Here is a 54,490-nt window from a genome sequence, read left to right as displayed (position 1 = left end):
GCAGCGACCCGGCGACCGCGCCGGCCTCGTGGGAGCCACGGCCGACCTTCACCGCCACCCGGCTGATCCTGGTCCGGCACGGCGAGACCGAGTACACCGAGCAGCGGCGCTACTCCGGCCGCGGCGACGTGCCGCTCTCCGCGAAGGGCCGGGACCAGGTCCTGGCCACCGGCGCCCGGGTGGCCGCGCTGGCCCCGTCCGTCGCGGCCGTGCTCAGCTCACCGCTGTCCCGGTGTACGGCCACCGCGGCGGCCATCACCGAAGCGCTCGGCGGCGACGTGCCGGTCCGCACCGAGGACGACCTGATCGAGTGCGACTTCGGCCAGTGGGAGGGGCGGACCTTCGCCGAGGTGCGCCAGCAGTGGCCGGGGGAGATGGACGCCTGGCTCGCCTCACCTCGGATCGCCCCGCCGGGCGGGGAGTCGTTCACCCACGTCGCCGAACGCGCCCACCGCGTCACAGCCGGGCTGCTCACCGCGTACCCCGGGGAGACCGTGGTGGTCGTCTCGCACGTCTCCCCGATCAAGCTGGTGCTGCGCGACGCGCTCGCGGCCGGCGACGGGTTCCTGCATCGGCTCTTCCTGGACGCGGCCGGCATCTCGGTGCTCGACATGTGGCCCGACGGCGGCGTCGCCGTCCGCACTGTCAACGACACCGCCCACCTCGCAGCGCTCTGAGCACCGCTGGCGGTGCCGGCGTCTACCGGCCGGTCCCGTCCCCCGCCGGTCGAGCCGGTGGCCCGGTGGCGCTGGTCCGGTCGCCGCCCCCGTGGTGCAGCCCTCGCTGTCCCGTGCGGGCGGCCGTCATTCGGCGCACCGCACTCGCCGCTCGGCGCACGATCCGCCTCTCGGGAGGCGTGACCGCCGTCACAGAGTCGTAGCCTCCGGCCGTTACATCGAGAGCCTCGACTCCCCGGAGGTGTGTCAGATGGCTGCACCGGAACCGGAGGCGCCCACCACGGCGCCAACCAGGGCTAAGGACCACAGCCCCTGGAACTGGTTGCTCTTCATCCCCATCGTGGTGCCGCTGATCCCGGTCTTCTTCAATGGCGACTCGCCCCGGGTCTTCGGCTTCCCGCGCTTCTACTGGCTGCAACTGGCCTTCATCCTGCTCGGCGTCGGCACCACCACGTTGGTCTACCAGATGACGAAGAAGCGGGGTGATTCCTGATGTGGCGCGACCATCTCACCGAGATCATCGTCTTCTCGTTCCTCTTCCTGCTGGTGAGCGCGATGGGCTTCGTGGCCGCCCGGTGGCGGGCGCCGAAGGACATGGCGCACCTGGACGAGTGGGGGCTGGGCGGGCGCAGCTTCGGCGGCTGGGTCACCTGGTTCCTGGTCGGTGGTGACCTCTACACCGCGTACACCTTCGTGGCGGTGCCGGCCCTGATGTTCGGCGCCGGAGCGGCCGGGTTCTTCGCCGTGCCGTACACCATCGTGATCTACCCGTTGGTGTTCCTGGTGCTGGTCCGGCTCTGGTCGGTGTCGCACCGGCACGGGTTCGTCACGCCGGCCGACTTCGTCCGCAACCGGTTCGACTCGCCGGTGCTGGCCCTGCTGATCGCGATCACCGGCATCGTGGCCACCATGCCGTACATCGCGTTGCAGCTGATCGGCATCGAGGCCGTGCTCAAGACGATGGGGGTCACCGGCGACAACGCGGTGGCCCGGCACCTGCCGATCATCATCGCGTTCGCGATCCTGGCCGCGTACACGTACCAGTCGGGGCTGCGCGCGCCGGCGCTCATCGCGTTCGTCAAGGACAGCCTGATCTACGTCGTCATCCTGGTGGCGATCGTCTACCTGCCGTACAAGCTGGGCGGCTGGGGGGACATCTTCGCCGCCGCCGACGCGAAATTCGACGCCTCACCCAACCCGAACGACGGCATCCTGCTCAACGGCAACAACCAGCTTCAGTACGTGACGCTGGCGCTCGGTTCGGCGTTGGCGCTCTTCCTCTACCCGCACAGCATCACCGGTGTGCTGGCCAGCCGGAACCGCGACGTGATCAAGCGGAACATGTCGGCGCTGCCCGCGTACAGCCTGCTGCTCGGGCTGATCGCGCTGCTCGGCTACATGGCCATCGCGGCGGGGGTGAAGCCGCTGCCCGGGGCGTCGGCCGGCAGCGTGGACAACAACACGATCGTGCCGTTGCTGTTCGACCAGCAGTTCCCGGACTGGTTCGCCGGTGTGGCGTACGCGGCGATCGGCATCGGTGCGCTGGTGCCCGCGGCGATCATGTCGATCGCGGCGGCGAACCTGTTCACCCGCAACATCTACAAGGAGTACCTGAAGCGGGACGCCTCCCCGGCCCAGGAGGCCAACGTCTCGAAGATCACCTCGCTGGTGGTGAAGGTCGGCGCGGTGGCCTGCATCGTGTTCCTCGACCCGCAGTTCTCCATCGACCTCCAGCTGATCGGTGGCGTGATCATCCTGCAGACGCTGCCGGCGGTGGCGCTGGGCCTCTACACCCGCTGGTTCCACCGCACCGGCCTGATCGTCGGCTGGGCGGCCGGCATGGGGCTGGGCATGTGGATGCTCTACCAGGTGGCCAGCCCGACGAAGAAGCACTTCGGCGGCTCGGCGTTCCCGCTGTCCGAGTTCGGGTTCGACACCACCAGGACGATCTACGTCGGCATCGTGGCGGTCCTTGTCAACCTGGCTGTCGCGGCGCTGGTGACGCTGGCGCTGCGGGCCGCCAAGGTGGCGGAGGGGGTCGACGGCACCACGCCGGACGACTACTTCGCCGACGAGGGAGACCCCCGGCTCACCCCGGGCACCGAGAGCGACGCCGACCCGGCCCGCGAGCCGGTCGCCTGACCTGCGGGTACGCCCGTACGCGCCCGCCCCGGGCGATCGTGGAGTCACTGTCACCCGCCGCCCCGGTGGACCGATTCGCGTCGGTCTACCGGGGCGGCGGTGCTTCTGCGGCGCACGGCTGCGGTCGGCTCGCTGAGCCGATCCCCCGCAGGGCGAGGGTCAGCAGGTGTTCCGCCTTGGCCGCGCCCATTGGTTGCGCCGCCAGCGAGATGCCGTTGGCGAGGATCATCAGGTCGGCCATTGTGATGTCGGGCCGTACCGAACCCTCGTCGCTGGCTCGGCGTAGCAGTGGTTCACCGGCGGCGACGAGCGTCGCGCCGCAGGCATCGGTCTCCTCGGTGGGCTCGTTCAGGAGCGAATCCGCGAGACCGCGGGTTGTCGTGGCGTATGCGGTGACCTCGTGCAACCAGGTCGTCAGCGCGTCGAGGGCGTCCGGCGCGGCGAGCAGGTCTCCGGCACGCGCTGCCAGGTTGCGGACACAGCCGCGGAAGACCGCCTGGAGCAGCGACCACCGGGTGGGGAAGTGCCGGTGCAGGGTCGCCGATCCCACCCCGGCGGATCGGGCGATCTCCTCCAGCGAGGCGTACGCGCCGTCGCGGGCGATCGCCTCGGCGGCCGCCTTGACGATGAGGTCGTAGTTGCGCTGCGCGTCCGCTCTCATGGTCCGCCTTGCAGAAATGGGGTGGTCCCCCATATCGTAGCCGACGAGAAGTGGGGGACCACCCCGCTTGTTTCTCGGGAGGCATCATGGCTGTTCTCGTCATCGGCGCGACGGGCAAGCAGGGCGGGGCCACGGCCCGAGCGCTGCTGGACCGGGGCGTCCCGGTTCGTGCCCTGGTCCGTGATCTGGGCACCGACAGCGCCCAGGCGTTGCGGGATCGGGGCGCCGAACTGGTCAAGGGCGACCTGGACGACGTGGAGTCGCTGCTCGCCGCGGCGGACGGGATGGACGGCCTCTTCTCCATCCCGTATCCCGACGTGACGGACCTGCAGGGCAACGCCGAGGTGACCCGTGGCCGCAACGTCGTCGAGGCAGCGCGCCGGGCCGGCGTGTCGCACGTCGTGCACAGCAGCGTCTCGGGTGCTGGCGACTTCCACCGTAACCAGCCCGGCTGGACCGAGGGCCGGTGGGACAGGCACTACTGGGAGAGCAAGGCGGCCATCGACGAGATGGTGCGCTCCGGTGGCTTCGCGCACTGGACCGTCCTCAAGCCCTCGACCTTCATGGAGAACCTCGTCGGCTGGTCCTACCTCTTCGGCGACTGGTCCAGCGGCACGATCATCACCGGCTTCGCCGCGGACGCCCGAATTCCGTGGATCGCCGTCGACGACATCGGCGAAGCCGCGGCGATCGCGTTCACCAACCCGGGGAAGCTCGACGGCCTGGACGTCGAACTCGCCGGCGACCTGCTCACCATGACCGAGGTCGCGGCCATCCTGAGTGAGGTCACCGGCCAGGCGATCACCGCGCCGGTGCTCGCCCCGCAGCAGGCCGTCGAGCGTGGCCTGTTGCCCGCCATGGTCAACACGGTCGAGCGGATCAACGAGAACGGAAGCCCCGCCCATCCGGAGATGATTCGGGCCCTCGGCCTGCCCGCCACGGACTTCCGCACGTGGGCGCGGCGGACGTTCTCCTGAGTCAGTCGGTCCAAGAGGGTCGCCGGGCGGGTGTGGGTCGGGCCGAGGGCGGCACCAGGGCGGGCGGGGGTGGAGGTCAGGGGCGGCGGCGGTTGCGGTTCAGCAGGGCCTGGTTGAGGCGGCCCAGCAGGGTCGCCAGGGTGGCCCGGTCCTCGGTGCTCCAGTCGGCCAGCATGTCGCCGTAGAGCCGGGTGCGGGCCGTCTGCACGGCGGCCATCCGCTGGAGGCCGGCCGCGGTGGGGGAGATGACAGTGCCCCGGCCGTCGGACGGATCCGGGGTGCGCGTGATCAGGCCGTCGCGTTGCAGGGCGGAGACCTGTCGGGTCACCGTCGAGCCGTCCAGGTTGAGTCGGGCGGCGAGCGCGGAGACGTTCTGCGGGCCGGCGTCGGCCAGGTGGCGCAGGATGACGTACGCCGCGCGGTCCAGCACCCGGTGCTCGGCGGTGCCGGTGGCCCGCCGGGTGGCCTCGCCGAAGCGCATCAGCAGGGCCACCTCGGTCTCGATCTGGCCGAGGGTGCTCTCGTCGTCATGGTCGTCGCTCATAGCTGTACGATACAGGATAAGTACCTGTACGATACAGCTATCTGAGGAGTCGGAGTGGATCGGCGTACCGAACCGAACCGCAGTGCCATCTACGCCACCACACTGGTGGCCTTCCTCGCCATCGCCGGCATCGCCGTCGTCGACCCGATCCTGCCGGCCATCGGCGAGGCGATCGGCGTCACCGCCTGGCAGGTCGAGCTGCTGTTCACCGCGTACATCGCGGTCATGGCCCTCGGCATGATCCCGGCGACGCTGGCCAGCGGCCGGTTCGGCTTCAAGCCGGTGCTCATCACCGGCGTCTCCGTGGTCGGCCTCGCCGCGATCCTCGCCTCGTTCAGCGACAACATCGTGCAGCTCTCCGTGCTGCGCGGTGTCTGGGGGCTGGGTAACGCGATGTTCTTCGCCACCGCCATGGTGGTGCTCGTCAACCTGGCGGTCGACCGGGAATGGGTGGTCGGCCTCTTCGAAACCGCGCTTGGCCTCGGCTTCGCCGTCGGCCCACTGATCGGTGGCCTACTCGGCGAGATCAGCTGGCGGCTGCCGTTCTTCGTCTGCGGCGTCTTCATGGTCCTCGCCCTCGGCGTGGCCTCCCGCAAACTCCGCGAACCCACCAACCGGCAGGCCCCGGTACGCGTCGGCCAGATCTTCGCCACCTACCGCCGGCCGGCGTTCATCGCCCTCTGCGTGGTGACCGGCGCGTACAACTTCGTGTTCTTCGTGGTGCTCGGTTACACGCCGCTCTTCCTCGGCCTGGACGTCATCCCGTTGGGGCTCGCCTTCACCGGCTGGGGGCTCGGCCTGGCCGCCGGCATCATGGTGATCGGCCACCGGCTGGCCCACCGGATCGGCGCCGTCCAGACCGTGGGTGTCGCCATCGCCGGGCTGCTGGTCTGCATGGTCCTCTTCGCCACCTCCACCAGCACCGCCGAGGCGCTCGTGGTGCTGGTGCTCGCCGGACTCTGCATGGGGCTGGCCAACGCCAACCTCACCGACCTGGCGCTCGGCCTGGGCTCCAGCGACCGCCGGGTCGCCACCGGCGCGTTCAACCTGGTCCGCTGGGGCGCCGCCGCGCCCGCACCGATCATCTCCGGCAAGCTCGCCGAGCACTCGCTGGCGCTGCCGTTCTGGGTCGGCTTCGGGGTCCTCGCCGTCGGCGTGCTGGTCTACCTGGCCTTCGCGCACGTGATGGCCGCCGGCTACGGCGAACGGGTGCTCTGGTCCCGCTGGAATCGCGCCGCCGCGGACGCGGAGCACGCGGTGGAGGAGCCGGTAGGCGAGGCCTACTAACCCGGCTGCCCCGTGCGCCCTGCCCGTCCGCGACGCGCCGGCCAAGATCCGCGCACTTTCGGGGAAACTGCTGCCTCAACGGCGATGCAGGCAGCAGTTTCCCTGAAGTTGCGAGGATCTTGGGCGGGTGTTGGGTGTTGGGCGTTGGCGTGTGAGGGTGCGGGCGGGCTCAGGTCAGGGCGCGCCAGAGCAGGTACAGGCCGATCGTCGTGCCGAACACCACGATCAGCGTCTTGAGCACCACCGGCGGCAGCCGGCGGACCAGCCGGGCACCCGCGTACCCCCCGATCAGGGTGGCCGGCGCGACCACCGCGACGGCCGCCCAGTTCAACGGGCCGAACAGGGCGAACACCACGAGCGTCGTGCACCCCACCACCGCGGAGAGCAGATTCTTGATCGCGCTCACCCGTGCCAGGGTCGCGTCCAACACCAGGGCCAGCCCGGCCACCAGCATCACCCCGAGCGCCGCACCGAAGTAACCGCCGTACACCGCACCCAGCGCGACCATCGTCTGCACCGCTACCGTCCGCCGGCGTGGCGACAGGTCCCGGGGGTGGCCGACCAGTCGGCGCAGCGGATCCTGGAAGGCCAGGACCGCTGTCGCGCCGAGGACCAGAAATGGTACGACCAGCTCGAACGCGCGGGCCGGGGTGGCCAGCAGCAGCAACGCCCCGACAATCGTGCCCACGATGGTGGTGGGCACCAGCGTGGCCAGCGCACGGGGGCGTGGCAGGTCCTGCCGGCTGCCCGCCACGCTGGCCAGGTACCCGGGGAACACGGCGACGGAGTTGCTGACGTTCGCCGGCACCGGGGGCAACCCGATCGCGATCATCGCCGGAAAGGTGATCAACGAGCCGCCACCAGCCACCGCGTTGACAGTGCCAGCGGCGAGACCGGCGGCGAGCAGCAGCGCGGCGTGGGAGAGATCCATAGCCCCACGAGGCTAGTACGCGCGCCGAACCCGTCGTGAGCTGGCCGGCGAGGCGGAACAGGGCAGCGGTATACCGGTCGTATACTCCGATCGTGGATACCACGATCAAAGTCGACACAGAGGTACGCGACCGCTTGGCGCTCCTGGCGAACGAACGTGAAACGACCATGCGGGACCTCGTTGCCCAGCTCGCCCAGGCGGCACTCACCGCCGACGAACTGCGCGACCGCGCGGCGCGCGCAGAGCAGTACGTCCGGCTCAAGATCGCTTCCGACCTCAGCGCCGACGACCTCACCCGGGGCGAGGACGTCTGGGCGGCCATCGAGGCTGGCAATGTTCCGGAATCTCTAGCCGAAGATGGCCGGCGGGCGGCGTGAACGAGGCCGCGGTCATCCTCGACCACACGGCGCTGCTCGCGCTCGGTGCCGGCAACCCGGCGCTCTCCGGGCTCGTGGTCACCGCACACGGGGGTGCGGGGCGGCACGTCCAAGTGCCGGCACTCTGCCTTGCCGCGGCCACCTCCGCCCGCCCGGCCCTGGGAGAGCACATCGGTGCCCTTCCAGCGCTGGAGGTCGTCGAGCTTGGCTACGCGACCGCTCTGCTGGTGGGGCGTCTGCTACGTCAAGGTGTGGACTGGCAGCTAGCCCATGCCGCCGCGCTGGGACGTCCCGACGCCGAGTGGCCCACCGGGCGTCCGGTCCTCACCGAGCTGCCGAAGGCGTACGCCGGAACTGGTGTCGTGACGATCAGCGTGAACTGACCAGTCGCTACCCAATGTCCGTCTCCACGCGCGCTGCCGTGCGGGCCGGGTCTGTCGAAGGCCCGACTGCGGGGCAGGTCTGCGCGGGCACCCGCCTGCGGGGCGGCAATAGGCGCGCCGGCGGCGTCGTTAGGATGAGAGCGCGACGGACGAGTCGACCGGGCGGCCGCGTCGGCGGGCTTCGGCCCGCCGCCGAGGAACGTCCGGACTCCACAGGGCAGGGTGGTTGTTAACGGCAACCCGGGGCGACCCGCGGGACAGTGCCACAGAAAACAGACCGCCGCCCCCCAACGGGGACGGTAAGGGTGAAACGGTGGGGTAAGAGCCCACCAGCACCCCGGGTGACCGGGGTGGCTCGGTAAACCCCACCCGGAGCAAGGCCAAGCAAGGGCCGTCACCGCAAGATGACGACCCGGCGCAGACGCTTGAGGGCTGCCCGCCCGATGTCTGCGGGTAGGCCGCTAGAGCCTGCCGGCAACGGCAGGCCGAGATGGATGGCCGCCGCCGGCGCAAACCCCTCGGGGTACACGCCGCGCACAGAATCCGGCGTACAGGTCGACTCGTCCGTCGCCCACCAGCTCAGAGACCTGATCAAGGCTCTGAGCTGTTCCTATGCTCGGGTATCGATGGTCGTTCATGGTCAACATTGGGCGGCGTTTGACGCCCTGACGACGCCCTGACGCCCTGGAGACGCCCTGAGCGGTGCCTCAGCCAGCCTCCTGCCGGCTTGGCCATGGGCCAACGTGTAGGAGCGATTCGCCAGCGCTGTCACTACAGCTCGCGCCACTCTCCTGCCCGATCAGGGGCACCAGTTCGTACGGAGTCCTCGACAACCTGCCAGGCGCGTTCGAGGTTCAGAACGAAGTCCGCGGCGAACTCGACCGGGTCGTCCAGCACTAGTACTTCCGCATCCGTGCTCGCGGGCTCGTCGGCGGCCAGCAAGGACATGGCATCCTCGTCCGTCATCAGATGGACGACCGCCGCAGATCCCGTGAACCCGAGCGTGAGCACAGGGAATGCGGCACCGGCCCGCACTTCGAGGTAGCCGCGCCCCTGGGCACGCAGTTCATCGAACCGCTCAATAAGGCCAGCGATGTCCGACCGCTCCACCGGGGCGAACTTCCCTGACGTCGGAGACGTAGCACTCCACGAAATGTTCACCCGGCAACCCCCTTGACGATCACGAGGCTACGGCTTCGCAGCGCCGCCGTTCCCGGAGCAAGTCCAGACTGGGCGCGTCCCGACGTTGCTTCCGCGCCCGGTGACCCGGTGACAAGCCAGTCCCGGGGTTGGACTGGCGCGGCAGGCGGAAGCCCTGACGCACAACCAGGCCGACCCGCTCGCTTCCGTGGCGGCCTCCGTGATCCCATCGATGCATGGGATGGGACGAGCGCATGCCGGAGCTGCTGGCGCACCTGGGGGACATGGGACTGATCGGGCTCGTCAAGGTTGACGGCGAGCGGGAGCACAAGCCCTGGACGGTGGTGATCTCGGGCCAGCGATTCGACGGCGCGTCGATCAGAGTCGACGGAAACAGCCTTGAGTACTGCCTGAGCCATGCGGTCGACGCGCTTGGTCAGCGTTTCCCGGGTGAACTCGCTCTGGACTGAGGCCCGACCGTGGGCGTTGTCCCGGCGACTGTCGGTGGCTAACCGCCCCGGCGCCGTAGGCGGCCGGGCGGCTTGCCGCCGGCCGGGCTTGCCGCCCCGCACCGCGCGGAGCGCGGTGCGTTGATCCATAACAGAGAAAATCGGCAGTGGCGTGCTGAATTTACATGTTTAACGCGCGCAACTAGGCGTGTCGGGTCAGCTTGGGGCGTCACGTTCAAGGATTCCTTTGCATGCAGTCATGCCGGCGTTGGACCGAAGGTCAGCGAAGGAGGCGGTGGGCCTCGGGGTGGTCGCGGTCTTGGCCGCTTCGATGGTACGGATCGACGCAACGCGCGTTTCTGAGCAAGCGTACATATTTTCTGCGGTTGCCATCCTGAGGCTCCTGTCGAGGCCAAGGGGGCAAAGGCGGCGGAGTTGGCCCGTAGGGCAGCGTCGACGTAGCGGGGCGCGGATGCTTTCAGCCGGGGCCGGTGGAGGGCTTCGGCGCATCCCTCATCGCGGTGCCAGCGAGGGTGGCCCGGAAATTGCGATGGCACAACCTTGACGAGATTCAACACACCGGCCAGTCAAGACCGCCGATGATCCGTCGGGCAACCCTCCGGGCGGCCCGGCCTGCGACCGCTTTGGAGCCTGCTAGTGCACTTTAGAACTAAGCCAACCGGGTGTGTCAGCCCGAGGCATCGAACCCGCTCTCGAAATGGGGCGGGACGCTTTCATATGCCTTACGCCGGTCACAGCCGCTCGGCAACATGGGCGACGAACGCGGCCCAGGCGGCGGGGGTGAAGGTCAGTGCCGGCCCGGCGACGTCCTTCGAGTCGCGGACGGCCACAACGCCGGGCAGGTTGTCGGCAACCTCGACGCAGTTGCCGCCGCTCGCGCCGCTGCGGGTGGACTTGCGCCACCGGGCGTTACTGAGGTCCATGATGGCTCTCAACTTCCTTCAGCAGGTCGATGGACTGCCGGCGCGGTAGAGCTTCGTTTCTGACGCTCTCCCACCTTGCCTGCAGCGTAGCTACCTCATCGTCCTTGTCGATGACGTCCCCGCCAAGCTGGTTTTCGAGGTGGCCAACCCACACGCCCTCGCTGGACCGGGCCAGCGCGAACGGCCCAGACAGCCCGATGTGTAGGCCGCTGGCGATCGGGATGACGTGGACGTGCACGTGCGGAAGCTCGGCCATCGCGATCAGGTGGGCGACCTGCTGTGCCATGATCCCGCCGAGACCGTCGCCAGTACGCCGTATCGCTGCTTCGTCCAACACTGCGACAAACTGTGGCCGGCGCTCTCCGGTCAGGATCGCCTGCCGGTTCATGCGCGCCTCTACGCGCTGCTCGACCTCCTCATCGGTGAGGCTCTCGACTGTTCGCAGGACGCTGCGGGCGTAGTGCTCCACCTGTAGTAGCCCGGGAATCAGGTTGGGCTCGAAGTAGCGAAGTTGCGTTGCTCCGCGCTCCGCGTCCAGCCAGGGTAGGAACCACGACGGCGCGCCGAACTTCGTCGCCAGGCGCTCGAAGAGTCCGCCGTTGTTCAGAGCCCGGTCAGCGCCCTTGATGAAGTCCATCGTCAGCGCTCGGGTGCCGCTCTCCACGGCGCTGACGTGTGAGGCGCTGAAGCCTGCTGCCCGACCGAAGGACTCCTGCGTCATCCCGGACGCTCCACGAGCACGGCGGATCTCGCTCACGATGAAGTCCGCAAGGGGACTCGGCACGTCAGCCACTCAACGCTCCTCAAATCGGAGATCCACTACCCGAGGTGCCACATGCCTGGAGCTTGTTCCGCCAACTCCGGCCCGGACACCTGGAGCGCCTTCCGAGCGTAGCGGTCTCCACAGCAGAGTGTCACCAGGCGGCGCGGCTGGCAGGCCCACGAGATCCGGTGGTCGCGTTCGTAGCGGGGCCGCTCCCGACGGGCGAGCACTCATGGGAGCGGCCCCTTCCCAACGGCACCAAGGGGGAGACCGTGCCCGACGACAAGCCCGAGAAGCCCAAGCCGAAGCCGCCAAGCCCGCCGGCCGCGAACCCAGAGGCGTCGACTGCCCCGTGGGCGCACGGGATGATCTTCCGGCGTCCGGACGCGAACCGCGCTGCCGCGTACCCCTGGGGGTTGCGGTGATCGGCAAGATGAAGGCCGGCGACGTGATCTTCTTGACCACGGTGGCGAGCGTGCAGTTCCTCCGCCCGATCTTCGTGCGCGTCATCCGCGAGCTGCCCGAGCGGCACACGTACGACGGGTGGGTCTGGATTGAGGGGTACGAACTGAACGCGGCGGGCGACGCAGTGGCGCGGCGCGAGTTGTACGTGATGCGCGCGGGCGTGCGGTTGCAGGCCCTGCCCGTCGCACCGACCAGGCTGGCCAAACGTCGGCGGCGTCCGGTGCGGGTCGGATGACCGCGCGTCCTCGCCCACACCTGCCGATGCGGCCGGCGTGGCTGTGCCGCAACTGCGCCGCGCCATGGCCGTGCGGCCCGGCTCAGCTCACCCTCGTGGCGGAGTTCTACGGTCATTCGATCGCGCTGGCGTTCTACCTGGCCGCGTCGATGCAGGAAGCGATGGACGACGTGTACGGCCTGGGGATGCGTCCGGATCCGCCCGCGATGCACGCCAGGTTCCTCGGCTGGTTGTCGCGGGCCCGCCGGTCACACGGATAGCCGGCAGACGAACCGGCCGGGTGGGTTGCCCCACCCGGCCGGTGTCCGGATCCCTGGAAGCCAGCCCGCAAGGCTGGCGACCGTCAGTGCTTCTTGAACACGGGCATGGTGTCCAGCGTGGTGGTGATGTTCTGCGTGGTGCCGCCCCGGTACGTCTTCCCGGTGAAGATGTCGGTCCAGCTGTCGCCCGGCGGGAACCACACCGCCGTCGTGGCGGTGTTGCCGGGCGTCGTCACCGGTGCCACCAGGTAGTCCGGGCCGTAGAGGTACTCGGATCCGGCGGTGGCGTAGGCGGCCTGCTCATTCGGGTACGCCAGGTACATCGAGCGGACGATGGGCGTACCCGTGCGGGTGGCCTCCTTGGCGGCGGCGTAGGTGTACGGCAGCAGCTTCTCCCGCAGGTTTAGGAACTTCTTGGCCGACGCGTTCGCCGCCGGGCCGTACTGCCAGGGCAGCCGGTCGCTGTGGTTGGAGTGCAGCCGGTCGATGGGCTGGAACGTGCCGAACTGGACCCACCGGGCGTACAGGTCGTCGGGCAGCTTCGTGCTGCCTGGTTCGCTGCCCGGCTCCTTCAGGCCGCCGGTGTGCCCGCCGATGTCGTGGCTGACAGCGGCCAGCCCGGTCGCTGCCGACTCGCCCGGGGTGTAGCCGACCTCCATCTGGAGGGTCGACCAGTCGGAGGTGGTGTCGCCGGTGAAGTGCAGCGTGGTGCGCTTGTCGGCCCACGGGCCCGTCGACACCGGTGTCGGGCTGCCGTAGCCGCCGGCTTGCAATGAGCCGTACGCCCGGGAGAACGCGAAACCGGTCTTGTCGGCGTACTGCTTGTTGATCCAGGCGTCCGCGGTCACCCCGGCGAGGGAGGACTTCGTGTTGTCGCAGCACCAGTCCAACCACCAGAGGTCCGGACCCTTGGTGCCCTTGGGCAGCATCTCGTCGTGGAGCTGCAGGTACGCCTTGAGCTGGTCCGGGTCGCCGAAGTCGAACGCGTAGCAGTCGGGGCCGCCATTGCAGCCGACGCGCTGGAGCTTGCCCTTGGCGGTGGCCTGTGCCTGGGCGAACTTCGGGTCCGAGCCGAGGATGCTCGGGTGGATGTTGATGCCGGTGTGCAGGCCCTGCTTCCTGGCCCAGTCGAAGAACGCCTTCGGGTCGGGGATCCGGGTGGGGTCGATGCTCCAGCCGTTCCACTTGTCCGGCGCCTTGACGTCGGTGTCGAGAACAAGAACATCCATGGGTACGCCTTCGGCCTTGGCCCGGGTCACCAGGTTCTGGAACTCGGTGGCGGTGCGGTCGTAGTACTCGGAGTACCACACGCCGTACGCCCACTTGGGCAGCAGCTTCGTGGGTCCGGTCAGCGTCGACAGGTCCCGCAGCGCCCGGGTGAAGTCCTGGCCGTACGCGAAGACGTAGCCGTCCTGCTCCGGGGCGGGCCGGGGCTTGGTGGTGCTCAGCGCCGAGGCCGAGTCGTCGAGCAGGTACCAGCCGTCCTGGTAGAGCAGGCCCGGAGCGGTGAGCGCGGAACCTGTCACGCCGTCCAGGCCCCGGCGGTAGCCGCCGAGCGGCGCGTGCGGGGCGAGCAGCGGCGAGCCCTTGCTCGTGACGGCGACCGTGTCGACGTTGACGTTGCAACTGGCATCGGTGGGGCACCCAAGGGCCACGGTGTTGGTGCCCCGGTTGAGGTGGACCGGAACGGAAACGGTGTTCCAGTAGTCCCATCCGCTGGTCGGCGGAAGGGTCGCCGTGACCGGCGCGGCCGTTCCCGCCGTCACTGACATGGTGCGCGCCTGGCTCGGCTGGGCGCCGGCTTGGCCGTTGGCGTACCGGATCTGCACCTGGTAGTCGCCTGCGGCCGGAACATCCGTCACGGTGAGCGCGTCGGCGGACGTGGTGCTTTCCAGACCGGCCAGGAATCCCGTACCGGAAGCGCCGTTGTGGTCGTTCGCGGGCCTCGCGCCGCCGGTCAGCGCGCCGGTCTCGGCCTCGCCCAGCGTGCCGAACCGCAGGGGTTGCGGCTGGGGCGTGGCCGGCGCCGGGAACGAGTCACCCGCGTTGACCACCGCGAGGCTGTCGACGTTCACGTTGCCGGAGTCGTTGGGACCCCGTACGACGCTGATCTCGTGCCGGCCGGCGGTGAGGTCGACAGGCACGCTGGCCAGGCCCCAGGTGTCCCAGTTCGCGGTGGGCGGCAGCGTCAGCGTGCGGCCGGCATCGCCGTCGACCTGCACCGTCAGGGTGCGGGCCACGTTCTGGCCGTCGCCACCGGTGCTGTTGGCGTAGCGGACGGAGAGCTGCTTCGTGCCGGCTTCCGGCGCGTCGAGGGCGAACGTGACCGAGTCGCCGGACGACGCGAAACCGGCAGCGAAGCCGCGTCCGGTGTGTCCCTGGTGGTCGGTGGCCACGCCGGGACCGTTCAGCTGTAGCGACTCGGCCTCGCAGAGCGCGCCGAACGCGCAGGCCGGGGCGGTGTGGCCGGCCCAGGGCTGGCCCTGCACGAGCTGCTTACCGGTCTTGAGCTGGACTGTGAGGTTGTCGGCGGTGAACGCGCCCGAGCCGACCTGGTAGCGCAGCGTCATCGCACCGGTGTCGATGGTGAGCCAGCCGTGCTCGACGTGCTTGGTGAACCGCGTACGGGGGAAGTCGTCGCGCCCGATGGCGTTGAACGTGCCGGCGTCGGTGAACCTGCCGTCCTTCTGGTACTCGGTGCGGATCAGGGTCGGGGACAGCACCTCGAAACGTGCGTTGCCGGACCGTACGGCTGCGTCCTGGGCCTTGTTGGACCTGGCCTGCGCCGGCCCGGCTGGAGCGAGCGCCAGCCCCGTGATGAGAATGCCGGCCGCGGCGGCTGCCGTCGCGCGGCGACGCGGTGAGTTCCGATAGAGCAAGATGCGCTCCTCGTCTCATATGGAGGAAATGAGTCGATGACAACGCTGTCACTCACCGGAAACACATGTCAACGGGCCTCCGAGGGTGTCCCTTCTCTCTTTCCCCGGCCGTCGTACTCGTTCCGGCAGGCACCGCTGCGCGGGGTCACGACGACGGGTCGGTGCGTTAGCGGAAGGTGAGTAAACTGCCGCACACCGCCATTTCAGAGGTACGAGCTTCAGGCTCACCGGCCACGGCGGATTCAAGGCGACGGTGGCTGCGTAAGAACTCTGCACCGGTACGACGAGCACGACGACCTGGTGCGGGCCAATCCGGAAGCCCTGGCGGTGCTGCATCGTCTCGCTCAGGCCCGCCTGCAAGGTTGTGCCGGTCCCGAGTTGGTGCGGCAGTTGCAGGACACGCTCGCCTTCGCGGGGTACACGTTCTGGGCCTCGATCAGCCTGGATTTCACCGATGAGCATTACCACCTGGGCTGCTCACACTGCGCGACCCGGCTGGCGATCGTGATCGGCGACTACGGCCGCTACTCGGCGGTCCGCGACCACGATGACGGCGACATCCACCGGGTTCCGCTCGCTCCCTCGAAGCCCGCGGACCTGACGCGGATCGGTGGGTGGATGCACGGCATTGCCGCCACGGGCGGCGACACGACTCTCGCGAACGGTCTCACCTACCTTTTCGGCCGGGTCACCTGCAGCAGGTGTGGCAGCAGGTTCGACCTTGCCGAATGGCTGGAGGCCGAGTATGGTCCCGGCCAACCCGTCGACCCGATCGTTCCCCGGACCGATCGCTCAGCCTGACCGGGTGGCATCCCGGAGGCCGATCTGCGCTCTCCGTCGCCGCCGCACGTTGGCCCGCCCGGCACAGCGGCCCGCCCGGCACAGCGGCCCGCCCACCGGGTGGCAGCATGGCTTCGGTGACCGCCGCTACCGACTGGCACGCCTGGCACCTGCCGTACGACGACGACACGTCGCCGCTGTCGCGGCGGCTTCGGCTGGTGCAGCAGCACATCAGCGACTGGCTTGACCGACGGTCGGACTCCTCGCTCCGGGTCGTCAGCGTCTGCGCGGGACAAGGGTGTGACCTCATCGGCGCTCTCGCGCCGCGGCCGGACGCTGATCGGGTACGCGCGGAGCTGATCGAGTACGACCCTCGCAACGTGGCTGCCGCCCGGATGGGCATCGCCGCCGCCAGGCTCACCGGGTTCACCGCCACCGAAGCCGATGCGGGCGACTTCGCCGCGTACCGGACGGCCGCCCCTGCCGATCTGGTCGTTCTCGCCGGGGTGCTGGGCAACATCAGTGCGGGAGACGTGCGGTCAACTGTCGACGCCCTGCCTCGGCTGTGCGCTGCCGGTGCCACGGTGATCTGGACCAGGACCCGCCGCGCCCCCGATCTCACCCCGGCCATACGCGGCTGGTTCGCCGCCGCCGGTTTCACCGAGGAGGCCTTTCACGCACCGGCCGACGTGCTGTTCTCGGTCGGCGTTCATCGGTTTGACGGACAACCGCAGCAGGCGCCACCGAGCGGCAGAATATTCGCGTTCGCCGCGTGAGGCTTACGTGGGCCGCGCCTGACGTGGGCGCTTCCCCGGTAGCTCGTTCAGAGGGGGCGGGTGTCCTCAAGGATGACCCGGCCGCCAACCTCGACGGTGTCGTGCGGACCTGGTCGGGTCAGGATCTGCGATCCCTTGCCCTGCGTGATGTCCAGCGCCCGGCGCAGCTCGGCGGTGAGCACGATCGCGGACGCTCCGGTGGCCTCATCCTCGACGATGGCGTCGCCCCGGCGGGGAAATCCCCTGGTACGCACCCGACCGGCGGCTCGGTCCTGCCACGCCCACGCGTACAGCCACCCGTCACCGGGCGGCGGACCCGGCAGCGCGTCGACCTCCTCGGCCGAGGCGTACTGCTGCATGCGCCTGCCGGGCGCCCACTGCGCGCGACCCCTGATCCAGGTGAACTCGCCGTCCTGCCAGGTTGGCACCGGACCCGCCGGCGGGTGCAGGAGTGCCGGCCCGGCCCGGAGCCGACTCAGCAACCAGGACGTGCCCACCAGGGGGTGCCCGGCAAACGGCAGCCGCACGCTCGGTGTGTGGATGTCGACGACCCCGGTGCCGGCGTCATCGACGAAGACGGTCTCGCTGAAGCCCAACCGCGCGGCCACGGCCTGGCGGTCCCGCCCGCCGGCCACGCCAGGGCCGTCAAGAACAACGCCAAGCTGATTCCCGTACCGACCGCCGGGACCGCAGAACACCCGAAGTACGTGGAGATCTGTCACAAACGATGCTATCCACAGCAGTTTTTCGGCCCTACACCCGCCGCCATCGAGGCGCGGCGCGCCGCATGATGTGCCGTTCCCCGTTGTCGGTCATGGAGTGCAACATGCCGGCGGCGAGCGGGATGAGCCGGGCAAGGCCGGGTTGCTTGTTGCGCCGGGCCAGTTCCGGTCCGAGCCTGGTCATCAGCCGGGTGAGCGCCGGCAGGGGGCGGATGAAAAGCGTGATCTCGCTGATCAGGCCATCCGCGTCCAGGCGTAGACGCTGCGCTTCACACAGACGCCGGCCGTCGGCCTGGGCCTCGTAGAACAGCGCCACGGTACGGCCCTCGGCGACCTGGTCGGTGTAGGTGATGCCGTCGATCGTGGCCAGGGCCACCTCGAGCAGGTCGCGTACCTGTTGGCGACCATGGAAGGTGAACTGCTCGGTGATCGGCGAGAGCAGTGTGACAGCGGGGCTGAGAGCCGTCGGACCAACCGCCTCCCCCGGCGGAGTGAGTCCCCCGCGCGGCGACCTGGCGGCCAGGAGCCTGGGACCTCAGGGACCGACCTCCCACCCGAGCTGACCACGCGCGTGGCGCAAGCACCACGAGTACGCTGTCGAGGTTGCCTGAGCACGTCGGAGGACGCGGTGAGTTGGGACGTTCTCATCTTCGCCGCCCCGACCCACGCCAGGTCGGTTGACCAGATTCCGCAGGACTTCGATCCGCTGCCGTTGGGCACCGGACCGGATATCAGGCGGTGTCTACGGGAAAACTTCCCGGATCTCGACCTCGCGGATCCTGCGTGGGGCCGGCTGGTCGGCCCGACCTGGAGCATCGAGTTCAACATCGGGTCGGACGATCCGGTGAATTCGATCATGTTGTACGTGCGTGGCGGCGGCGACGACGTTCTGGCCGTTGTCGCGCGGATCGTCGCCGCGATCGGCGGTCGCGCCCTCGACATCTCGACCGGCGAGTTCCTGACCGGCGAATCCACTCAGACCGTTGGCTGGCACGGCTTCCAGCAGTACCGGGACCAGATCCTCTGCCGCAGCTGACGTCAGTCACCGGCCGATATCGCGACGGCTTCGTGGCGCCCACCCCGGCCCTGGCACGGGCGCTGCCGCACGTCGGCCTCCGTTACCGCCGCTCCGACACCTCAGCGACGAACGCGCGCCAGGCGGTCGGACCGAAGGTTAGAGCCGGGCCGGCGGGGTCCTTGCTGTCTCGAACGACGATGACGTCGCGCAGGTTGTCGGCGACCTCGACGCAGTTGCCTCCCGACGCGACGCGCGAGGCTGGTCGGTGCGGACACCGAAGCTCAACCGCTACCCGCGTTGGGACGAGGTCGCGGCGGTCGTGCTCGCCGACGCCCCCGCAACGGCCCGTCGGGGGCTTGCATCTGATACCCGGGTACAGGCTTACCGTCGAGGGTATGAGTGACCGCCACATCACGATGGACGACGCCTGGGTGCCGGATGCCTGCACCCTCTCGACGGCTGAACGGCCGCTGCGGCTCGCCGAGTTCGATCAGCTCTTCACCGATGCTGTGCGGGGCCTTGACCGGATGTCTGCGCAGCATCTGCGGTTGCATCTCGCCGGTGGTGCGCAGGTCGAGGAGATGGCGCGGGACCTGACGGCCCGAGAGTCGTCCTGCTGCTCGTTCTTCACCTTCGGCCTCTCCCGGTCGGACCTCGACTCGCTCTCGCTGGACGTCCGGGTACCGGCGGCCTACGTCGACGTGCTCGACGCCCTCGCCGAGCGGGCCGTGTCTCTCTGGACCCAGAGTTGACCGGGTCGGGCCTGCGCAGCGGTCAACTGGCCGATGCGGCAGGAGTCAACCAGCAGACGCTGCGCTACTACGAGCGCCGGGGCCTGCTCGACTCGCCGCAGCGTTCGCCGGGTGGGCACCGGCTCTACCCGGCCGAGACGGTCACCCTGCTGCGAGTCATCAAGACCGCGCAACGTCTGGGCTTCACCCTCAACGAGGTTGCCGACCTGCTCGACGCCGGCCGACACCAGCACAGGGGTCGATCCGACACCGGCCTTCAGGCACGCGCCAGCGAGAAGCTCATCGAGGTCGAGCAGAGGTTGGCGGACCTGACCGTCATCCGCGACACCCTGCGGGACGCCATCTCGGCCGGCTGTGACGACCTGGTCGCCTGCGCCGAAAGCACCTGTTGCCCCCTGCCCTTCACTGAACCGCCCCGCCGCCTCTCGTACCGCTTCCAGGCCCCCACCTGAACTGCACCGTGAGGGGTGCCTTCGGGTGGTCGTCGGCGCCCCGTCGTCAGCGGCACGGCGGGTCGGCGTCGGTGGGGTGGGTCAGCAGCGGGGGGCGTTGAGCGGTGCGGCACCGACGAGCGCTTCGACGGTCGCCGTTGGTGCCACCGATTCGGACGGGGTCGGCGAGGGCGCGATGCTGGGGGACGGCGGGGCCGAGGGTGACCTGCTGGGCGTGGGGGCGGCGAGTGAGGCCGTGCTGCGCTGGACCTGCTTCGTGACCATCCGGATGGTGGTGGCGGTCGCCTGGCGTCCGTACACGTCGGTGACCCTGATGCTGTAGGGCCCGGGGCCGAGCCCGCCCTCGACGGTCCAGTAGTTGTCGCTCTGGAGTGCCGCCTTGCGGAAGCCGCCGCCGGGCCCCTGCGCCTCGACCGAGCGGAGCGGGTTGCCGTGGTTGCCGACCTGCACCGCGAACCAGTAATGCGAGGTGCCGCCCTTCATCCGGAAGGTGAGCCCGCCGTCGAGCGGCGGGTTCACCACCGCCCGGTACGTCACCTGCGCGATGCCCTGCGCCCGGTCGGCAATCTTGGCGAACGCCTCGTCGGAGAGGTCGATCTTGCCGGACCCGCACCCGCCGCACTGATCCATCACCATGACCCGGACGGTGCCCTTCGGGCCGGTCACGTCCAGGTAGCTGCCGCAGGCCGCGGCCCCGGAGTATGCCGACGAGCCGACGGCCACGTAGAGCCGGTCCGCCGGTGGGCTCGGGAAGGAGCAGTTGCCGCCCGAGCGGCCGGCGTCGTAGAAGCTGGCCTTTGCCTTGTGGACGGTGTTTCCCGTCGGTGGCGCGGCGCAGGCCGGGGTGGCGCCGCCGCGGACGGCGAGGGTGATGCCGAGTACGGCGGCCAGGGCGGTGACCCCGGCGCCGGCCAACCAGTGTCGGACCCGCCGACTCATCCGGGGCGTGCTGGCCGGGGTGTCGTTCTCGGGGTCCGTGTCTGGTGCCGTCACGGCGCCTGATGTTGCCGCACCAGGCTGCGGCTACGCAAAGGCGGTTACTCGCCGGGTCGGCGGGAGCGCAGCCGATTGAGGGGCGGTGACAGCGAGGCCGCAGTAGGAGTGGTCAGCCGCATTGTCGCCGCCTTCTAGAGTTTCGGCCATGAAGCGTCGACGGCCGAGCCGCACCTTCCTGCGGGTGTTCTCGGCGTTCTGTCTCGTCTTCGTGATCACGCTGACGGCGCTCTCCACCTGGTCGCTCGTCGACGAGCGCCGAGGATCGGAGGCGGACGCCAGGGTGCTCGACGTCGAGCACCGAGGGGAGCGGACCTTCGTGACAGTGCAGTTCAGCACGAGCCGTGGCGAGGTCTGCGAGGCGCGCTTTCGGGTGGCAGTCGACGCGAACCGGTCCGTGACCACCGGCGAGCGCGTCCGCGTAAATCATGCCAGGAGCGCACCCTGCCTCAGGGTGCGGGAGGTCGGCGATCACTCTGGGTGGTACATCATCCTCATCGCGGTAGTCCTACTGATTGCCTTCGGCATTCTGGCCTATGTCGCATGGCGCCGGCCGCGACCGCCGCTCCTCCTTCGCTACGCCGGCATGCCTTGAGGCGTTGCACGGCCCAGGGCCGAGCCCGCCCTCATTGGTCCACCAGTTGTCGGGGCGCCGGTGCGGTGGGTCGCCGAGCTGCCGTTCGCCTGACCTCGGTGCCGTCTCGCTCAGTCCACGCCGAGGATGTCGAGGCGTGGATCGCCGCCAGGCGCGGGACCTTCTTGGTCCACTCGGGTTCAAGAAAGGCGGGGTGTCCGGTGGCCCGGGATGGCCCGGTTTCAAGGAAGCCGAGTGGACCAAGCGGTTCTCAGGGGCGGAGGCGCAACCCCTCCAGGGCGGTGGTGACGACGCGGTCGGCGTACTCGGTGGTGAGCGGTCCGCTGCGTTGCAGCCATCGGCTGAACAACGGTCCCCAGATCAGGTCCACCGCGACGTCGAGGTCGATGTCCTCGGCCAGTTGCCCGGCCTGTTGGGCGCTGCGCAGGCGCTGCCGTTTGGCCTCCTTCAACGGCCCGTCCAGGCGTTCGGCGTAGGCCGCCGCCAACTCGGGGTCGAGCGCGATCTCGGTGGCCAGCGCGCGCATCGGCTGCTCGTACCGCGGATCGTTCATCTCCTCGACCGTGGCGCGGAGCACCAGTGTCAGGTCGGCCGCCAGGTCGCCGGTGTCCGGCAGGGCCGGCGGTCCACCCTCGGTGGTCTCGCTGAGCATGAGGAAGGCGTCGAAGATGACAGCGCCCTTGGACGGCCACCAGCGGTAGATGGTCTGTTTGCCGACGCCGGCGCGTGCGGCGATGCCCTCGATGCTGACCTTCGCGTAGCCGACCTCCTGGAGCAGGTCGAAGGCCGCGGTGAGGATGGCGCGGCGGGAGGTCTCTCTCCGACGGGCCGTGTTGGGGGTCATGGGCGCCACGATATCAGTGACGAGACGAACCGTCTCGTCTTGACGGCAGGAGTGAAGCGGCCTAATCTCCTCTCCATGACGAGACGGACCGTCTCGTCTCGCTTCAGGGATGGAGACTGCCATGCGTACCTGGTTCATCACCGGCGCCAGCCGCGGCCTGGGCCGCGCCTTTGCCGACGCGGCGCTCGACCGTGGGGACCGGGTGGTCGCCGCCGCCCGGACCGTCACCCGCGACGACTTCGACGGGCGGCACGGTGACCGGCTGCTGGCTCTGACCCTCGACGTGACCGACCGGGCGGCGGTCTTCGCCGCCGTGGCCGCCGCCGTCGAGCACTTCGGACAGCTCGACATTGTCGTCAACAACGCCGGCACCCTGTCCATGGGAATGGTCGAAGAGTTCACCGAGTCGCAGGCGCGAGCCCAGTTCGAGGTCAACCTCTTCGGCGCACTGTGGGTCAGTCAGGCCGTGCTGCCCCACCTGCGCGCCCAACGCTCCGGCCACATCGTGCAGGTGTCCAGCATCGCCGCGCTCGGCGGCTTTCCGAGCACCGGCATGTACAGCGCGAGCAAGTTCGCCCTGGAGGGCATGAGCGAGGCCCTCGCGATGGAGGCGGCAGCCTTCGACATCAAGCTCAGCATCGTGCAGCCGGGCGGATACTGGACCGACCTCTACACCAGCTTGAGCGCCACCACTCCGATGGAGGCCTACGCACCGCTCCGCGCCGAACTGGAGCGGCAGTGGGCGGAGGGGTCGATCGACAGCGAACCTCGACTGGCCGCCGAGGCGTTGCTGCGCCTGGTCGACAGCGACGACCCGCCGCTGCGGCTCCTGCTCGGGAGCATGGTGTACGACCTGGCGTTCGACGTCTCCCGCCGGCGAATGGACACCTGGGCGGGCTGGGAGCAGGTCAGCCGGGCCGCCGAGCACGCGGTGGCCGCCCCCGGGGTGGACCAGTGAGGGCTGCTCGTAATCGCCACGAGCCCGGGGCGTGGCGTTCTAGGCTCCGAGATATGGCGGCGGCGTGCCCATCTCGAAATGGCACACAAGTCCGGGCAGTGCCTTCACCCAATGATTCCCCTCACGAGGCGCAAACCTAGACGGAGAGGAACACGCATGGCTGTCAAAACCAAGACGCGTCCCGGCACCACGGAGATTCGACCGTTCTCGGTCGACATTCCCCAGGCGGACCTGGACGACCTGAAACGGCGCATCGCGGCCACCCGCTGGCCGGACAAGGAAACGGTTGACGACCAGTCGCAGGGCGTGCCACTCGCGACGATCCAGGCCGTCGCCCGCTATTGGGAAAAGGAGTACGACTGGCGCAAGGTCGAGGCGCGACTGAATTCCGTACCGCAGTTCATGACCACCATCGACGGTGTCGACATCCACTTCATCCACGTGCGCTCGAAGCACGAGGACGCGCTGCCGCTCATCGTCACCCACGGGTGGCCCGGTTCGATCATCGAGCAGCTGAAGATCATCGAGCCGCTGACCGACCCCACCGCACACGGCGGCAGCCCGTCGGACGCCTTCCACCTCGTGATCCCGTCGTTGCCGGGACACGGCTTCTCCGGCAAGCCGACGGCGTCGGGATGGGACCCGGCGAAGATCGCGACCGCCTGGACCGAGCTGATGAAGCGTCTCGGCTACTCGCGGTTCGTCGCGCAGGGCGGCGACTGGGGCGCGGTCGTCGTGGACCAGATGGGCCTCCAGGCGCCGCCGGAGTTGCTGGGCATCCACACCAGCATGCCCGGTGCGGTCCCACCCGAGATCGACCTGTTGTTCCAGGGCGACACCACCGGCGCGAACAACGCCATGGGCTCGCTGCCATCCGGCCTGTCCGACGACGAGATGCGCGCGGCCGAGGAGGTCAACTACGTCTGGAAGCACGTCGCGTACGCCCTCATGATGGCGACGCGTCCACAGACGCTGACCGGGTTGGCGGATTCTCCGATCGGCCTGGCGTCCTTCCTGCTCGACCACGACGCGAAGAGCCTGGCCCTGATCGCGCAGGTCTTCGACGGGGCCAAAGCGGGCCTCACCCGCGACGACATCCTGGACAACATCTCGCTCTACTGGTTGACGAACACCGGGGTCTCCGCGTCCCGGCTGTACGCGGAGAACAAACTGTCGTTCTTCGCCGCCAAGGGCGTGACCATCCCGGTCGCCGTGAGCGTCTTTCCCGACGAGCTGTACGAGGCGCCGCAGAGCTGGGCCGAGCAGGCGTACTCGAACCTCATCTACTACAACAAGCTCGACGTGGGCGGGCACTTCGCGGCCTGGGAACAGCCGAAGATCTTCACCGAGGAGCTTCGTACCGCCTTCCGGTCGCTGCGCTAGGTGGCCATGTTCGGGCGTGCGCACCTGCCCCCGCTCGACGGGGCGGCCGAGTGGCTCAACTCCGAGCCACTCGGCCCCGCCGATCTGGGTGGGCGGGTCGTCCTGGTGAACTTCTGGACGCTGACGTGCATCAACTGGCTGCGCCAGGAGCCGTACGTCCGGGCCTGGTCGCAGGCCTACCGCGACGACGGGCTGGTCGTCGTCGGAGTGCACACGCCGGAGTTCTCGTTCGAGCACGAGGCCGACTGGGTGCGCCGGGCGGTCGCGGCCCGATCGATCGACTACCCGGTCGCTGTCGACAACGACTACGCGATCTGGCGCGCCTTCGACAACCAGTACTGGCCGGCGCTGTACTTCGTCGACACCGGCGGGGTCATCCGGGACGAGCACTTCGGGGAGGGGCGCTACGAGCAGTCCGAACGGGTTCTCCAGCAACTGCTCGGCATCGAGCGCGACCCCGTACCCGTGCGGGGTCTCGGCCCGGAGGCGGAGGCCGACCGGGGCAACCTGCGGACGCCCGAGACGTACCTCGGTTTCCGCCGGGGCGAACACTTCGCGTCGCCCAACGGCGCCGCGCTCGACGAGCGCCGCGCCTACGACCTTCCGGAAAGCCTGGGCCTCAACCAGTGGGCCCTGGCGGGGGAGTGGACGATCGGAGCGGAGAACGTCGCGCTCGACCGGGCCGGCGGCGGCATCGCCTTCCGGTTCCACGCCCGCGACGCGCATCTCGTGCTGGCCCCCGGTGCGGGACACTCGATCCCGTTCCGGGTGCTGCTCGACGGCGCGGCCCCCGGCCCGTCGCACGGCGTCGACGTCGACGAAGACGGCAACGGCGTGCTCCAGGACGGTCGGCTCCACCAGCTCGTCCGGCAGGACGGCCCGGTCCGCGAGCGGACCCTGGAGGTCACGTTCGGTGAGCCCGGCGCCGAGGCGTACGCCTTCACCTTCGGCTGACGCGCAGATCGACAGTGCTCACCGTGTTCGAGACCGGTGACAAGCTGCGCACCTGGGCGCCGGGACGCAGGCGGCTGTCGGTGGCGTACCGGTCGGCGAGCGCCTTCTCCGCGGTCTCGTCGCCGTCATCGGCTTCGAGCAGCAGAGCGGCGATCTCGTCGGCGAGCGTGAGGTCGGCGTTGGCGAGGTCGTCGGTCATCGCGCCGAAGCGGTCCCACAGCAGCAGCTCGTCCTTCTGCCGGTGGGCCAGCTCGAGCAGGACCAAGTCGTAGATGAACCACGCGCCGCGGACCGACATGCCGGGGGCCACGCCGTAGACCTCCGGATCGATCGCCCCGGCCCGGTACGCCGACCACACCCGCGCCGCCGAGTCGAAGAGCCCGGCCCCGGGATCGATGTCACAGCCGTCGAACCCCCAGTCGCCAGCCGGGTCGAGTTCCGGGTCCGCCCAGACCCAGCGGTGGCCGTCCCAGTACTCGATCAGTACGTGATCATGATGCCAGCCGGGGGTGAGGTAGGAGGCGAAGCCGACCCGGCTGCGGCTGGGAATGCCGTGCTGACGAAGGATCGCGATCGACAGCAGCGTGTGGTCCCGGCAGCAGCCGGCCACCCGTTCGGCGGTCGGACGCCCGGTCGTCAGGGGCACCGGAAATCGGGACTGATCGGTGTCGAGGATGCGGTCCACCCAGCGGGAGTTCACCTCCTCCAGCCGGTCGTCGGGCAGCTCGACGCCGCCGGCCCGGTAGTGCACGATCACGTTGCGGACGGTCGCCGCCACGGTGCGGATGTCGGTCGCCACGGCGTCGAGAAGTCCGCGGTGCCGACCGGGGTCGCTGTAGGGGGAGTGTCTCCGGTAGTCGTCGAGGTCCATGGGACGAGTTTCCGGTCCGCCACCGTGTCAGGGTCAAGGCGCTTTTTCCGGATAGTGTCGGCTGCTGTGACAACGCCCGAGGCCACCATCGCCACCCCAGCGGACCGCGACGCGGCGGTCGGTTCGCTGGTCGCCGCTTTCGTCAAGGATCCCGTGCTGCGGTACCTCTTCCCCGACGACGACACCTATCCTCCTTACGCCGCCGCCTTCTTCGGGCGCCTCTTCGACAAGCGGGTACACCTGTCGTCGATCTGGACGATCGGTGGGGGCGCGTCGGTGGCGCTCTGGGACCCGCCGGCCGGGCAGCCGGCTGCCAAGCCGGCTGCCGGGCGTGGGTCGCCGAAGGGTGCTCCTTTCCCGGCCGATGTGCTGGCCCGGGTGCAGGGCTACGACGACGCCGTGCACGCCGCGCTGCCGACGTTCCCGTTCTGGTACCTCGGTGTCCTGGGCACCCACCCCGACAGCGCCGGACGCGGTTGGGGACGCGCCGTCATGGGGGCCGGGCTGGCTCGTGCCGCCGCCGACGGACTGCCGGCGATCCTGGAGACCAGCAACCCGGCGAACCGCGAGTTGTACCGCCGCGCCGGCTGGGAGGTGGTGGGCTCCCTGTCGGAGCCCGTGCCCACCTGGATCATGCAGCGGCCGCCCCGCTGAGAAGTCACGGTTGACGGCGACTCGCGGCCCCGCTCCGCTGGCTGGCGTCAAGCGGCGAAGATGCGCGCGTAGATCTCGTCGATGACGGCGTTCTTCGCCAGGCCGTAGTCACGGGGTCGGTGCGCGGTCTCTCGCGCGAGGCGGCGCTTTGTCGCGGCGTACCGCTCCCGGTCGTGCGGATGCGAGCGCAGCCAGTCCCGGAAGAGACGGTGCCGGACGGGTTCCGGCGCACCCTGCGGCCAGACGTGCAGGTTGACGTCCTCGGCGGGGCTGAGCAGCATCCGGTGCCCGTGCCACCACGGCTCCCGCAGGACGAGCCGGTAGCCGAGCCCTTCCAGCGCGGAAAGGTAGCCGGACTCCTCGGCGGTGTCCTCGATGACGAGGTCGACGTCGATGACGGGCTTGGCCGCGAGCTGCGGCACGGCCGTGGACCCGACGTGTTCCACTCCGATGACCAGACCACCAAGCGCCAGGGCGATTGACGAGCGGACGGCGATGAACCGCTGTGCCCAGGCCGGGTCGTACTCCTCGATGACGATGGACTCCCACGTCCGTGGCGGCTGGCCCACCAGGCCGGCGTCGACCTGTTCGGGGGTGCCGTGGAAGCGCTGCACAACGTCCTGCGGATACTCGGCCACGACCAACCTCCCGACGAAGCAAAGTCCGCCAGGATACGGCAGGACGAGCGGTGCGGCCCCACCCGACCGTTGCGGGCACGGGATGTCGGGTGGGCCACCGGTCCTGCCGCTGTGGCGCGACGTGTTCACCAAGTGGTTTCCGTCCAACCCGTACCGCAGCCGACCTGGACCGGAGATCTCCCGGGTGCGGGTGTCCGCGGCCGGCACCGAGGCGGACGCCGAGCTGTGGATTCCCGTCGAACGGGTACCTACCCCTATGTAGAGTTCCGATACAGTGGTCCGATGCGGATCACCATTCCGGTCGCGAAGGTGCTCGCGGCACTGCTCGCCGAACCTGAGGCGCAGCGCTACGGGCTGGACCTGATGCGATTGACCGGCCTGCCCAGCGGCACCCTCTACCCGGTGCTGCACCGCCTGAGCGCGGCCGGCTGGCTGGCCGCCGACTGGGAGGCGATCGACCCGGTCGCGGCCGGCCGGCCGGCCCGCCGCTACTACCGGCTGACCGCCGTCGGGGTGGCGCAGGCCCGGCCGGCGCTCGCCGACCTGCGCGCCGCGATCCCCGACGGTCGTCCCTCGTGGGGCGGCACCGAGCCCACCGGAGCGCCAGCGTGGTGACCCGCCGGGCCGCCGAGCTGCTGCTGGAGATGGCCGTACGCCGCTGGCCGGCCGACATCCGCGACGACCTGCGCCGCGAGTGGGCCGCCGAGTTGCACGTGCTCGCCGAGAGCGGTCACCGGACGAAGATGCTCGGCTTCGCGGTGAGCCTCGCCGTCAGCCGGGCCGGCGCCCCGCTCGTCGACCGCAGCCTGATGCGCGGTCGGGTCGGCCCCACCGCCGCCGCGTTGCTGCTGTCCCCACTCGCCTGCGTCGGGATCGTGGTCGTCAGTGCGTTCGTCTTCATCCCGATCGAGCGCATGCTCGCCGCGAGCTGGTCCGAGCGGGCGCAGAGACCGCTCTGGGCGGCGTTCACCGTCGGGTTGGCGCTGCTGCTTGCGGTGTTCGCCGCGCGCTGGGCCCGGCACACCGCACTCGACGGCCCGCTCCGCATCGCGCTCGGCGTGGTGCTCCCCGTCGGGGCGGCCGCCGTCGTGTTCCTGTACGTCCTCCAGCCGGACGAGCTGGCCGCCACCCTGCCCGGTCTGCTGCTCTGGTTGGCCGGTCTGACGCTCGCCCTCTGGGCCGCCGCGAGCCTTGCCGCCCGGGGTCGACTCCGCGCAGCCTGGTGGGTTGGCGTCCTCGGCGCACTCGCCGCCGCCGACCTCGCGGTGATTCTCGCCGTTGTCGACGCGATTTCGGCGGGCGATCGCGCTGGCCCGGTCATCGGTCCGACGCCAGTGGACAGCATCGACCGGATCTCCGCGCCGCTGTGGCTCCTCGCCGCCTGGACAGACTGGAACATCGGCCTACCCCGACCCACGATTGCATGGGAGATCTTCGGAATCATCAGCAACCGGGTGCCGTTGGAACCCATGCTCTACCTGGCCTGCACGCCGTACGCGCTCGTGTACGCCATCCGGGCGGCGCGGTCCGGGCCCTCCGCGCCGGTCGCCCTTGCGCCGGCTCCGATACCGAAGGCGTCGTCGGTCTGATCCGCGCGGCTCAGTCGGGCACGTCGTCCCACGTCATGCCCGGCTCCAGGTAGCCGGCCGACTGGTTGTCGCGCAGGGCGTAGGCGATGACAAGCAGGGCGTGCTTGTCCAGCTCGGGCAGCCGGTCCAACGGGAACCACCGCACGGCCAGCGACTCGTCGTCGTTGACCCGGGCGGTGCCGGCCACCACCCGGCACAGGAAGCCCAGGTTCAGGTATTCGCACTGATCCCCATTGGGGTACGTGTGCGGGTGCGAGACGGCACTGGACATCCGTACCGGCGCGACGTCCAGACCCGTCTCCTCGCGGACCTCGCGGACCAGCGCCGTGGCCGGCTGCTCGCCCGGCTCGACGAAACCGCTGATCACCGACCAGCGGCCGTCGTCGGCACGCTGGCCGAGCAGCAGCTCACCGGCGTCGTTGCGGACGACGGCGCTGACGCTCGGCAGCCAGAGCAGGTCGTGACCGACGTGCTTGCGCATGCCCACGATGTAGTCCGGTGTTCCCATCCGGCGATCATAGGCACGAGCCCACGGGCCAGCGCCGTCCCGTCAGGCCACGTCGGGCTCAGGCCGACCAGCTGACGGTACGGCGGAAGCGCTCGTACTCCCGGGCGAGTTCGGCGTCGATCCGTTCCATGCGGGCCTCGGTGAGGACCACCGAGGGGTCCTGCCACGGTCGGTCGGTGAGCATCCGGCGGCGCAGTCCGGTCGGCGGGTGGGCGGCGAACAGGGACGCCTCGTCGCGGACCGACAGTTGGCGCAGCAGCGGCAGCCGATGGGCGTTCGCGGCGCGGGCCTCGGCCAACGCCGAACGCCACCGGTCCGGGCCGTGCCCGGCCCGGGTTTCCCGGCGTACCGCCAGCGCCATCGACTCGGCGCTGAGCAGGGCGTCGAGCAGTTCGGTCGCGCCGGCCGAGCCGGCCACCCGGGCGCAGAGTTCGTCGGCGAGGTACTCGGCCCGTTGGCTGTCCCGCAGCGCCACGCTCACCAACAGCAGGTGTGCGACGAACAGCAGCCGGGACATCACCCACTGGAACCCTCGACCCAGTGCGTCACCCACCATCTCCACCAGTCCACCACCGACGACGGTCTGCACCGGCCGGAACAGGTCCGCGGCGGAGCCGAGCATGGTGAACGCGGGCTGTGTGAGCAGGCCCCGGCGCGGGTCACCGTTGACGAAGTGGCCCAACTCGTGGCCGAGCAACGCCACCCGCTCGCCGGCGGTGAGCGAACCCCACAACGGCAGTCCGAGGCAGAGCACCTTCCGACGCCGCAGGCCGACTGCACCCGCGTACGCGTTGATCTCACTGTCGACGCCGACCACGTCCGGCGTCGGCGCCCCGATCGCGGTGGACACCTCGCCGATCAGGGCGAACAGCTCCGGTGCCCGGTCCCGGGTGAGCACCTCCAGGTCCGGGTCGAGCCGGCCGAAGCGGGGCCGCAGCGCGACCGCCAGACCGACCATCGCGACACCAGGCAGGATCGCGAGGCCGGGGAACGGGAACGCCACGATCAGCCACACGCCGGTGACCGCGAGCGCGAGCACCGCCGCGACGAGCACCAGGGACGCCAGCGCGGTCAGCGTTCGGGCGCGATTGGACCCGTTCGCGCCCAGCGGCCGCCCGGCCAACTGGGTGAACTGCCGCGTGGTCGTCCGGAACGCCATCCGGTAGGTCCACCGGTCGACCCAGGTCCAGCCGAATTCGCGGTCGCGTCGCACCGGGTCGTACGTGTCCAGATTCCACTCGCAACGGGGGCACCAGGGCACCGCGTCGCGTACCGACTCCGTCGTGGCCCCACACCCCGGGCACGCCCCCGTACCGGCCATCGTGTTGATCACGGGGACGATCCTGCACCAGGCCCGCCGTACGCCGGAACTGGCCGTTCAGCCGACGGTCGGCGGCGGAGGAAAGTGTCCCAGCCTGGGCTTCTTTCGGTGTTTCGGCCCGACGAACGCAATGCATATCTACTGTGGAGAGGGTCGGCGACTTGTGCGATCCGGTGGCGGCCTGCCGGTTCGCGGTGCACAGTGATTCCCATGAGCGACAGCGGACGTGGTGGGCAGTTCTACTGGTGCACCCGGCATCACCGGGTCGAGACGGACGCCGACGTGTGTCCGGCGAAGCACGTTCTCGGCCCGTACAACTCGGCGGCCGACGCGGAGAACGCCCTGCAACGAGTGCAGGAGCGCAACGAGGCGTGGGATGCCGAGGACGCTCGTTGGGCCGGGGAGGACAAGTAGACGGCGCGGGACGCCCCGCGCCGAGGCATTTCGTGCTCCGCGAGGACGCACGCGAGAGCACGTCCCCAAGGAGGGAACCACGATGGCCGAAGCACAGCAGGCCACCACCCGCCCGACCGTCCGGCGCACCACCGCGAAGAAGACCGCCGCGGCGGAGCGGAACACGGCAGCGAGCCGGACCACCCCCGTGCGCAAGTCCACAGCGGGTGCGGCGGCGGCGAAGGCTCCAGCCAGGAAGGCTGCCGGCGGCGCGGGGCGCGCCCCGGCGAAGAAGACCACCACGGCGGCGAAGAAGGCCCCGGCGAAGAAGACCGCGACGAAGACCAGCGTGGCAGCCAGGAAGGCCCCGGCGAAGACCTCGACCGCCACCCGCAAGGCTGCGGCGAAGAAGGCCCCCGCGAAGAAGACCACCGCGGCCACGGCGACGGGTACGGCGAAGAAGACCACGAGCGCCGCGAAGAAGACGACCAGCGCCGCGAAGAAGACCACGAGCGCCGCGAAGAAGACCACGGCGTCGGCGGCGAAGCGGACCACCGCCGCGGCGAAGGCGCCCGGTCGCAAGGCCGCGACCAAGGCGTCCGCGGTGAAGAAGACCACCGCCAAGAAGGCCCCGGCGAAGAAGACCGCTTCCACCCGCCCGAGCGGCGGCGCCCGCAAGGCCGCGGCGAAGAAGGCGCCGGCCGCGAAGGCGACCGGCACGTCGTCGACCACCGCCCGCAAGGCGGCGGCGAAGAAGGCCCCGGCGAAGAAGACCACCGCGGCCAAGGCGCCGGCCCGCAAGGTGACCGCCCGCAAGTCGCCGGCCCGCCCGGTCGCCGCCCGAGCCACCACCCCCCGGGGTACGCGCAGCACCGCCCGGAAGGCGACCGGCTGAGCGCAGGCCGCCTCGGCCCGGCACCGGCTCGTCCGACGGAGCTGCCGTGGCAGGCGCGGCGGACCACCCAGGCTCGTCTGACGGCCGTGGCTGGCGTGGTGGACCATTACGTCGCCCCCGAGGTGGCGGTTCTGGCGTGGCTCGTGGCGGGCGGGCTCTGGCCGGCTCCGGCGTGGCTCGGCGAGGTGCGCCGGAGGCGGTTCGACGGAGATCTCGGCCGGTCACCGGAAGCGGATCACCGACGACGCTGTCAGGATTGACCCGTGGTCATCCGACGCGTACTCGCGCCCCGCATCGACTTCGGCGCGCTGCGCCGCGAGCTCGGCCTGCCCGAGGGCTTCCCGGCGGCCGCCCAACGGGAGGCCGACGCGGCCGCCGCCGCGCCACCGCGGCCGTCCGTCGACCGCACCGACATACCGTTCGTCACTGTCGACCCGGCCAGCTCGCGGGACCTGGACCAGGCGATGCACCTCACCCGCCGTCCGGGCGGCGGCTACCGGGTGCGGTACGCGATCGCCGACGTCGCCGCGCACGTCCAACCGGGCGGCGCCCTCGAGGAGGAGACGTGGCGGCGCGGGCAGACTGTCTACCTGCCCGATGGTCATGTGCCGCTGCACCCGCTGACGCTCAGTGAGGGCGCGGCCAGCCTGCTGCCGGACGATGACCGGGCGGCCGTGGTGTGGACCATCGACCTGGACGCCGACGGCGGCACGGTGGCCGTCGAGCTGGAACGCGCCCTGGTGCGTAGCCGCGCCAAACTCGACTACACCGGGGTGCAGGCCGCGGCCGACGCCGGGCGACTGCCCGAGCCGATCGCGCTGCTACCCGAGATCGGCGACCGACTGACCGCCCGGGGGCTGCGTCGTGGCGCCATCAACCTGCCCCTGCCCGAACAGGACGTGGAGCCCGACGGTGACGGCTGGCGGCTGGTGCTGCGGGGGCCGGTGCCGATGGAGGAGCACAACGCGCAGATCTCCCTGTTGACCGGCATGGCCGCCGCCGACCTCATGCTGGCCGCTGGGATCGGCCTGCTGCGGACCATGCCCGCCCCGAAACCGGAGGCGGTGCAGCGGCTGCGGGCGGCCGCCGCCCCGCTGGGCGTGCACTGGCCGGACGGCGCCGGCCCCGGCGAGGTGATCGCCAGCCTGGACGCCGCACAACCACGCTCCGCCGCCTTCATCGACCAGGCAGCCGAGCTGATGCGCGGCGCGGCGTACACCGCCTTCGACGGCACACGGCCGGAGCACCCGGAGCACGGGGGCGTGGCCGCCGCGTACGCCCACGTCACGGCGCCGTTGCGACGCCTGGCCGACAGGTACGCCACCGAGGTCTGCCTGGCCCTGCACGCGGGCCGGGAAGTGCCCGACTGGGCGCGCGCCGCGCTGCCCCGGTTGCCCGAGGTGATGGCCAGCACCGACCGGACGGCCTCGGCAGCCGCCCGGGGTGCCGTCGAGCTGGCCGAGGCGGTGCTGCTGGCGGACCGGGTGGGGGAGACCTTCGACGCGGCCGTCCTCGACGTCGACGCCCCGCCCAACGGCAAGTCCCGGCCCCGGCCGCCCGGCGGAACGGTGGCCCTGGACGCCCCACCGGTCCGGGCCCGCTGCCTCGGCGCGCTGCCGCTCGGGGAGCGGGTCCGGGTCCGCCTGGTCACCGCCGATCCGGCAGCCCGTACGGTGCTGTTCGAGCTGGCCTGAGCTGCCTCGCGGCGGGGTCGCCCGGGGCGGCGTCTCGGGCAGCGGGGATTGTCACAGCGTCTGGCGCTGCTGACGGACCGAGCGGTTTGCGAGGATGAGCCCATGGCATACGACGCGAGCACGCTGCCCGACGTGTCCGGGCTGACGGTCGGCATCATCGGTGGCACCGGCGACCAGGGCCGTGGCCTCGCCTACCGGCTCGCCCGGGCGGGGCAGACGGTGCTGATCGGCTCCCGGTCGGCGCAGCGGGCCGCCGAGTCTGCCGCCGAGATCGCCGCGCTGCCCCGGATGCCGGCCGACGCCCGCATCACCGGCGCGGCCAACGACGAGGTGGCCCGCCGCAGCGACGTCGTGATCATCGCGGTGCCGTGGGACGGGCACGCCGCAACGATCGCCGCGCTCGCCGAGCCGCTCACCGGGACGATCGTCATCGACTGTGTCAACCCGCTGGGCTTCGACAAGCAGGGCCCCTACGCGCTCACCGTCGCCGAGGGCAGTGCCGTCCAGCAGGCAGCCGCGCTGCTGCCCGGCTCCCGTGTCTGCGCGGCGTTCAACCACGTCAGCGCCCCACTGCTGGCCGACCCCGAGGTCGACCGGATCGACCTCGACGTGCTGATCTGCACCGAAGACCGGGAACTCGTCGACGTTGTCGGGGCGCTCGCCGCCCGCATCCCCGGGATGCGCGGCATCTACGCCGGCCGGTTGCGCAACGCCCACCAGATCGAGGCGTTCACCGCCAACCTGATCGCGATCAACAAGCGTTACAAGGCGCACGCCGGCATCCGCGTCACCGACCTCTGACAGTGCACCGTCTGCTCCCGGCAGGACTGCCGGGCTCGGCCCCCGGCAGGACGGCTGGGCTCGGCCCCCGGCAGGACTGCCGGGCTCGGCCCCCGGCAGGACGGCTGGGCTCGGCCCGGTCGGTCTGAATCTGCTGGTCAGGTGACAGCGCCCGGAGGGAGCGCGGGGCGTCGACCTCGCATAGCTGATGGGCCTCCGGTGGCGGAATCCGCAGGGCATCGTGTCCCTGTGGCACGACCTTCGCAAGTGAGCGGGCTCCTGCTCGGCAAGTCGGGCCGTGCTCGGCAAGGCGGGCCTGGCTCGGCAAGGCGGGCCGTGCTCGCCAAGCCGGGGCCTTGGTCGCCGTCCCAGGCCCGGCTGCACTCAGGCGGTGCGGATCGGCCCACGCCCCGCGCACGTTGCACCCCACGGCGCCCTCGTCAGCTCAAAGCATGCGCGGCGTTCGGCCACGAGCTGCCGAGGCGCAACGGCGCCTGCTCGACGTGATCGGTCGCCCCGGTCTGGTTACGTCCGTCGGTGGTAGTGGTTGCGGCGGGGGACCTGTTCGGGGTCGAGCCAGGCGGGTGGGATGAATTCGGGGTGGCCGTCGCCGCCCAACCGGACGGCCCAGTCGCTGTGGTGGAGGTGTCGGTGGTGGTGGCCGCAGAGCAGGACCGCGTTGGTGAGGCTGGTGGTGCCGCCGTCGGCCCAGTGTCGGATGTGGTGGGCGTCGCACCAGCGGGGTGGGCGGTCGCAGCCGGGGAAGGCGCAGCCGCGGTCGCGCAGGACGAGGGCGCGGCGGAGGGGGCCGGTGATGAGGCGGCGTTGTCGGCCGACGTCGAGGGTTTGGCTGGCGGTGCCGAGGAGGGTGGGCAGGATGGTGGCGTCGCAGGCGAGGCGCCGCACATTCTGCGGGGTGAGCTCGAAGCCGGTGTCCAGCGTGCCGGTGCCCAGTTGTCGGGTGAGGCCGTCGTAGCTGGTGGTGATGACGAGTTGTGCGGGGTCACCGCCGTGTTCGGGTAGTTCGCCGGTGCGCAGGGTGAGTCGGCAGAGGTCGGCGAGGGCGTCGTGGCGGCGTTGTCCGGGGGTGCGTTGGTCGTCGGGGCCGGTCGGTGTGGTCAGTGGGTCGATGGCGGCGCGGAGCAGGCCGGCGGTTTCGGTGTCGAGGGTGCCGGTGAGGCGGAGTCGGCCGTCGGTGAGGGTGGAGAGGGTGAGGTGGCGGTCGCGGGTGGCGCGGCGGGCTTCGGCGTCGAGGGCGGCTTGGGCGGCGGCGTCGGCGATGTCGGGTGCGACGTGGTCGAGGATGCGGGTGCCGAGTTTGCGCAGGAGGGTGGGATCGAACTGCCCGGCCCACTCGACAAGCAAGCCGACGGCCTTGTCGGCGGCCTCCGCGCCGGCGGAGGTCTCGACGGTCTCGACGGTGTCGGCGATGACCCGGGCCTGGTCGACGGTGATGTCGGCGTCGGCCAGTGCCTGTCGTATCGCGGGGTTGCCGGTGTCGAGAGTGGTGGCCAGCTCGACGAGGCGGCGGGCGGTGGGGACGGTGAGGTGTAGGCGTTCGCGCAGCCAGACCGCTGTGGAGGACGCGCCCTGCGCGGTGGGCGTGCCTCGACCGTCGAGTTCGCGGATCACTGCCAGTTTGACGGCGGCGAGGCGCTGCTCGATGCGGTGCGCGGCGTCGAGCGCCGCGATCAGCTCCTGCTCGGGCAGAGCCCAGGTGGCGGAGTCGGCGCAGCCCAGGACTGCGGCCTCTGCCTGCGCCAACCCCTCCACCATGACCTGAGACTAGAACACCTGTACGACACTTTCAGTTGCCATGATCAATCGATCAGTCACGGCCACCCGTCACGGCCACCCGCCACGGCCACCCGTCACGGCCACCGGCCATGCGGCCCGGCCACCGGTTACGCGGCCCGGCTACCGCAGGCCACGGGCCGTGACGGCCGTGGCCTGCGGTGGCCGGTGGACTGGAGTTCATGGACCGCCTAGAAGGTGTGCTCGGCCGCCGGGAAATCGCCGCCGCGGACCTCGTCGGCGAAACGGCGGGTGGCGTCGGTGAGGGCGCCGGCCAGGTCCGCGTACCGCTTGACGAAGCGTGGCGCCTTGCCGGTGCGCAGCCCGGCCATGTCCTGCCAGACCAGCACCTGCGCGTCGGTGTCCGGGCCGGCGCCGATGCCGACAGTGGGGATGGGCAGTTCGTGGGTGATCCGCTTGGCCACCTCACCGGGCACCATCTCCAGCACCACAGCGAACGCGCCCGCCTCCGCCACCGCCCGCGCGTCGGCGAGCACCTCGTCCGCTGTGTCCCCCCGACCCTGCACGCGGTAGCCGCCCAGAGTGTGCTCGCTCTGTGGCGTGAAGCCGATGTGCGCCATCACCGGAATGCCGGCACCGACGATCGCGGCGATCTGCGCGGCGCAGCGGCGGCCACCCTCCAGCTTCACCGCGTGGCAGCCACCCTCCTTCATGAACCGGACGGCGGTGCGCAGCGCCTGGGCCGGGCCCTCCTCGTAGGAGCCGAACGGCAGGTCACCGACGACGAGTGCCTGCCGGGTCGAGCGCACCACGGCCCGTACCAGCGGAAGCAGGTCGTCGGCGGTGACCGGCAGGGTCGTCTCGTAACCGAACACGTTGTTCGCGGCCGAGTCGCCGACCAGCAGCACCGGTACGCCGGCCTGGTCGAAGATCCCCGCGGTGTACTGGTCGTACGAGGTCAGCATCGGCCACCGCTCGCCGCGCTCCTTGGCGGCGATCAGGTCACGGGTGCGGACCCGACGGGTGGCCGGTCCGCCGTACAGCGCGGTCACCTCGTTCGGAGTGGACTCCACCATCTCTGTCTCCCTTCCTCGAGGCCGCCTGCGCGGTCCCCGGGTTCCGTCGCGATCGTCGCACCGCGAGACGGGGTGACGGCAGAGCCCAGTGCGAGATGTCACTTCACCACCGCCCGGGACGGCGCCGGGCCGCGGCACCGACCCGGCACCCCTGGGGTACGGCTCAGCCGTGCTCGCGCCACCGGTTGGTGATCGGCAGGCGGCGGTCCCGGCCGAACGCCTTCATGGAGATCTTCGCGCCCGGTGCCGACTGGCGTCGCTTGTACTCGGCGGTATCCACCAGCCGCAGCACCTTGTCGACCACCGCCGGGTCGTGGCCCGACTCGACAAGCCCGTCGCGGCCCAGGTCGCCGTCGACGTACCCGATCAGGATCGGGTCCAGTACGTCGTAGTCGGGCAGGCTGTCGCTGTCCAACTGGCCCGGGCTCAGCTCGGCGCTCGGCGGCTTGCCGATCGAGTTCTCCGGAATCGGGGCGGTCTCACCGCGCCGGTCCGCGTCCCTGTTGCGCCACTTCGCGAGTCGCCAGATCAGCGTCTTCCAGACGTCCTTGACCGGGTTGAAGCCGCCCACCGAGTCGCCGTACAGCGTGGAGTAGCCGACCGCCAGCTCACTCTTGTTGCCGGTGGTGAGCACCAGGTGGCCTTCCTGGTTCGACAGCGCCATCAGGATCACGCCACGGACCCGGGCCTGTAGGTTCTCCACGGCCACCCCGGACAGCGACAGGTTGGCCAGGAAACCGTCCACCATCGGCTGGATCGGCTCGACGCGGTAATCCAGGCCGGTGCGCTTGGCCAGGTCGGCGGCGTCCTCCCGGGAGTGCTCGGAGGAGTGCTGACTGGGCAGCGACACCCCGACCACCCGGTCCGGCCCCAGGGCGTCGACGGCCAGCGCGGCCACCACCGCCGAGTCGATGCCGCCGGAGAGGCCGAGCACCACCGACGGGAACCGGTTCTTGTTCACGTAGTCGCGCAGGCCGAGCACGAGCGCCTGCCACACCTCGGCCTCGTCGGCCACCGGCTCGATCAGCCCGCCGACGGCGGCCGGGCCGGTCGGCGTGGGCGGAATGCCGTCCAGCGTGCGGTGCGCGACCCGCATGCCGTCGGCGATAATCTCCGTGGTCGGCGGTCTGGTGGCGGCCGGTAGTTCGACGTCGTGCACGAGCAGGTGCTCGACGAACTGCGGGGCCCGGGTGAGCAGATCACCGTCGGCGCTCACGATCATCGAGTCGCCCTCGAAGACCAACTCGTCCTGGCCGCCGGTCATGTTGACGTACGCGATGGTGGCCCCCGCCTCGGCGGCCCGGCGGCGGACCAGCGGCAGCCGGATGTCGTCCTTGTTCAGCTCGTACGGCGAGCCGTTGATGTTGACCACCAGGCCGACGCCGGCCTGCCGGGCGGCGGCGAACGGCCCGCCGGACTGCCACAGGTCCTCACAGATGGTCAACGCGACGTCCACGCCGCCGATCCGCACCACTGTCAGCGCGTCGCCCGAGACGAAGTAGCGGTCCTCGTCGAAGACCCCGTAGTTGGGCAGGTGGTGCTTGAAGTAGCGGGCGGCGACGGTGCCCCGGTGCAGCAGCGCGGCGGCGTTGCGGGCGCCCCGGCCCGGCTCGGCGTCCCCGCTGATCTGCGGCGGCCCGTCGGCGTCCAGGTAGCCGACCACGACCGGCAGCTCTCCGAGGCCGTCGGCGGCGAGGTCGGCGGCGAGCCGCTCGATGGCGGCCTGGGAGGCGGCGACGAAGGAGCGCCGGAAGACCAGGTCCTCGACCGGGTACCCGGTCAACATCATCTCCGGGAAGAGCACCAACTGGGCACCGGCGTCGGCGGCCTGGCGTGTCCAGCTGCGGACCAGGTCGGCGTTGCCGGCGAGGTCGCCGACGCTCGGGTTGACCTGGGACAGGGCGAGACGCAGGGTGGGCATGTCCTCATCTTGCCCCAGCACACTCGGGTCAATCCGTACCCTCCGACGAGATGACCGCCACGCTGCGGCGGACGGGCCCGCGGAGCTGCGGCGACGGGCCCGCCGACGGCGGAGCGCGCGTCCGCCGAGCGGGAGGTGAGGGGACGACGGGCGGCAGTTCGCGTAACGTCTGCGTAACCAGGCCCGGGAAGACTGGGCGATCAGGTCGGGTGCAGCCCGACCAAGGCGGACAAAAGAGCGTCGCGAGGGGTTGGGGAAGTGGACCGTCAGCAGGAGTTCGTCCTCCGTACGCTGGAAGAGCGGGACATCCGGTTCGTCCGGCTGTGGTTCACGGACGTACTGGGCACGCTCAAGAGCGTTTCGGTGGCGCCGGCCGAGTTGGAGGCCGCCTTCGAGGAGGGCATCGGCTTCGACGGCTCGGCGATCGAGGGTTTCGCCCGGGTCTTCGAATCGGACATGGTGGCCATGCCCGACCCGACGACCTTCCAGGTGTTCCCGTTCGAGGGCGGGGTCAGCGGCGAGAGCGCCCGGATGTTCTGCGACATCCTGCTGCCCGACGGCGGGCCCTCCTGGGCCGACCCCCGGCACGTGCTGCGCCGCGCGCTGTCCAAGGCCGCCGAGAAGGGCTTCACCTTCTACACCCACCCGGAAATCGAGTTCTTCCTGCTGGAGAACGGCCCCCAGGACGGCTCGGTCCCCACCCCGGTGGACACCGGCGGCTACTTCGAGCACACCACCCACGCCGTGGCGCGTGACTTCCGCCGCCAGGGCGTGCTGGCGCTGGAACGGATCGGCATCTCGGTGGAGTTCAGCCACCACGAGGTCGCGCCCGGCCAGCAGGAGATCGACCTGCGCTACGCCGACGCGCTGACCACCGCCGACAACATCATGACCTTCCGGCACGTGGTCAAGGAGGTGGCGCTCTCCACCGGTGTGCAGGCCAGCTTCATGCCGAAGCCGTTCACCGACCAGCCGGGCAGTGGGATGCACACCCACCTGTCGCTGTTCGAGGGGGAGCGCAACGCGTTCCACGACGGCGGCGACCCGATGAAGCTCTCCAAGGTGGCGAAGTCGTTCATCGCCGGCCTCCTGGTGCACGCCCGGGAATACACAGCGGTCACCAACCAGTGGGTCAACTCGTACAAGCGGCTCTTCCCGCAGGCCCTGCCGGACCGGATCACCGAGAGCCCGGCGTACGTCTGCTGGGGTCACCTCAACCGGTCCGCGCTGGTCCGGGTTCCCGCGTACGGCAAGCCCAACTCGGCCCGGGTCGAGGTCCGCTCGTTGGACTCGGCCGCCAACCCGTACCTGGCCTTCGCGGTGCTGCTCGGCGCCGGCCTGAAGGGCATCGAGGAGGGGTACGAGCTGCCGCCGGGCGCCGAGGACGACGTCTGGTCGCTGACCAGCGCCGAGCGGCGTGCCATGGGGTACGAGGCGCTGCCGGAGAACCTCGCCGAGGCGATCGACGTGATGGCCGAGTCCGAGTTGGTCGCCGAGGTGCTCGGCGAGCACGTCTTCGACTTCTTCCTGCGCAACAAGCGGGCCGAGTGGGAGCAGTACCGCCGGGAGGTCACCCCGTACGAGCGGCAGCGCTACCTGGCGCTGTAGTCGCGAGGACTGACGCCGGCAGGCGCTCGCGGGCACCGCCCGCTGCTGGGCGGTCGTCCGCGTCGCCGGTGGCGGTGGCTGCGGGGCGTCGTACCCCGGCCGTAGCGTGCCGGGCATGAACCGTACGGACCGGCTCTACGCGTTGGTCGAGGAGCTGCGGGCGGTGTCGCCACGCCCACGCAGCGCGCGTTGGCTGGCCGTCCGCTTCGAGGTGAGCAGCCGGACCATCGAGCGGGACATCGGCGCGCTCCAGGAGGCTGGTGTGCCGATCTGGGCCGAGCCGGGGCGCACCGGCGGCTACGTCCTGGACCGCAGCCGCACCCTGCCGCCGGTCAACCTGACCGCAGCCGAGGCGGTGGCGATGGCCGTCGCGCTGCACCGGCTCGACGGCACGCCGTTCGCCGGGCCGGGCGCCACCGCGCTGCGCAAACTGGTGGCGGTGCTGCCGGCCGCCGACGCCGCCGAGGCGCACCGGCTCGCCGGCCGGGTGCACCTGGTCGGCGACGGGCCGGCCACGCCCGTCCCGGCCATCGTCGCCGACGCGGTCGCCGCCCGGCGGGTGCTGCGCATCCGGTACGCCGACCGCGCCGGCGCGGACTCGGTGCGCGACGTCGAACCGCTGGGCTACCTGGGCAATCCCCGACACTGGTATCTGCTCGCCTGGTGCCGGCTGCGCGACGAACTGCGGTGCTTCCGTACCGACCGGATCCGGAGCGTCCGGGCGCTGCCCGACGTGGTGGTCCGGGAGTTCCGCCCAACGGATCTGGACATCCCGCACGAACGGGTCCGCCCGCTGAGCCTGGTCTGAGACGCGCCGGCGGGCGGCGCGGGTGACCCGGTCGGGAGAAACCCCGTCAGGTGATCCGGAAACACCGACAGGACGGTGTCGCGGACGACCCCGAGACTGCTCCGGACGGCGGCCGGACGACCGGCACGCACAACCTGGAGGCAGCAGATGTCAACGACGCCCATCACCTGGTTCGAGATCGGCACCGACCGGCCGGAGGAGGCGGAACGCTTCTACGGAGAGCTGTTCGGCTGGACCTTCGAGGAGCAGGGCTCGCCCAACGGCGGGTCCTACCGGGTGACCGGTGCCGGCGGCGACACCGGAATCGCCGGGGCCATCCGGGCGACCGACGGGACGTCGCCGAACTACGCGGTGTTCTACGCCGAGGTCGCCGACGTGGCGGAGACCTGCCAACGAGCCGAGGCGGCCGGCGGCCGGGTGCTGGTGCCGGTGCGGACGGCCCCGAGCGGGCTCACCCTGGCGCACCTGCTCGACCCGGCCGGCAACCACCTGGGGGTGTTCACGCCCCCGCCAGCCTGAAGCCCCCAGCAGCACGCCCGTGCGCGCTGGGCTCGGCGTGTCCGGGCTGGCGTGCCCGGGCTGGCGTGCCTGGGCGTGGCGTGCCTGGGCTGGCGTGTCCGGGCGTGGTGTGCCCGGGCGTGGTGTGCCCGGGCGTGGTGTGCCCGGGCGTGGTGTGCCTGGGCGGGCGTGCCTGGGCTGGCGTGCCCCGGGCGTGGCGTGCCCCTGGCGGTGATCGACTCGGTTTCCCGTGATTCGGGGGTGTCGGGCCGTCCTGGATGCCGCCGGATTGCGGAAGTCGAGTGGATCAAGTTTCGGGGCAGGCCCGGGTTGGCCAGGGCCTGCCCCGAGGGGTTACTTGTCGGGCGTAGCCGCAGGGGCGTCGGGACCGCCGTGACCGCCCGGACCGCCGTGACCGCCCGGACCGCGGTGGCCGGCGGGGCCGGGGAAGACGCCGGCCTCGATGGCCTTGGTGATGGCGTCGGCCTGGTCCTGGGTGAGCTTGCCGTCCTTGACCGCCTGGTCCAGCCGTTGCTTGAGCGCGGCCTGCCGGTCCTCGGCCGACGGGCGTTGCGGCCGATCGGCCGGCCGGTGCTGGTCGCGGACCTTCTCCAGCGCGGCGGTCACCTTGTCGGTGGGCACGCCCAACTCCTTCGCGAGTGCCTCGGCGAACTCGTTCTGCCGGTCGGCCTTCGCTCCGGGAGCCGGGGCGGTGCTGGCGCTCGGTGTCGGCGTCGGGGTGTCCGCGGCGAAGGCGATGGTCGGGGCCGCGATCCCCACGCCGAGGACGCCGGCGGTGGCCAGGCCGGCCAGCAGATGCTTCCGACGGATGGTGCGGGACATGTTGTCCTCCAGAAGGTCGGTGATGCTGCGTTGTCATCACCGACAGTGACCAACCACCCTGGGCGCAACCCGTGGCGAACCTGTCAGCGGCCTGACAATCCCGCTGGGCGAACGAACAATTCGGTCGCATCCCCGCACCCCGGTGGGTTGATCAAGAGCTTCGCGTCAAATTCTCGGCCGAGGATGACGTCAAGCTCTTGATCAACAAGAAGTCGGCGGGGTTACTGGACGGCGGGGGCCACCGTTAAGGTGTTGGCGTTGGTGTCCAGTGTTGCAGTGGTGCCGAACGGGACCGTCAGCTGGCCGTGGCCGTGGCCGATCGGCAGGCCGCCGAGCACCGGCACGCCCAGGTCGCCCAGGCGTTCGGTGAGGACGTCGACGACAGTGGTGTCCCAACCGTCGCCACACTCGGTGAACTGCCCGACGGCCACGCCGGCCAACCCGTCCAGCGCGCCCGCCCGACGCAGGTGGGTGAGCATCCGGTCGACCTTGTACGGGGGTTCCTGCACGTCCTCGATCAACAGCACCGCACCGGTCAGGTCGGGCAGGTCCGGGGTGCCGATCGACGCGGCGATCATGCACAGGTTGCCGCCGAGCAGGGTGCCGGTGGCGCGACCCGGGACGCGGACGCCGAAGGTGTCCTCGGTGGGCGTCGCGGTGACCGACACCGGCTCGGTCGTCATCAGCGCCGTGTGCAGGGATTCGGCGGAACGCAGCGGGGTCCGCTCGTCCCGCCAGGCCGCCCCCGGGCCGTGCACCCCGGCCAGCCGGGCGCCCCGCCACAGTGCGAACTGCAACGCGGTGATGTCCGAGAATCCGGCCACCACCTTCGGGTCGCGGCGGACGGCGGCCATGTCGATGGCGTCCACGATCCGCTGGACGCCGTACCCGCCCCGGGTGCAGATCACCCCGCGTACCTGTGGGTCGGCGAACGCCGCGTTCAGGTCGGCGGCGCGCAGGTCGTCGGTGCCGGCGAGGTAGCCGTGGCGGGCGTACGCGTTCGGTGCCGGCACCGGCCGCAGCCCCCAGCCGATGAGCAGTTCCATCCCCCGGGCCACCCGCTCCGGCGAGGTCGGCCCGGACGGTGACACAAGCAGCACCGTGTCACCCGGCCGCAGCACGGGCGGGCGGACGGCGGCAAGATCCTCGTTGATCACAACCGCAGAGCCTAGCGACCCCGCAGGACCGCGGACCGACGCCCGGCGCACGCATCCCGGTGGCGGGGCGTGGCGCCACGCGGCGCACCGGCTAGCCTCGACGGGTGGCAACCGCGCTGGTGATCGAGAACGCCCCGACGGACGACGCGCGCCGGCTGGGTGAGTGGCTGACCGAGGCTGGGCTGGAGTTGTGGGTGGTACGCCCGCACGCTGGCGACGAACTCCCCGCCGACCTGGAGGGGTACGCGGCGCTGGTGGTGCTCGGCGGCCACCAACAGGCGTACCCGCTGCCGGACGGCTCGCCCGGCGCACAGTGGTTCCCCGCCGTGGAGGGCCTGCTGCGCAAGGCGGTGCGGCATCGGGTGCCCACCCTGGCGGTCTGCCTGGGCGCACAACTGCTCGCCACCGCGCACGCCGGGCTGGTCGAGCGGAGCCCGTCCGGGCCGGAGATCGGCCCCGGCGTGGTCGGCCGGCGCGACGCCGCCGAGAACGACACGTTGTTCCGGTACGTGCCGTTGATCCCGGACGTGCTCCAGTGGCACTCCGACGAGATCACCGAGCTGCCCCGCGGCGCCACCCTGCTGGCGGCGTCCACCCGCCACCCGCACCAGGCGTTCCGGCTCGGCGACCGGGCCTGGGGGTTGCAGTTCCACATCGAGTGCGACGCCGCGATGATCGCCGACTGGGCCACCGATTCGACCCAGCTCGCCGAGCTGGGCTACGACCCGGAGCTGGTGGTGGCGGCCTGCGCCTCGGTGCTGGCCGACGTCGAGGAGGTCTGGCAGCCGTTCGCCGCCCGGTTCGCCGCGCTGGCCCTCGGCGAGTTGGACGACAGCACGATGCGGCGCGGGCTGCCGCTGCTCGGGCACTGATGAGCCGGCCGACCAGGGCACCGGGCCGGCTCGCCCGGTACGGCTTCGGCACCGCCGACGGCGACGGCGGCGCGCGCGCCGCGGACCTGCTCGGCCCGGACGGGCTGCGGCTGTGGCGGCCGGTCGAGCAGGAGCCGGCCGACGAGGTGGCCGCGGAGCTGCTCGCCGCGCTGTCCCGGGCCGCCGATCCGGACCTGGCGCTGCGGCAGTTGCACCGCATCGTGGAGGCCGAACGCCGCACGACCGAAGGCACCGGCGAATCGTCGCTGCTCGCGGAGCTGCACACCGACCCGGGGCTACGGCGGCGACTGGTCGCGGTGCTCGGCGCGTCGGCGGCGCTCGGTGATCACCTGGTGGCCAACCCCGAACACTGCCTGGCGCTGCGGACCGCCCCGGACGGGCTCGCGCCGATCGCCGAGGGCCGGCTGGAACCGACCGGCGGCGGCAACCCGGTGGCGGCGCTGCGGACCGCGTACCGGTTGGCGCTGCTGCGGATCGCGGCGGCCGACCTGACCGGCGGGCGCGGCCTGGAGCAGACCATGGCCGCGCTGTCCGCGCTTGCCGACGCGACGCTGGCCGCGGCGTACGAGATCGCCGTCACCGAACTGGCGGAGGGCACCGAGCGACCCCGGCTCGCGGTCGTGGCGATGGGCAAGTGCGGCGGCGGCGAACTGAACTACGTCTCCGATGTGGACGTCATCTTCGTGGCGGCCGAGGACGCCGACCTGTCGGCGGCGACCCTGGTGGCGACCCGGCTGATCCACATCTGCGGGCTCGTCGCCTGGCCGGTGGACGCCGCGCTGCGCCCGGAGGGCAACCGGGGTCCGCTGGTGCGAACCCTCGCCAGCCACCTGGCCTACTACCGCCGGTGGGCGCGCACCTGGGAGTTCCAGGCGCTGCTCAAGGCCCGCCCGGCCGCCGGTGACGTGCCGCTGGCCCAGGAGTGGATCGACCAGCTCGCGCCGCTGGTGTGGCGGGCGGCCGAACGGCCCGAGGCGGTCGAGGACGTCCGCGCCATGCGGCGCCGGATCATCGACCACATCCCGCCGAAGGAGCTGGAACGCGAGATCAAGCGTGGTCCGGGCGGGCTGCGCGACATCGAGTTCGCCGTCCAGTTGCTGCAACTCGTGCACGGCCGGGTCGACGAGACGCTGCGCGCACCCGGGACCATCCCGGCGTTGCGCGCGCTCGTCGCCGGCGGCTACGTCGGTCGGGCGGACGGCGAGGCGCTGCTGCGCGGCTACCGCTTCCTGCGCAGCGTCGAGCACCGGCTCCAACTCCAGGCCCTGCGGCGTACCCACACCGTCCCGAGCGAGCCGGGCGCGCTGCGCTGGCTCGCCGCGGCGCTGGGTTTCACTGCCACGCCGGGGCGCAGCGCCGTGGAGAGCTTCCGGGCCGAGTGGGTCACGCACGCCACCGAGGTACGCCGACTGCACGCCAAACTGCTCTACCGGCCGCTGCTGGAGTCGGTGGCCCGGGTGCCGGCCGACGGGCTGCGACTCACCCCGGAGGCGGCCAGGAACCGGCTGGAGATCCTCGGCTTCGCCGACCCGGCCGGGGCGCTGCGCCACCTGCAGGCGCTCACCGGCGGGGTGAGTCGCACGGCGGCCATCCAGCGGACCCTGCTGCCGGTGCTGCTCAGCGAGTTCGCCGACGCGCCGGAGCCGGACCGGGGGCTGCTCAACTACCGCAAGGTCTCCGACAAGCTGGGCAGCACCCCCTGGTACCTGCGGCTGCTGCGCGACGGCGGCCCGGTGGCCCGGCGGTTGGCGCGGGTCCTCGCCCTGTCCCGGTACGTCGCCGACCTGCTCGCCCGGGATCCGGAGGCGCTGCGGCTGCTGGCCGAGGAGAACGAGTTGGCCCCCCGCCCGCCCGAGGTGCTCCGGGAGGGGTTCCTCGCGGCGGCGGCCCGGCACGCCGACCCGGTCGAGGCCACCCGCGCGGTACGCGCGCTGCGACGTCGGGAACTGGTCCGGGTGGCCTGCGCGGACGTGCTCTGCCGGGCCGGCGCGCTCGCACCCACCCCGAGCCGGCCGGACGGCGCGAACCGGCCCGCCGTTGGGCTGGTCGACATCACCGAGGTCGGCACGGCGCTCGCCGACGTCACCGACGCCACGTTGGCCGCCGCGCTGCGCGCCGCCCAGGCCAGTCAGCCGGCCCCGGCAGGGCTGCGGTTCGCGGTGATCGGCATGGGCCGGCTCGGCGGGTACGAGTCGAACTACCTCTCCGACGCCGACGTGCTCTTCGTCTACGATCCGCCCGCCGGGGCCAGCGAGAGCGACGCCAGCGCGGCGGCGCACGCGATCGCCGAGGAGTTGCGCCGACTGCTCGGCGTACCCGCCCCCGACCCGCCGCTGGGCGTCGACGCCGACCTGCGCCCGGAGGGCCGGCAGGGCCCCCTGGTGCGCAGTCTCGCCGCGTACGCGCAGTACTACGCCCGCTGGTCGCGGGTGTGGGAGGCGCAGGCGCTGCTGCGCGCACGTTTCGTCTGCGGTGACGTCGACCTGGGCGCCGAATTCGAGACGATGATCGACCCGGTGCGGTACCCGGCCGACGGGCTGACCCGTGAGCAGGTCGTCGAGATCCGCCGGATCAAGGCCCGGGTGGAGACCGAGCGGCTGCCCCGGGGCGCCGACCCGGCCACCCACACCAAGCTGGGCCGGGGCGGGCTCGCCGACGTGGAGTGGGCGGTGCAGCTCGTCCAGCTTCGGCACGCCGGCGCGGTCGCGGCGCTGCGCGGCACGCGTACCCTCGATGCCCTCGCGGCGGCCGAGCGGGCCGGCCTGATCGACCCGGCGGACGCCGCGGAGATGGCCGCCGGGTGGTCCCTGGCCGCGCAGGTCCGCAACGCGTTGATGCTGGTCCGGGGACGGGCCGGCGACCAGCTACCCCGGCACGGGGTGGAGCTGGCCGGGGTGGTCCGACTGCTCGGGCGCGATGACCCGGGGGAGTTCCTCGACGAGTACCTGCGCACCGCCCGCCGCTCCCGCGCCGCCGCCCAGCGGGTGCTGGAGGCGTAACACCTGCGGCGTCAGCTGCCGAGGGTGTACTCGCCGGGGCGGGGCACGGTGACGGTGGTCCAGTCCCCGTCGGCGGTGACCGTGGCGCCGCCGGACGCGACAAGCCACCGGCTGTGCCGCACCCGGACCGCCACCGGGCCGGCGCTCGCGGCCCGGAAGGTCACCGCCGCGCCGTCGGCGCGGATCAGCTCGGCGGGCGCGGCGACAAGCGGCGTCGGGTCGACCACCGCCCAGACCCGCCAGTGCGGGCCGGACCAGACCGGCGTCAGGTAGGGCAGGCCGTCCTCGACCAGCTCCGCCTCGGCCCGCCCCACCCAGGACAGCGGGGCGTCCGGCAGCGCCACGTACTGCACGGCGTTCTCCGCCAGCCAGGCCCGGTAGCTGGTCGGGGTCAGCGGTACGCCGGTGCCGGCCGCGCCGGGCACTGTGGTGAAGAACAGCGGGTTACGGTCGATGTCGGCCTGCCGCAGCCAACCCCGGGCCAGCGGCACCTCGCCGAGCCGGGCCGCCTCCCAGTAGTTGCGGGTCGGCGGCACCTCGACCCGGCCGGTGAGCCGTTGCCCGGCCAGGAACGCGCGCAGCGGCGCGTGGAAGCCCGGCGCGCTGGTCGGGTCGCCGATGCCGCGCAGGTCGGCGGGGACCGCCGGCGGCTGCCAGACGCAGACCGCCACCAGCAGCGCGGCCAGCCCCACGCCCTGGCGCAGCCGAGCCGGCCGGGACCGCCCCGCCGTCGCAGCCCCCGCCGTCGCAGCCCCGGCCGGGGTGGCGCTGGTCGGGGCAGCGTCGGTCGGGGCGGCGCTGGTCGGGGTGGCGCTGGTCGGGGTGGCGCCCGCTGGGGTGGCGCGCCTGGCCGAGCGGCGGGCCAGCCGGTCGGCGAGCCAGCCGGGCGGGCGGGCGGCGGCGGCCAGCACCGGCAGCGCGAACATCGTCACCAGCCGGGTCGAGTTCAACCCCACCGGCGTGTGCACGACGGCGGCGGCGAGCACCCCGGCGGCGGAGAGCAGCGCGCCGAACCGCACCGGCCGGTACGCCACCAGCCCCGCCACGAGCAGGCTGGTCAGCACCGCGCGCACCGCGTCGGTGCGGCCGATGTTCATCCAACCGCCGTCGCCGAAGAACAGCGCCGTCGCGGCCAGCGGCACCGCCGCCGCGACACCGAGCGCCAGACCATCGGCGTACCGGCGGGTCAGCAGCAGCGCGACGCCCGCCAGGCCGACGAACAGGCCGGCCACCGGGCTGGTCGCCGAGGCCAGCAGCGCGCCGGCCGCGGCGAGCCCGAGGCGCGGCACCGTCCGGGGCCGTCCGCCCGGGGGTACGCCCCGACTCAGCGCGAGCAGCGCCGCCAGCCCGAACGCCACGCCCAGGGCGTACGTGACCCGGCCGGAGACCAGGTTGCCGGCCAGCGTGACCACACCTACCAGGCTGCCCAGCAGCGGTCGGGGCACCTCGCTGCGGACCAGTAGCGCGGCCAGCGCGGCGGCCGACGCCACCAGCGCGAGCGCGCCGGTCACCCGCACGCCGAGCAGCGCCATCACGGGCTGGGAGAGCAGGCTGTAGCCGAACTGCTGCACTCCGGCATACCAGCGCAGGTCGACCGGGGTGGGACCGTGGGCCGCGAAGAAGTCCGCCCGAGCCACCTGCGCGGCGAGGTCCGACCCCATCAACGGCAGGGCCAGCCAGAGCGCGCCGAGCACGACGGCGGAACCGGTGGCCACCGCCACCACCCGACTGCGCCGCATGCCCACCTCCGTACCGCGACCACCGTACTGGCAGCATGTCCGGCGTGCCTCACCACCTCGCGCGTTGGACCGGACTGGCGGGATCGGCGTTGCTCGCCGTCGCCGCGTTCCTCGGCGGCGCCCTGCCCGGCTCCCCCCTGCGTGCCACCCCGGTCAGCCTCTGGCAGGGCCCGAACGGTCCGCTGGTCATCACCGCCTGGCTGGTCGGCACTGCGTTGCTGGCCTACGCCTGGTGGGCGCTGCGCGACTCCGTGCCGTCGACCCGCTGGGCGTTGACCACCGTCGGGCTCTGGCTGCTGCCGCTGCTGATCGCACCCCCGCTGGCCAGCCGGGACGTGTACGCGTACGCCTGTCAGGGCGCCAGCTACGCCGCCGGGATCAACCCGTACGAGCAGGGCGTCTCCGCACTGCCCTGCCCCTGGCTGGACACCATCTCGTTCATCTGGCGGGACACGCCCGCGCCGTACGGGCCGCTGTTCGTGGTGCTCTCCGGCGCGGTGGTGAAGGCCACCGGCTCGCTGACCGGCGCGATCGTGCTGTTCCGGCTGATCGCGGTGGCCGGGGTGGCGTTGACCGCGGTCAGCCTGCCGGTGCTGGCCCGACGCGTCGGCGTACCCGCCCGTCGGGCGATCTGGCTCGCGCTGGGCTGCCCGCTGGTCGCCGTGCACCTGGTCTCCGGCGCGCACAACGACGCTCTGATGGTCGGCCTGCTGGTCGCTGGGCTGGCGGTGATCGCCTCCCGGCCGGGCCGCCCAGGCCCGCTGCTCGCCGGCGGCGCGCTGCTCGGTCTGGCCGCCGCGATCAAGGTGACCGCGCTGGTCGTGGTGCCGTTCGCGGCGCTGGCCGCGATCGTCGGCGGGTACTCGATCCGGGCTCTGATCCGGCACGGCGGGTGGGTGGTCGGCGGCGCGGTCGCCGTCGTGGCCGCTGTGACCTTCGCGGCGGGGCTGGACTTCGGCTGGGTCGGCGGGCTGGCCCGCGGCGGTGACGTGATCGCCTGGACGTCGCCGTCCACCGCGATCGGGCAGACCATCGGCTACCTGGCGGTGCCGTTCGGCGCGCACCTCGACGCGCTGCCGGTCACCCGGGGGATCGGCCTGGCGGTGTTGGCGCTGGTGCTGCTCTGGCTCTGGTGGCGGGCCCGCACCCGGGAGCCGCTGTGGTACGCCGCGTTGGCGCTGGCCGCCACTGTCGTCCTCGCGCCGCTGTTCCACCCCTGGTACTGGATCTGGCCGCTGGCCGTGCTCGCGGCCACCGCCCGACGGACCGGGTGGTTCACCGTCGTCGCGCTCGTCGCGTCGTTCCTGGTGCTGCCCGACGGCACCGGCCTGCCCCGGTTCACCAAGACGGTCGGGGCGCCGCTGATGACGCTGTTGGTGATCGTGCTGGTCGTCCGGTTGGTACGGTCGGCTCGGGCGGCCCGTCAGCCGGTCGCCGCCGACTGAGGGAAGGTGCGCCGGTGACCGCTCCCGGCGCACCGCCGCCGTCCGGCTCGTCGTCCTCGTCGGGTGCCGGTTCGTCGCCGTCTGGTTCGTCGGCGTCCGGTCCGTTGCCGGGCGGTCCGTCGCGGGCGCGGCTAGCCCGGTACGCCGGGCTGGTCGGCGCGGCCCTGCTCGCCGTGGCCGGACACCTCGGCGGGGCGCTGCCCGACGCCCCGCTGGGCGCGACACCGGAGTCGATCTGGCGAGCCCCGGGCGGCCCGGCGACGCTTACCTGCTGGCTGGTCGGCACCGTGCTGCTGGTCGGGGCGTGGTGGTCGGTGCGCGGGGGAGCGCCGTCGACCCGGTGGGCGTACGTCACCGCCGGGCTGTGGGCGCTGCCGCTGCTGGTCGCGCCGCCGCTGGGCAGCCGGGACGTCTACTCGTACGCCTGCCAGGGCTGGACGTACGCGCACGGCGTCGACCCGTACGCGGTGCCGGTGGCGGCGGCGGGCTGCCCGTGGCTGGACGCGGTGGCACCGATCTGGCGGGACACCCCGGCACCGTACGGGCCGGTGTTCGTGCTGCTCGCGGCGCTCGCGGTAAGCCTCGGCGACGGGCTCACCGGCACGATCGTGGCGCTGCGGCTCATCGCCGTGGCGGGGTTGCTGCTGGGCGCGCTCTGTCTGCCCGGGTTGGCGCGCGCGGCCGGTGTGCCGACCCGGCGGGCAGCCTGGTTGGTGCTGGCCGGCCCGTTGGTCGGGGTGCACCTGGTGGCCGGGGCGCACAACGACGCGGTGATGCTGGGCCTGCTGCTGTCTGGACTCCTGATCGTGGTCCGCCGGCCGGGGCGGCCGTCGGCGTTGCTGGTGGCCGGGGTGCTGCTCGGGTTGGCGGTGACGGTGAAGGCCAGCGCGGTGGTGGTGGCGCCGTTCGCCGCGCTGGCCGCGGTCCGTGGCCGCCACACCGTACGGTCGTTGGTGCGCGACGGCGGCTGGCTGGCCGGCGGGTTGCTCGCCGCGCTGCTTGTCGGTTCGGCCCTGTCCGGGCTCGGGTTCGGCTGGGTGGGCGGATTGACCCACAGCGGTGACTCGGAACAGTGGACGTCGCCGCCCACCGCCGTCGGCCTGGTGGTGGACTACGCCGGCGCGCTGGCCGGGCGGGACCCGCAGGCGGTGCCGGTGGTCCGGGCGGTGGCGCTGCTGCTGCTCGCCGGTGTGCTTGTGGTGCTCTGGTGCCGGACCTGGCGGGCACTGCGCACAGTGCACGACGCGCAGTCCACGCCCAGGCTGGCGCTGCACGGCGCGGCGCTGGCGCTGGTGGCCACCGTCGTCCTGTCCCCGGTCTTCCACCCCTGGTACGCGACCTGGCCGCTGGCGCTGCTCGCCCTCACCGCCGTCCGAACCAGGTGGTTCACGTTGTCGGCGGCGTCGGCGGCCTTCCTGGTCCTGCCCGACGGCACCAACCTGGCCCGCTTCACCAAGGCCCCCGGCGCCGTGGCGATGACCGTCCTGGTCGTGGCCGTCCTCCTCCACGCTCTCCGACGCTCCCGACCGCGTTGATCATGAGGTTAGCGGTCCTGTCGTCTCCGAACGTCCCGCCAACCTCATGATCAACTCGCGGTATGCATCAGGATCGAGCGCGGCAGGTAAGGCAGGGGCGGTCGGCGCGCTTGGTGCTGGAGGTCAGGCGGGCGCGGACGAGGATGGTCAGGAGTAACACGGCGGGACCGGCTAGCGCGACGGCGATGGTGCTCGTGGCCAGCGCCGCGAAGCTGACGCCGCCGCGTATCGGGTCGATGGCATCGCCAAGGGCGGGCACCGCCAGGAAGGCGGCCGGGGTGAGCAGCGTGACGAGCGCCCAGCCGCCGCGGGTGTCCCCGCCGATGGCCAGACCCATGGCCAGCAGGGCACCGACGACCAGCAGCAACCCACCAACGGTGGGCAGGAAGCTCAACGCGGTGAAGCTGTAGGAGCCGAAACCGCCGTCCAACCCCACCAGGAATTCCGTTGCCGCTACCGCCGTCACAGCGGACAGCAGCGGTGCGAGGCGGATCGCCGTCGCGGGCCGGTCGGGCAGGGCCAACGCCAGCAGGCCGAGGATGACCTGCGGCAGCAGCACGAACAGCGGCGGCCGGTATGCGTCGAGCGCTGCGGCCAACGGCGGCAGCGCCAGCGTGAGCAGGAGGGCGAGGGCGATGGCCAGCCGGGCGACCCGGCTCGGCGCGACGGCGGTGGCGATCGCGGCCAGCAGCCAGCCCGCCCAGACGATGACCCCGATCGAGACGAACGGGCCGACGTGGGGTACGCGCCATTCCACCGGCGCTGGATGCAGCTCTGTCGCGCCCCAGACGCCGGCGAGGACACTCGCGGTGACCATGGACAACAACGCCGCGAGGCGTACCCCGGAAATCAGGCTGGCGACGCCTGCGGCCCGCAGCCGCTGGCGTGCGCCACCGCGGAGGAGGTCCGCGGCGTCCGCGGGCGAGGGCCAGCGGCGACCCGGCGCGGCCAGGTCCAGGTAGGTGCCGACGATCTCGGCGCCGCGGGAACGCCGATAGTCGGCGGGGTAGGCGAGCAGTAGTCGTAGGTAGCGGCGCTCCAGCTCGGTCATACCAGCCCTCCGGCCACGCGCGGGGTGGTCGGCCGGGTGGCACGAGCGCGCCGGGCCAGCCGGGCGGTGGCGGCCTCGACGTTGCGACGGAGCCGCTCGGTCTCGGCGGTCAGGGTGGCGTCGCCGGCGGGGGAGAGCCGGTAGTAGCGGCGCAGTCGGCTGTCCACCACCTCCTCCCGGTCGACCTCGACCAGGCCGGCGTCGAGCAGTCGGTCGAGCGCGCCGTAGAGGGTGCCAGGGCGCAGCGTCACCCGCCCGTCGGACAGGGCGGTGACCTCGCCGATCAGCCCGTAGCCGTGCATCGGCTCGGCGGCGAGCGCGGTGAGGATCAGGAAGGTGGGTTCGCGCAGCGGTGTGTCCACCGACGCAATATAACGGATGCGAAGGTATATCGGGGGGCGTTATAAAGCCGCCGGGCCGGCGCCGCCGACCGGCGCGCCGCGGTGCTGAGATCGTAACAGCACACGACAGAACTCCA

56 protein-coding genes, 1 other RNA gene and 2 pseudogenes (1 of these 59 cut by a window edge) are annotated in these 54,490 nt (G+C 71.6%); 35 read left to right on the top strand and 24 right to left on the bottom strand.

Annotation, left to right across the window (positions count from 1 at the left end):
* From ABZU25_RS05205 to mctP, 3 genes are all read left to right on the top strand, one after another.
* On the top strand, positions 1-677 hold the 3' portion of the coding sequence (locus ABZU25_RS05205; protein ID WP_355028053.1) for a bifunctional RNase H/acid phosphatase. It extends 466 nt beyond the left edge of the window; 677 of the gene's 1,143 nt are visible here — the last part of the coding sequence; the start codon falls outside the window, past its left edge; its stop codon occupies positions 675-677.
* Positions 678-927: 250 nt separating this feature from the next.
* Positions 928-1,170, top strand: a complete 243-nt coding sequence (locus ABZU25_RS05200) for a DUF3311 domain-containing protein (RefSeq protein WP_124822819.1) — start codon at positions 928-930, stop codon at positions 1,168-1,170.
* Positions 1,170-2,819, top strand: coding sequence for a monocarboxylate uptake permease MctP (gene mctP, locus ABZU25_RS05195; RefSeq protein ID WP_355028052.1), 1,650 nt, complete (start codon positions 1,170-1,172; stop codon positions 2,817-2,819). The genes ABZU25_RS05200 and mctP overlap by 1 nt, the downstream gene beginning before the upstream one ends.
* Positions 2,820-2,904: 85 nt before the next feature.
* On the opposite strand, the gene ABZU25_RS05190 is transcribed toward mctP, so the two are convergent.
* Complete coding sequence (locus ABZU25_RS05190; protein WP_355028051.1) at positions 2,905-3,480, bottom strand: helix-turn-helix domain-containing protein; 576 nt, start codon at positions 3,478-3,480, stop codon at positions 2,905-2,907.
* 86 nt (positions 3,481-3,566) lie between these two features.
* On the opposite strand from ABZU25_RS05190, the gene ABZU25_RS05185 reads away from it, so the two are divergent.
* Positions 3,567-4,457 (top strand): NmrA/HSCARG family protein, encoded by an 891-nt coding sequence (locus ABZU25_RS05185; protein ID WP_355028050.1) that lies wholly within the window; start codon positions 3,567-3,569, stop codon positions 4,455-4,457.
* 76 nt (positions 4,458-4,533) lie between these two features.
* On the opposite strand, the gene ABZU25_RS05180 is transcribed toward ABZU25_RS05185, so the two are convergent.
* Complete coding sequence (locus tag ABZU25_RS05180; RefSeq protein ID WP_355028049.1) at positions 4,534-5,001, bottom strand: MarR family transcriptional regulator; 468 nt, start codon at positions 4,999-5,001, stop codon at positions 4,534-4,536.
* A 54-nt stretch (positions 5,002-5,055) separates the two neighbouring features.
* On the opposite strand from ABZU25_RS05180, the gene ABZU25_RS05175 reads away from it, so the two are divergent.
* Positions 5,056-6,288, top strand: coding sequence for an MFS transporter (locus ABZU25_RS05175; protein WP_355028048.1), 1,233 nt, complete (start codon positions 5,056-5,058; stop codon positions 6,286-6,288).
* Positions 6,289-6,457: 169 nt separating this feature from the next.
* Here the strand turns inward: ABZU25_RS05175 and ABZU25_RS05170 are convergent, their stop codons facing one another.
* Positions 6,458-7,219: a sulfite exporter TauE/SafE family protein gene (locus tag ABZU25_RS05170; RefSeq protein ID WP_355028047.1), complete on the bottom strand. Its 762-nt coding sequence runs from the start codon at positions 7,217-7,219 to the stop codon at positions 6,458-6,460.
* Positions 7,220-7,311: 92 nt separating this feature from the next.
* Here ABZU25_RS05170 and ABZU25_RS05165 point away from each other — a divergent pair, with 92 nt between their 5' ends.
* The 3 genes from ABZU25_RS05165 (at position 7,312) to rnpB (ending at position 8,546) form a co-directional block, all read left to right on the top strand.
* Complete coding sequence (locus tag ABZU25_RS05165) at positions 7,312-7,596, top strand: hypothetical protein (RefSeq protein WP_355028046.1); 285 nt, start codon at positions 7,312-7,314, stop codon at positions 7,594-7,596.
* Positions 7,593-7,979 carry a hypothetical protein gene (locus ABZU25_RS05160; protein WP_355028045.1) on the top strand — a complete coding sequence of 129 codons (387 nt, stop codon included), beginning with the start codon at positions 7,593-7,595 and terminating at the stop codon, positions 7,977-7,979. Before ABZU25_RS05165 ends, ABZU25_RS05160 begins: the two co-directional genes overlap by 4 nt.
* Positions 7,980-8,129: 150 nt before the next feature.
* Positions 8,130-8,546: RNase P RNA component class A (rnpB, locus tag ABZU25_RS05155), an RNA gene on the top strand.
* 204 nt (positions 8,547-8,750) lie between these two features.
* Here rnpB and ABZU25_RS05150 read toward each other — a convergent pair.
* A complete protein-coding gene (locus ABZU25_RS05150; RefSeq protein WP_355028044.1) occupies positions 8,751-9,089 on the bottom strand; it encodes a hypothetical protein in 339 nt (112 codons plus the stop codon).
* A 266-nt stretch (positions 9,090-9,355) separates the two neighbouring features.
* Here ABZU25_RS05150 and ABZU25_RS05145 point away from each other — a divergent pair, with 266 nt between their 5' ends.
* The gene (locus tag ABZU25_RS05145) at positions 9,356-9,589 is read left to right on the top strand and encodes a hypothetical protein (protein ID WP_355028043.1); all 234 of its coding nucleotides are present in this window, start codon (positions 9,356-9,358) and stop codon (positions 9,587-9,589) included.
* Positions 9,590-10,320: 731 nt separating this feature from the next.
* On the opposite strand, the gene ABZU25_RS05140 is transcribed toward ABZU25_RS05145, so the two are convergent.
* Together ABZU25_RS05140 and ABZU25_RS05135 are read right to left on the bottom strand one after the other, a co-directional pair.
* Positions 10,321-10,512 carry a DUF397 domain-containing protein gene (locus ABZU25_RS05140; RefSeq protein ID WP_355028042.1) on the bottom strand — a complete coding sequence of 64 codons (192 nt, stop codon included), beginning with the start codon at positions 10,510-10,512 and terminating at the stop codon, positions 10,321-10,323.
* Positions 10,499-11,305: a helix-turn-helix transcriptional regulator gene (locus ABZU25_RS05135; RefSeq protein WP_355028041.1), complete on the bottom strand. Its 807-nt coding sequence runs from the start codon at positions 11,303-11,305 to the stop codon at positions 10,499-10,501. The genes ABZU25_RS05140 and ABZU25_RS05135 overlap by 14 nt, the downstream gene beginning before the upstream one ends.
* A 403-nt stretch (positions 11,306-11,708) precedes the next feature.
* On the opposite strand from ABZU25_RS05135, the gene ABZU25_RS05130 reads away from it, so the two are divergent.
* Both ABZU25_RS05130 and ABZU25_RS05125 read left to right on the top strand, forming a co-directional pair.
* Positions 11,709-11,975 (top strand): hypothetical protein, encoded by a 267-nt coding sequence (locus tag ABZU25_RS05130; protein WP_355028244.1) that lies wholly within the window; start codon positions 11,709-11,711, stop codon positions 11,973-11,975.
* Entirely contained in the window at positions 11,972-12,235 is a 264-nt protein-coding gene (locus tag ABZU25_RS05125; protein WP_355028040.1) for a hypothetical protein, read from the top strand. Before ABZU25_RS05130 ends, ABZU25_RS05125 begins: the two co-directional genes overlap by 4 nt.
* 83 nt (positions 12,236-12,318) lie before the next feature.
* On the opposite strand, the gene ABZU25_RS05120 is transcribed toward ABZU25_RS05125, so the two are convergent.
* Positions 12,319-15,114, bottom strand: coding sequence for a TIM-barrel domain-containing protein (locus tag ABZU25_RS05120; RefSeq protein WP_355028039.1), 2,796 nt, complete (start codon positions 15,112-15,114; stop codon positions 12,319-12,321).
* 300 nt (positions 15,115-15,414) lie between these two features.
* Here ABZU25_RS05120 and ABZU25_RS05115 point away from each other — a divergent pair, with 300 nt between their 5' ends.
* Together ABZU25_RS05115 and ABZU25_RS05110 are read left to right on the top strand one after the other, a co-directional pair.
* Positions 15,415-15,915, top strand: a complete 501-nt coding sequence (locus ABZU25_RS05115) for a hypothetical protein (RefSeq protein ID WP_355028038.1) — start codon at positions 15,415-15,417, stop codon at positions 15,913-15,915.
* A 116-nt stretch (positions 15,916-16,031) separates the two neighbouring features.
* Entirely contained in the window at positions 16,032-16,670 is a 639-nt protein-coding gene (locus ABZU25_RS05110; RefSeq protein WP_355028037.1) for an SAM-dependent methyltransferase, read from the top strand.
* 47 nt (positions 16,671-16,717) lie between these two features.
* Here ABZU25_RS05110 and ABZU25_RS05105 read toward each other — a convergent pair whose 3' ends face one another.
* Together ABZU25_RS05105 and ABZU25_RS05100 are read right to left on the bottom strand one after the other, a co-directional pair.
* Entirely contained in the window at positions 16,718-17,368 is a 651-nt protein-coding gene (locus ABZU25_RS05105) for a PhzF family phenazine biosynthesis protein (protein WP_355028243.1), read from the bottom strand.
* A 55-nt stretch (positions 17,369-17,423) separates the two neighbouring features.
* Positions 17,424-17,768 (bottom strand): hypothetical protein, encoded by a 345-nt coding sequence (locus ABZU25_RS05100; protein ID WP_355028036.1) that lies wholly within the window; start codon positions 17,766-17,768, stop codon positions 17,424-17,426.
* A 252-nt stretch (positions 17,769-18,020) separates the two neighbouring features.
* On the opposite strand from ABZU25_RS05100, the gene ABZU25_RS05095 reads away from it, so the two are divergent.
* Entirely contained in the window at positions 18,021-18,428 is a 408-nt protein-coding gene (locus ABZU25_RS05095; protein ID WP_355028035.1) for a hypothetical protein, read from the top strand.
* Positions 18,429-18,510: 82 nt separating this feature from the next.
* Here the strand turns inward: ABZU25_RS05095 and ABZU25_RS05090 are convergent.
* Positions 18,511-18,657: pseudogene (locus ABZU25_RS05090) on the bottom strand (DUF397 domain-containing protein); the annotation flags it as partial.
* Between the two features lie 148 nt (positions 18,658-18,805).
* Here ABZU25_RS05090 and ABZU25_RS05085 point away from each other — a divergent pair.
* Both ABZU25_RS05085 and ABZU25_RS05080 read left to right on the top strand, forming a co-directional pair.
* Positions 18,806-19,162, top strand: coding sequence for a hypothetical protein (locus ABZU25_RS05085; RefSeq protein WP_355028034.1), 357 nt, complete (start codon positions 18,806-18,808; stop codon positions 19,160-19,162).
* Positions 19,159-19,614 carry a MerR family transcriptional regulator gene (locus ABZU25_RS05080; RefSeq protein ID WP_355028033.1) on the top strand — a complete coding sequence of 152 codons (456 nt, stop codon included), beginning with the start codon at positions 19,159-19,161 and terminating at the stop codon, positions 19,612-19,614. The genes ABZU25_RS05085 and ABZU25_RS05080 overlap by 4 nt, the downstream gene beginning before the upstream one ends.
* Positions 19,615-19,695: 81 nt before the next feature.
* Here the strand turns inward: ABZU25_RS05080 and ABZU25_RS05075 are convergent, their stop codons facing one another.
* On the bottom strand, positions 19,696-20,607 hold the full coding sequence (locus tag ABZU25_RS05075) for an expansin EXLX1 family cellulose-binding protein (RefSeq protein ID WP_355028032.1): 912 nt from the start codon (positions 20,605-20,607) through the stop codon (positions 19,696-19,698).
* Positions 20,608-20,755: 148 nt separating this feature from the next.
* Here ABZU25_RS05075 and ABZU25_RS05070 point away from each other — a divergent pair, with 148 nt between their 5' ends.
* Positions 20,756-21,202, top strand: coding sequence for a DUF3592 domain-containing protein (locus ABZU25_RS05070; protein WP_355028031.1), 447 nt, complete (start codon positions 20,756-20,758; stop codon positions 21,200-21,202).
* Between the two features lie 250 nt (positions 21,203-21,452).
* On the opposite strand, the gene ABZU25_RS05065 is transcribed toward ABZU25_RS05070, so the two are convergent.
* A complete protein-coding gene (locus ABZU25_RS05065) occupies positions 21,453-22,046 on the bottom strand; it encodes a TetR/AcrR family transcriptional regulator (protein ID WP_355028030.1) in 594 nt (197 codons plus the stop codon).
* A 109-nt stretch (positions 22,047-22,155) separates the two neighbouring features.
* On the opposite strand from ABZU25_RS05065, the gene ABZU25_RS05060 reads away from it, so the two are divergent.
* The 3 genes from ABZU25_RS05060 to ABZU25_RS05050 all read left to right on the top strand — a co-directional run bounded on the left by ABZU25_RS05060 (position 22,156) and on the right by ABZU25_RS05050 (position 25,341).
* The gene (locus ABZU25_RS05060) at positions 22,156-23,004 is read left to right on the top strand and encodes an SDR family oxidoreductase (RefSeq protein ID WP_355028029.1); all 849 of its coding nucleotides are present in this window, start codon (positions 22,156-22,158) and stop codon (positions 23,002-23,004) included.
* Between the two features lie 156 nt (positions 23,005-23,160).
* A complete protein-coding gene (locus ABZU25_RS05055; protein ID WP_355028028.1) occupies positions 23,161-24,387 on the top strand; it encodes an epoxide hydrolase family protein in 1,227 nt (408 codons plus the stop codon).
* Between the two features lie 6 nt (positions 24,388-24,393).
* Complete coding sequence (locus ABZU25_RS05050) at positions 24,394-25,341, top strand: redoxin domain-containing protein (RefSeq protein ID WP_355028027.1); 948 nt, start codon at positions 24,394-24,396, stop codon at positions 25,339-25,341.
* On the opposite strand, the gene ABZU25_RS05045 is transcribed toward ABZU25_RS05050, so the two are convergent.
* Entirely contained in the window at positions 25,328-26,212 is an 885-nt protein-coding gene (locus ABZU25_RS05045) for a transglutaminase domain-containing protein (RefSeq protein ID WP_355028026.1), read from the bottom strand. The two genes, ABZU25_RS05050 and ABZU25_RS05045, sit on opposite strands and share 14 nt — an antisense overlap.
* Positions 26,213-26,278: 66 nt before the next feature.
* Between ABZU25_RS05045 and ABZU25_RS05040 the strand changes: the two genes are divergently transcribed.
* Positions 26,279-26,866: a GNAT family N-acetyltransferase gene (locus tag ABZU25_RS05040; RefSeq protein WP_355028025.1), complete on the top strand. Its 588-nt coding sequence runs from the start codon at positions 26,279-26,281 to the stop codon at positions 26,864-26,866.
* A gap of 47 nt (positions 26,867-26,913) precedes the next feature.
* Here the strand turns inward: ABZU25_RS05040 and ABZU25_RS05035 are convergent, their stop codons facing one another.
* Positions 26,914-27,504, bottom strand: coding sequence for a GrpB family protein (locus ABZU25_RS05035; protein WP_355028024.1), 591 nt, complete (start codon positions 27,502-27,504; stop codon positions 26,914-26,916).
* Between the two features lie 109 nt (positions 27,505-27,613).
* On the opposite strand from ABZU25_RS05035, the pseudogene ABZU25_RS05030 reads away from it, so the two are divergent.
* The 3 genes and pseudogenes from ABZU25_RS05030 to ABZU25_RS05020 form a co-directional block, all read left to right on the top strand.
* Positions 27,614-27,766 (top strand): annotated as a pseudogene (locus ABZU25_RS05030) (AraC family transcriptional regulator); the annotation flags it as partial.
* 20 nt (positions 27,767-27,786) lie between these two features.
* Complete coding sequence (locus ABZU25_RS05025; protein ID WP_355028023.1) at positions 27,787-28,119, top strand: helix-turn-helix transcriptional regulator; 333 nt, start codon at positions 27,787-27,789, stop codon at positions 28,117-28,119.
* Positions 28,113-29,093, top strand: coding sequence for a hypothetical protein (locus ABZU25_RS05020; protein ID WP_355028022.1), 981 nt, complete (start codon positions 28,113-28,115; stop codon positions 29,091-29,093). The genes ABZU25_RS05025 and ABZU25_RS05020 overlap by 7 nt, the downstream gene beginning before the upstream one ends.
* A 10-nt stretch (positions 29,094-29,103) precedes the next feature.
* Here the strand turns inward: ABZU25_RS05020 and ABZU25_RS05015 are convergent, their stop codons facing one another.
* Positions 29,104-29,601 carry an NUDIX domain-containing protein gene (locus ABZU25_RS05015; RefSeq protein ID WP_355028021.1) on the bottom strand — a complete coding sequence of 166 codons (498 nt, stop codon included), beginning with the start codon at positions 29,599-29,601 and terminating at the stop codon, positions 29,104-29,106.
* Positions 29,602-29,659: 58 nt separating this feature from the next.
* Positions 29,660-30,934 carry a M48 family metallopeptidase gene (locus tag ABZU25_RS05010; RefSeq protein ID WP_355028020.1) on the bottom strand — a complete coding sequence of 425 codons (1,275 nt, stop codon included), beginning with the start codon at positions 30,932-30,934 and terminating at the stop codon, positions 29,660-29,662.
* A gap of 198 nt (positions 30,935-31,132) precedes the next feature.
* Between ABZU25_RS05010 and ABZU25_RS05005 the strand changes: the two genes are divergently transcribed.
* The 4 genes from ABZU25_RS05005 to npdG all read left to right on the top strand — a co-directional run bounded on the left by ABZU25_RS05005 (position 31,133) and on the right by npdG (position 34,705).
* On the top strand, positions 31,133-31,336 hold the full coding sequence (locus tag ABZU25_RS05005) for a hypothetical protein (protein ID WP_082377299.1): 204 nt from the start codon (positions 31,133-31,135) through the stop codon (positions 31,334-31,336).
* An 82-nt stretch (positions 31,337-31,418) separates the two neighbouring features.
* The gene (locus ABZU25_RS05000) at positions 31,419-32,210 is read left to right on the top strand and encodes a histone (protein WP_355028019.1); all 792 of its coding nucleotides are present in this window, start codon (positions 31,419-31,421) and stop codon (positions 32,208-32,210) included.
* 263 nt (positions 32,211-32,473) lie between these two features.
* Positions 32,474-33,904, top strand: a complete 1,431-nt coding sequence (locus ABZU25_RS04995; protein ID WP_355028018.1) for an RNB domain-containing ribonuclease — start codon at positions 32,474-32,476, stop codon at positions 33,902-33,904.
* Between the two features lie 102 nt (positions 33,905-34,006).
* Positions 34,007-34,705 (top strand): NADPH-dependent F420 reductase, encoded by a 699-nt coding sequence (npdG, locus tag ABZU25_RS04990; protein ID WP_355028017.1) that lies wholly within the window; start codon positions 34,007-34,009, stop codon positions 34,703-34,705.
* 504 nt (positions 34,706-35,209) lie between these two features.
* Here npdG and ABZU25_RS04985 read toward each other — a convergent pair.
* From ABZU25_RS04985 to ABZU25_RS04975, 3 genes are all read right to left on the bottom strand, one after another.
* Positions 35,210-36,460: a DUF222 domain-containing protein gene (locus tag ABZU25_RS04985; RefSeq protein ID WP_355028016.1), complete on the bottom strand. Its 1,251-nt coding sequence runs from the start codon at positions 36,458-36,460 to the stop codon at positions 35,210-35,212.
* A 209-nt stretch (positions 36,461-36,669) separates the two neighbouring features.
* A complete protein-coding gene (gene panB, locus ABZU25_RS04980; RefSeq protein ID WP_355028015.1) occupies positions 36,670-37,515 on the bottom strand; it encodes a 3-methyl-2-oxobutanoate hydroxymethyltransferase in 846 nt (281 codons plus the stop codon).
* 163 nt (positions 37,516-37,678) lie between these two features.
* A complete protein-coding gene (locus tag ABZU25_RS04975) occupies positions 37,679-39,436 on the bottom strand; it encodes an NAD+ synthase (protein ID WP_355028014.1) in 1,758 nt (585 codons plus the stop codon).
* Positions 39,437-39,694: 258 nt separating this feature from the next.
* Between ABZU25_RS04975 and glnA the strand changes: the two genes are divergently transcribed.
* From glnA to ABZU25_RS04960, 3 genes are all read left to right on the top strand, one after another.
* The gene (glnA, locus tag ABZU25_RS04970) at positions 39,695-41,044 is read left to right on the top strand and encodes a type I glutamate--ammonia ligase (RefSeq protein WP_355028013.1); all 1,350 of its coding nucleotides are present in this window, start codon (positions 39,695-39,697) and stop codon (positions 41,042-41,044) included.
* Positions 41,045-41,159: 115 nt separating this feature from the next.
* Positions 41,160-41,852 (top strand): WYL domain-containing protein, encoded by a 693-nt coding sequence (locus ABZU25_RS04965; RefSeq protein WP_355028012.1) that lies wholly within the window; start codon positions 41,160-41,162, stop codon positions 41,850-41,852.
* 147 nt (positions 41,853-41,999) lie between these two features.
* On the top strand, positions 42,000-42,371 hold the full coding sequence (locus tag ABZU25_RS04960; RefSeq protein ID WP_355028011.1) for a VOC family protein: 372 nt from the start codon (positions 42,000-42,002) through the stop codon (positions 42,369-42,371).
* Positions 42,372-42,704: 333 nt separating this feature from the next.
* Here ABZU25_RS04960 and ABZU25_RS04955 read toward each other — a convergent pair whose 3' ends face one another.
* Both ABZU25_RS04955 and ABZU25_RS04950 read right to left on the bottom strand, forming a co-directional pair.
* Entirely contained in the window at positions 42,705-43,193 is a 489-nt protein-coding gene (locus ABZU25_RS04955; RefSeq protein WP_355028010.1) for a hypothetical protein, read from the bottom strand.
* Positions 43,194-43,414: 221 nt separating this feature from the next.
* Positions 43,415-44,350 (bottom strand): LD-carboxypeptidase, encoded by a 936-nt coding sequence (locus tag ABZU25_RS04950; RefSeq protein ID WP_355028009.1) that lies wholly within the window; start codon positions 44,348-44,350, stop codon positions 43,415-43,417.
* 104 nt (positions 44,351-44,454) lie between these two features.
* On the opposite strand from ABZU25_RS04950, the gene ABZU25_RS04945 reads away from it, so the two are divergent.
* Positions 44,455-45,222 (top strand): type 1 glutamine amidotransferase, encoded by a 768-nt coding sequence (locus ABZU25_RS04945; protein ID WP_355028008.1) that lies wholly within the window; start codon positions 44,455-44,457, stop codon positions 45,220-45,222.
* On the top strand, positions 45,222-48,242 hold the full coding sequence (locus ABZU25_RS04940) for a bifunctional [glutamine synthetase] adenylyltransferase/[glutamine synthetase]-adenylyl-L-tyrosine phosphorylase (protein ID WP_355028007.1): 3,021 nt from the start codon (positions 45,222-45,224) through the stop codon (positions 48,240-48,242). Before ABZU25_RS04945 ends, ABZU25_RS04940 begins: the two co-directional genes overlap by 1 nt.
* 11 nt (positions 48,243-48,253) lie before the next feature.
* Here ABZU25_RS04940 and ABZU25_RS04935 read toward each other — a convergent pair whose 3' ends face one another.
* Positions 48,254-49,981 carry a hypothetical protein gene (locus tag ABZU25_RS04935; RefSeq protein ID WP_355028006.1) on the bottom strand — a complete coding sequence of 576 codons (1,728 nt, stop codon included), beginning with the start codon at positions 49,979-49,981 and terminating at the stop codon, positions 48,254-48,256.
* Between the two features lie 44 nt (positions 49,982-50,025).
* Between ABZU25_RS04935 and mptB (ABZU25_RS04930) the strand changes: the two genes are divergently transcribed.
* Positions 50,026-51,426, top strand: a complete 1,401-nt coding sequence (gene mptB / locus ABZU25_RS04930; RefSeq protein ID WP_355028005.1) for a polyprenol phosphomannose-dependent alpha 1,6 mannosyltransferase MptB — start codon at positions 50,026-50,028, stop codon at positions 51,424-51,426.
* A gap of 104 nt (positions 51,427-51,530) precedes the next feature.
* Positions 51,531-52,961 carry a polyprenol phosphomannose-dependent alpha 1,6 mannosyltransferase MptB gene (gene mptB / locus ABZU25_RS04925; RefSeq protein ID WP_355028242.1) on the top strand — a complete coding sequence of 477 codons (1,431 nt, stop codon included), beginning with the start codon at positions 51,531-51,533 and terminating at the stop codon, positions 52,959-52,961.
* Between the two features lie 67 nt (positions 52,962-53,028).
* On the opposite strand, the gene ABZU25_RS04920 is transcribed toward mptB (ABZU25_RS04925), so the two are convergent.
* Together ABZU25_RS04920 and ABZU25_RS04915 are read right to left on the bottom strand one after the other, a co-directional pair.
* On the bottom strand, positions 53,029-54,012 hold the full coding sequence (locus ABZU25_RS04920) for a hypothetical protein (RefSeq protein ID WP_355028004.1): 984 nt from the start codon (positions 54,010-54,012) through the stop codon (positions 53,029-53,031).
* On the bottom strand, positions 54,009-54,374 hold the full coding sequence (locus ABZU25_RS04915; RefSeq protein WP_355028003.1) for a helix-turn-helix transcriptional regulator: 366 nt from the start codon (positions 54,372-54,374) through the stop codon (positions 54,009-54,011). Before ABZU25_RS04915 ends, ABZU25_RS04920 begins: the two co-directional genes overlap by 4 nt.
* Positions 54,375-54,490 lie beyond the last annotated feature (116 nt).

The sequence above is a fragment of the Micromonospora sp. NPDC005215 genome, from assembly GCF_040607915.1.
Lineage (GTDB): Bacteria > Actinomycetota > Actinomycetes > Mycobacteriales > Micromonosporaceae > Micromonospora.
This window is presented reverse-complemented; position numbering and strand designations above follow the sequence as displayed.

Excerpts from the sequence above, each read along its gene's own strand:
- ABZU25_RS05185 (WP_355028050.1), top strand. The coding sequence starts at position 3,567 with ATGGCTGTTCTCGTCATCGGCGCGACGGGCAAGCAGGGCGGGGCCACG.
- ABZU25_RS04955 (WP_355028010.1), bottom strand. The coding sequence starts at position 43,193 with ATGTCCCGCACCATCCGTCGGAAGCATCTGCTGGCCGGCCTGGCCACC.
- ABZU25_RS05015 (WP_355028021.1), bottom strand. The coding sequence starts at position 29,601 with ATGGGAACACCGGACTACATCGTGGGCATGCGCAAGCACGTCGGTCAC.
- ABZU25_RS05070 (WP_355028031.1), top strand. The coding sequence starts at position 20,756 with ATGAAGCGTCGACGGCCGAGCCGCACCTTCCTGCGGGTGTTCTCGGCG.
- ABZU25_RS04960 (WP_355028011.1), top strand. The coding sequence starts at position 42,000 with ATGTCAACGACGCCCATCACCTGGTTCGAGATCGGCACCGACCGGCCG.
- ABZU25_RS05000 (WP_355028019.1), top strand. The coding sequence starts at position 31,419 with ATGGCCGAAGCACAGCAGGCCACCACCCGCCCGACCGTCCGGCGCACC.
- ABZU25_RS05085 (WP_355028034.1), top strand. The coding sequence starts at position 18,806 with ATGAGTGACCGCCACATCACGATGGACGACGCCTGGGTGCCGGATGCC.
- ABZU25_RS04935 (WP_355028006.1), bottom strand. The coding sequence starts at position 49,981 with ATGCGGCGCAGTCGGGTGGTGGCGGTGGCCACCGGTTCCGCCGTCGTG.
- ABZU25_RS05055 (WP_355028028.1), top strand. The coding sequence starts at position 23,161 with ATGGCTGTCAAAACCAAGACGCGTCCCGGCACCACGGAGATTCGACCG.
- ABZU25_RS04965 (WP_355028012.1), top strand. The coding sequence starts at position 41,160 with ATGAACCGTACGGACCGGCTCTACGCGTTGGTCGAGGAGCTGCGGGCG.
- ABZU25_RS05180 (WP_355028049.1), bottom strand. The coding sequence starts at position 5,001 with ATGAGCGACGACCATGACGACGAGAGCACCCTCGGCCAGATCGAGACC.
- ABZU25_RS05170 (WP_355028047.1), bottom strand. The coding sequence starts at position 7,219 with ATGGATCTCTCCCACGCCGCGCTGCTGCTCGCCGCCGGTCTCGCCGCT.
- ABZU25_RS05050 (WP_355028027.1), top strand. The coding sequence starts at position 24,394 with ATGTTCGGGCGTGCGCACCTGCCCCCGCTCGACGGGGCGGCCGAGTGG.
- ABZU25_RS04940 (WP_355028007.1), top strand. The coding sequence starts at position 45,222 with ATGAGCCGGCCGACCAGGGCACCGGGCCGGCTCGCCCGGTACGGCTTC.
- ABZU25_RS05060 (WP_355028029.1), top strand. The coding sequence starts at position 22,156 with ATGGAGACTGCCATGCGTACCTGGTTCATCACCGGCGCCAGCCGCGGC.
- ABZU25_RS05145 (WP_355028043.1), top strand. The coding sequence starts at position 9,356 with ATGGGATGGGACGAGCGCATGCCGGAGCTGCTGGCGCACCTGGGGGAC.
- ABZU25_RS04975 (WP_355028014.1), bottom strand. The coding sequence starts at position 39,436 with ATGCCCACCCTGCGTCTCGCCCTGTCCCAGGTCAACCCGAGCGTCGGC.
- ABZU25_RS05025 (WP_355028023.1), top strand. The coding sequence starts at position 27,787 with ATGCGGATCACCATTCCGGTCGCGAAGGTGCTCGCGGCACTGCTCGCC.
- ABZU25_RS05125 (WP_355028040.1), top strand. The coding sequence starts at position 11,972 with ATGACCGCGCGTCCTCGCCCACACCTGCCGATGCGGCCGGCGTGGCTG.
- ABZU25_RS05200 (WP_124822819.1), top strand. The coding sequence starts at position 928 with ATGGCTGCACCGGAACCGGAGGCGCCCACCACGGCGCCAACCAGGGCT.
- ABZU25_RS05140 (WP_355028042.1), bottom strand. The coding sequence starts at position 10,512 with ATGGACCTCAGTAACGCCCGGTGGCGCAAGTCCACCCGCAGCGGCGCG.
- panB (WP_355028015.1), bottom strand. The coding sequence starts at position 37,515 with ATGGTGGAGTCCACTCCGAACGAGGTGACCGCGCTGTACGGCGGACCG.
- ABZU25_RS05190 (WP_355028051.1), bottom strand. The coding sequence starts at position 3,480 with ATGAGAGCGGACGCGCAGCGCAACTACGACCTCATCGTCAAGGCGGCC.
- ABZU25_RS05005 (WP_082377299.1), top strand. The coding sequence starts at position 31,133 with ATGAGCGACAGCGGACGTGGTGGGCAGTTCTACTGGTGCACCCGGCAT.
- ABZU25_RS05045 (WP_355028026.1), bottom strand. The coding sequence starts at position 26,212 with ATGGACCTCGACGACTACCGGAGACACTCCCCCTACAGCGACCCCGGT.
- ABZU25_RS05065 (WP_355028030.1), bottom strand. The coding sequence starts at position 22,046 with ATGACCCCCAACACGGCCCGTCGGAGAGAGACCTCCCGCCGCGCCATC.
- mctP (WP_355028052.1), top strand. The coding sequence starts at position 1,170 with ATGTGGCGCGACCATCTCACCGAGATCATCGTCTTCTCGTTCCTCTTC.
- ABZU25_RS05130 (WP_355028244.1), top strand. The coding sequence starts at position 11,709 with ATGAAGGCCGGCGACGTGATCTTCTTGACCACGGTGGCGAGCGTGCAG.
- ABZU25_RS04985 (WP_355028016.1), bottom strand. The coding sequence starts at position 36,460 with ATGGTGGAGGGGTTGGCGCAGGCAGAGGCCGCAGTCCTGGGCTGCGCC.
- ABZU25_RS04920 (WP_355028004.1), bottom strand. The coding sequence starts at position 54,012 with ATGACCGAGCTGGAGCGCCGCTACCTACGACTACTGCTCGCCTACCCC.
- npdG (WP_355028017.1), top strand. The coding sequence starts at position 34,007 with ATGGCATACGACGCGAGCACGCTGCCCGACGTGTCCGGGCTGACGGTC.